The organism is Colwellia sp. MEBiC06753 (genome assembly GCF_053470325.1).
The window spans coordinates 1-57,671 of record NZ_JBQMTM010000002.1 but is presented as its reverse complement, the minus strand read 5'-3'; the positions used below and the strand labels follow the sequence as shown (position 1 = coordinate 57,671).

Genomic DNA, 57,671 nt, shown 5'->3' with positions numbered 1-57,671 from the left:
ATCCAGCTCATACAAAATACCGCTACTCATTCGCGTATTAAATATATGCATAATTTTTTGCGCTAGCTTGGCATAAAACTGCATGGCTGAAATTTCCTTTTCACCATTAGTTATATCATTAGCGTCACTTTCATGTAGAAACACTAAATCTAAATCTGAGCCATATCCCAACTCAATACCGCCCATCTTGCCATAACCAATCACAGCAAACCCTTTATGGTGTTGACCAAGCGTAGATTTTGGCTGACCAAAACGCTTAGTCAATTGTTGCCATGCTTGTTGCACCACCTCGGCAATGATAGCTTCTGCCAATGCAGTTAAGTGATCACTCACTTTCATAATAGGTAAGACACCACAAACATCGGCAGCAGCGATACGCAATTGTTGCGCTTGTTTAAATTGTCTAAGCGCATCCATTTGACTTTCTACGTCGTCTTCAGGAATACGTAACATCGCCACCTGTAAGTCTTTGGCATATTGCCCAAGCTCTGGCGGATTATTCAATAGCTTAGGATCAATAAGTTCATCCAACAAAATTGGGAACTTAGCAATATAGTCACATATCCAAGCACTTTGCTCGCATAGGCGAATTAACTGGATCAACGCCCCTTCGTTCTCAAATAAAAGCTCTAAATAAGCGGTGCGACTAACAATTTTGGCAATAACTTTGAGCACGCGAGGCAGCACCAACTGGCCCTGCTCGACTTGATGAATTCGCCATAAAATTCTTGGCATCAATTTATCTAGTACCTGCCTGCCACGCTGGCCAATAGGACGATTATCGCAATCGTCTTTAAACGCGATTAAATCATGCCACGCTTGATCTTCCTGCCAATTGCTCGCCACTTGTTTTTGCCAGTCAAGCCCGTCACTAATATCTTGTAAGTCAAACCAAAGGTTTTCCCAGCTTAGCGATATATCTTGATGATTCGGAGCTTCCTCACCAATTAATAAGTTAAATTCTCGATGAACATTAGCTAAATGCTGGTTTAATTCAGTTAAAAATAACGACCAATTTTCGAATCCTAAAACATGGATTATGCGTGTTTGATCGATAGCGCAATCCGGCAGCGTTTGCGTTTGTTTATCATCCAGTGCCTGAATAATATTTTCCACTCGTCGTAAAAATAAATAAGCATTGGTTAATGTTGTTGCCGCGGTTTGTGGAATCACCTCATGTTCAACTAACAAAGGTAAAACCGTTAATAATGAACGTTGTTGTAATTGCGCTACCCTGCCGCCTCGAATTAATTGAAAGACTTGTACGATAAACTCAACTTCGCGAATACCACCAGCGCCTAACTTGATATTGTTCACGAGTTGTTTGCGACGCACTTCTTGCGAAATCATCATTTTCATTTTTCGCAAACTTTCAATCACACTAAAGTCAATGTATCTGCGATAAACAAACGGTCGTAACATCTTGGTCAGTTTTTCATGATAGTGTCCTTCACCAATTAGCCGCGCTTTTAACATGGCATAACGTTCCCAATCACGGCCCTGCTCTTGGTAATAATCTTCCATCGCTGAAAAGCTCAGCACTAAAGGCCCACTTTCACCAAAAGGCCGTAAACGCATATCAACTCGATAAACAAAGCCATCAGCGGTTTGCTGATTCAGTGCTGCAATGAGCTTTTGCCCTAGTCGAGTAAAATAGGCATGGTTGTCTAACGACTTACGTTGGCCTACCGTTTCGCCGCTTTCAGGGTAAACAAAAATTAAATCGATATCGGAAGAAAAATTAAGCTCTTTCCCCCCCAGTTTACCCATGCCATAAACCAGCAAGGGTTGCTCTTTTCCTTTGGCATTAACTGGCATTCCCCAGCGTTCTTGACAAAAGTTCGATAGCCATTCCAAGGCCGATAAAATTAACGCATCAGCCACGCCCGACAATCGTTGCAGTGAAAGAGTTAACGGCACATTCGCGACTAAGTCACTCACGGCAATATCCACCATAAAGCAATTGCGACATACCCGAAGTTGCTGGTGAAGTTGCTCTTCGGTAGTACAACTTGCTAACGCCTGTTTAATCCGTTTTTGATAATCAATGACATCAGTGTTGCTGAAATCGATTTCCGCAAACATAGCTAATACAGGTTCAGGAGATAGTTCGATAGCACGAAACACAAAATCACTTAACGCTAAAGCCTGACTTAAAGTGGTTAACTGAGCATCACTTAACCGTGCTAGTTGCTGAGGATAATTTGCTTGTAATTGCTTGAGTCGTCCTTCGGCCAATGTACTTAGTTCGGCCGGTAATGGGCGATATTCACAATTTGTCATTATTTTTCCCTTCAATAATGGTTAAAGGAATGCTTTAATCGTCAAGTTTTCCCGACACTGACAGTTAAACTGAGTAGAATAAACAAAAGACTCTGTCATTACGCTCAGAATGGACATATTATGTCAGCAGTGTTATTAATGAATGATTACCATAGCATTTTAAAGGATGAGATGGCACAAATGCAGATATTTCGAATTGCAATTTTCACCCTAGCTATTTTACTTGTTGGTTGTGGCGATCCGGTCAAAGAGCAAATAACCGCTCAAATTCCATTAACCGAACAACGAGTTCAACAGTTAGGCAATATGCTGGATAATGGCGAAGTTCGCAACGCTAAATTCATTGGCCAATATGCCGACAAAATTATTCAGCTAAAACCTGAATTAACCGAATTAGCGAATGAGTTTAAAAAAGATGCGACCTCACAAGGGCCGATGTATCGGGCGCTTGTAGAACGCGTTGATACCGTTAAAAATCAACCGCAAATGTTTGGCAGCTCACAAGCGAGATTCGAAGAACTAGTCAATATTTATCAAGCCGCCGATCCGGTTTTATTTTCCGATGCCCTAAGTGACCCACTTAATGTGTTAGCCGACATGTCTGGCGGAACACTGCCACGTATTAATGCCATGTCACGGGCACAAAGTATCGCCGCTAACAATGCCCAAGACTTTGGTTTAGGCGAACAACTTATTGGCAACCCTGCCTATGGCCAATGGCAAACTGACAGTAATGGCATGTCGTTTTGGGCTTGGTATGGCATGTACCGAATGTTAGGCGATGTTATGGATCTCGGTTTTGGCCGACGCGGTCGCTTGTATTACAGTGATTGGGGACGTTATCGCAATTACAGCTATTATCACGACTATGGCCGCTCTCGCTACAGCTCGCCCACCCAGCTGAATAAACAAACGCAGCTTGAAACCCGCACGCGAAAATCCTTTGAAAGTCGCGGCCAAAAATTTAATAGTGCATACAGTAAAAACCGAAGCGGTGCTTCTGGGGTATCAAGCCAAAGTAAAACCGCTCAGGCGAGCGCCAATCGCTTTAGAACAAATTCAACAAATAAGAGCAGTTATGCCAGTAAAACTTCATCGTCATATGGTAAAAATGCCAGCTTTAGAAACAGCAGCAGTAGTACCTCACGCGGATTTCGTCGCGGTAAATAAACTAGGAGAGTTAATATGTTAGATACCTTATTTGAAATTACTGCGTTAAATACTAATTTACTGATGTTTTTAGCAGTCGATATTATTATCGCCATTATATTGCTGAGTGCTATGCGCTTTATTTCTGGCATTTCAGCACAAGTAAACACCACAGATGAGCTGTCAAAACAGGATAACTTTGCCTTTGGTATTAGTGTCGCAGGCTCTATTGCCGCACTGGGCATTGTCTTGACCGGTGCAATAACCGGTGAAGCTGCACCAAGTTTATTAATGGAAATTATCGGCATGACCAGCTATGGGGTCTTAGGCCTAATTTTAATAAAAGTTGGCCGTATTGCTCACGATAAATTAGCGTTAAATCAATTGGATAAAACCGCGCAAATTAAATCGGGCAATATTACTATTGGTATTGTTGATGCCGCTGGCGCAATTGCCACGGCGATTGTCGTTAAAGCTGTTCTCGTTTGGGTTTATGGCATAGATTTAAATACTTTTATTGCAATCATCTCAGGCTTTATTACCTCGCAAGCCATTCTGGTTATTGTTACCCGTATTAAAGAGCGACAATACGCTAAGAACAATCAAGGTGACTCCTTACAAGAAGCCTTTGAGCAAGGCCAAGTCGCGCTAGCTATTCGCTATGCGGGTCAACTGATCAGCACCTCGTTGGCAGTAACCGCGGCTAGCTATTTCTTCGCTTACAACCCAGATACGTTAGTAGCCAATTTATTAGGCTGGTTAACATTTGCCGTAATCATGACCTTGTTAGTATCGCTGCTAACGACCATAGCAAAACGTATTATTTTGTGGGGCATTAATTTGGTGGAAGAAGTTGATCAACAACACAACGTGGGTGTGGCTAGTATCGAAATGGCGATAAGCATTGCCATTGCGTTAATCCTAACTGGGCTAATGGCCTAGCGAAATTAGCATCAACTATCAGCTAAAAATACAATCTATTACAATAAAATGAATAATAAACGTCGTCTAATTATTGACGACACCATCCTAATTTTGACCATGGCCGTACTTGCTGGCTGTGGTCTTATTTACGAATACCTATTGTCTCATTACGCCGGTCGTGTGCTCGGGGTAATGGAAAGCACCATCTACACTATGATCGGCCTAATGATAGTCGCAATGGGGCTTGGCGCCTTTGCCGCCAGAAAAATTCGTTGTGCCTACAACGGCTTTGTATGGTTGGAAGCAACCATTGCCCTACTCGGTTGCAGCGCGATTTTAATCATTGGTGGCGCCATTGCCATTACTCAACTATTGCCGCAATTAATTGCCGACACCTTTCATTTGCCCCCTGATGCCCTACCTAAAGGTGGAATCTTTAACACATTAAGTTGGTTAGCGCTGAAACTGCCTTATGTCTTTGGGGCATTACTAGGCTTTTTTATCGGCATGGAAATTCCGTTAATTGCCCGCATTCGTGAGGATTTACACCAAAAGCACTTAAAAAATAACTTAGGTACTATTTATGGTGCCGATTACATTGGTGCGGGCATTGGTGCTGCCATTTGGGTATTGCTGCTACTAGCTATTGATATTAGTAAAGCAGGGGCAATAACTGCTGCATTAAATTTATTTGCTGGCAGCGTTTTTATCGCTCGATACTGGTCACAACTAAACTGGCGAAAAACTTTAATCTCGTTACATGTTCTATTGGCCATTGTTATGGTCATTACCTTTCAATTTGGTAATGGCTGGCTTAATAAAATGAGCAATCTGCTGTATTTGGATGAAGTCATTTATACCGATAACACAAGATATCAGCAGCTTACCTTTACCCAGCGCAATATGGGTATGAATAACGAGCCAGTAATTAATTTCTATCTCAACGGTCGATTGCAATTTTCATCATTAGATGAACAAATTTATCATGGCTATCTTGTTTACCCAGTGCTGGCGAGCGCTGCACGAACCGATAATATTTTAATTATTGGTGGCGGAGATGGTTTAGCGCTAAGAGACGTGCTTAACTGGGGCGCTAAGCATGTCACTTTAATTGACTTGGATGAGCAGCTGTTAACGTTATTTAGCCAACCACAGCAGCACTTACCACCGGCCTTAGCGTCGAAAATAGAGCGGTTGAATCAAAGCAGTCTGACTAACCCAAAGGCTAAAGTTATTGGCGCAGACGCGTTTATAGCAATCGATCAATTAATTGCCGAACAAGCTAGTTTTGATGCGATTTTAGTAGATTTACCTGATCCTAGTCATCCAGACTTAAATAAGCTGTACTCGGTGAACTTTTATGCGCGATTAAATCAGTTGCTTGCAGCCGACGGGATTATCGGCATTCAATCAACCAGCCCTTATCATGCTAAAGACTCGTTTATTGCCATTGGCAATACTGTGGAAGCGGCAAACTTTAATCATGTTCAACAATATCATGACAACGTTCCCAGCTTTGGTGAATGGGGCTGGACCATAGCCAGCAAAACCGGGCTATCACCTTATCAGCGCCTAGCAAAATTAACCGCACTGCCAGTAGCTCATTCATGGCTTACCTTAGACTTAATGTTGGCAGCATTTAATTTCCCCAATGAATTTTTTGCTAACAAACAATCCATTGGCATTAACTATTTAGGCAGTCATACTATTTATCAGTTGCATCAGAAAGCTTGGCGCGACCAGCAAGGTATTAATTAATCGCGAGGCTTTTACCTATTTGTAACAACACGTAAAATTTTCAAACATCACATTGACATATTATGTCATAGTGCTAAATTAACCACATTGACATAATATGTCGATAAGCATTCAGTGACGTATTCGCCACTTTGCTAGTTATTAACACATGAGGAAAAGCATGAATATCCATAAGATAGCTGATCATTTAAATGCGCTAGCCGATAACTCTGAAACCGGGATGGTTTTTGACTGCCAGCCAATATCAGGTGAAGTTGATGTGCTGCAAATTACCGTTGAAGAACGCGAAGAGTTACCGATATTCGTTTCAGTTACTGACGATCAAATTTTATGCATTACCTACCTTTGGGGTAGTAATGAAGTTAAACAAGACAAAATTAACGAAATGCACGAATGTATGTTGGAAATGAATATTCCGATGCCACTATCGTCATTTTCAAAAATTGGTGATAAGTACGTGATTTTTGGCGCGTTATCAATTAATTCAGCATTTGATGATATTGAACATGAGCTTGCGGTATTAAGTAATAACGCCATCGAAATTATCGATGATATGAGCGACTACTTAATTTAACCATCATTTAGGAGTAATTTATGAGTATTTTTAAGAAAATTATGACAGCAATCCGTGGTGGTGCAACTGAAGTAGGCGAAGCCATAGTTGATGCCAACGGTACCCGTATTTTTGAACAAGAAATTCGTGATGCTGAGCATCATTTAACCAAAGCCAAGCGTGATTTGACTAATGTTATGGCGCAGCAAATGGCAGCAAGCCGAGATGTTGAACGCTTACAGCGCGAAATTACCGAACATGAAGGTTACGCAGGCCAAGCCCTTGATAAAGGTGACGAATCACTAGCTTTGGCGGTTGCAGAAAAAATAGCGAGCTTAGAAACTGAATTAGCATCACAGCAACAAGCATTAGCTAGCTTTGAAACTAACGCCACTCGTTTAAAAGAGTTAGTGCGTAAAAGCGAGCGTCAAATTCAGGAACATAAACGTCAATTATCTATGGTAAAAACTACTGAAAGCGTGCAAAAAGCGACTTCAGCAATTACCGATAATTTCTCGTCTAGCAACTCTAAGCTATTAAATGCTAAAGACTCATTAGAGCGCATTAAGGCTAAGCAACAGCGCTTTGACGATCAAATGAAAGCTGCTGAAGTCTTAGAAGCTGAAACTGGTGATAGCTCGTTAGAAGCGCAATTAAAAGCCGCTGGTATTGGCGCGGCTGATAACAGCGCTAATTCAGTGTTAGATAGAATTAAAGCAAAACAAAAAGCCTAGGTTTAAAAACTTAGGCCCAAGGCATAAGCTAAAAAACAGGCTTAGTAGCTAAATTGTCGAGTTGGCTGATATTATTAGCCACTCGACATTTGTCATAATAAAACGATTAGTTTTGCTATTTTAAGTAGATTCAACATGAGCTTTATAAAAAAACTATTTGGTAAAGAGCAAAAGCAACGTGCAGTTAATCAAGTTAATGAACTGCAACTTAATGACATGATAGTGCTATCCGACAGCTTTGGCCTTCCCGAGCTCCTAAGAGATCAGCAATTTCAAATTACCGCTATCAACAGTTATGAATTTGAACACCACACTCAAACCGAATGGGTGTTAACTGGCCAAAGCAATTTAGAATTATTTTTATCGTTAGAGGTAGACGATAAAACCTATCTGAAATTTTCATTAAAAATTACTAGAGATGACGTTGAAACCTTATTTGACCTCGAGCAATTTGCCACTATCTTCAATGAACCTGGGCATGCCGAATTAACGCGTTTAGCTGATAATAGCCTTACTTCAGGTTGGAGTGATGAAGCTTATCAACAACAAGCATTTGCTCAAGTTGGTTATTTTCATCGTAAAGATAACCGCTCTGCGCAACTAAGCGCTTATCAAGGGCAAGATGCTGGCGAGCAGTTTGAACTTTATACCCTTTATAATTCGGATGGGTCAAAAGGCATTGATATTGAAGTATGGCAAGATGGCGATACTGATGTATTTTTAACCTTGTTTAGAGCCACCAGCGATATTGTTGATATGTACCCTGGCAGTTAACGTGGAATAAGTTAATGAGCAGAAAAATACCTGAAAAATGGCAATCCTCAGTTAAAGCAATCAAAGCGGTGCAAGTCGCGTTTGATTTAGATGAAAAATTTCAAATGGCCATACGCCGCGAAGCATTAGAAGCAGGTTTAAGTCCATCTGATCAAATTCGCACCATATTAGGCCTTCCCACCAGTAAACGCCCCAAACGACCACGATTAACGGTTAGTTTATCTGCGACCGACTATGAATTATTAGCTGAAAAATATAATCTTGCTCCTGAACAGCAACTGGAAATTAAAAAGAAACTTATGGAAGATTTGCTCTCGTATGTTGAATCAAACTAAACACGATAGCGCTTGCATTTATCATAAGTAAGTAGAGTATTTTTTTATGACACTAATTAGATCGATAGTTGAAAAATCTAGCTTTTATAATATTGACGAATATGGGGTAAAAAACTATCACCTAGGAGTCATCAGCTTATTTGCCGTAGCTGTCTTTATTCTGCTAACACTTACCCTTGGTTATGTAACTTATCTAGCCGAATACGGCATTGAAGGTGCGACTATCGCCAATTATGGCGACGCGTTATGGCTCATGTTAATGGCTTCATCTACTATCGGCTTTGGTGGTGAGCTGCCTATTACGTTTATTGGTCGTGCAACCGTATTTATCATGTTTGTATTAGGTGTTGGCATTCTAGGCTCATTAGGGGGGCTTTTTGCACAAAAGGCCTTTGGCTTTTCTGATACCAATATTAAAAATCGCGAACTTAGACGACAAAATCAAGAAATTCTCGACAAGGTTAATCTACTTGAAGCCAAGATAGATCAGTTAATTCAATCAAAACAAGAATAGCTCTGTAAAAAGACACCAAGCATTTAAGCTAAAACCTTTCACATAACATCTGTGAGTTAATGCCTTTAATATAAAGCCTTTGATATAAAACAAGGTTATGTTAACAAGAAGTTGCAGCTATTGATTGCTGTGCCATACTTACCCAGAACGGTTACAAAAATGGGAAAGGATCAATCATGAAAACAACAATAATTTTAGCTTCTTTGGCTTTAGCGACATTAGGCGGTTGTGCCAGCAACGACCAAATGACCAGTAAAATTGATAGCTTGAGCTCTCAAGTGCAAGGTTTATCGCAGCAAGTTAGTGAACTAAAAGCTCAGCAAGATAAAAACACCAAAGCTATTGAAGAAGCTAAAATGAGTGCTAAACATGCTGCTATGATGGCTGAAAAAACCGATGAGCGGGTAGATAATATGGTCGCATCATTTAAAAAGTAGTAACTAAATAAACACTAAATTTTTTAAATACTTTTAAATTTTGTTGCGGTTAAGGTGATTGCACTTTTGATTGAGGTGCTTGCACCTTAAGAACGAGTCCTGAGGCCTGCTCGAAATCTTTATGGTGCACATCTTTGACTGCTTCACCAACAAAGTTAACTAGCCTTCGCCAGCCCTCTTCTACCTGCTGTTCCTTTGTCGGCGAAGATAATGGTTGGTGCACTTCAAATAATTTTAATCCTGGGCGTTCGTAAGACATTTTTACCGGCTGATCAATTATTTTAACCTGAGTGTTTAACGGCACATTGTCGTACAACCATTTTATATCGCCATCATACATGCGAATACAACCAGCACTGGCACGAGTGCCTATGCCAAAACGCTGGTTAGTACCATGAATTAGGTATTGGCTAGTGCCTAAGCGCATAGCATATTTACCGAATGGGTTCGAAGGCCCTGGCGGCACCTCATCTGCTAACACTATGCCTTTTTCCGCTAAATAGCGTGCTTTCATGTCTTGGGTTGGGCGCCAGATAGGATCTTCACGCTTTTCACCAATATAACTTAAGGTTTTAGGTGTGGGTAACTCCTCGGTGCCAACACCTACCGGAAAGACATGCACTAAGCTTTTTTCAGGTTGAAAATAATAAAGCCTTAATTCGGGCAAATTGATAACAATACCTTTGCGCTCACCGAAAGGTAATAGCATTTGTGTTGGAATGTTAATTTTTTCAACTTGATCAGTTAAAAATGGATCGACACCTGGGTTGGCAGCCATTAACGCGAGAAAGCCGACATCATACTGTTCAGCCAATTGCTGAAAGTACTCCCCCCTAGTGACTTTATGAGTCGTAGGCTGACCAATTAATCGTTGCTTAGCTGCGGGCAACGGATAGGTAATTGCCATCAAATTTGAGGTAAATAATAAGCAACAAACGAAATATAGACTAGGGTTTATTTTCATTGCCAATAGGGCTCTATAGTAGAAGCGGCTTGATATGAGTGCTCAATGGCAAGCAGCAAGTTATCTATTTTATTATGCAACCAATTTTCTAGTTTTGTCGCTCGTTCTTCCAGTGCTTCCAACTGCTTTTGCAACAGGATCAAGGTTGATAGCTCTTCTATCCCTTGAAACACATCAATCCAAGTTCGGCGGTAATTCTCTCTATAAGTGACATCAAACAAGCTACCATACCAACTTCCGGTATTTAAACTTTGATATAAATGATGTTGCATCACTATATAATCTAGCGCTGATAGCGTTTTTTTATCCGCACAAATTTTGGTTAACGCGTTTAGGCTTTGTGTTAGTTTTTGACTGGCAAAAGTTGAGACTAATCTAACTTCTTGCGACGGCTTTACTAACGGTGACAACACAAACTTCAGTAAAACTAATTGCAAGTGATTAATAACGGGAGCGGTTAATAATTGCCTAATTTTTATTTCATCTGGAAATTGGCTACGGGCCAACTTTAATGTAGATATTAACTGTTTACTGTATTCCAGTTTATTTCGATAGCGACCTGATTTAACTATCAAATCATTAATATGAATAGCATTTTCTAGCCAACTTAAACTTTCAATTGCTGCTTTGGTAAGTTGTTTAAATTCCGCAAGTTGTTCATCATCAATTAATGCTTCATGCAGTAATAAACCATGCTGAATAAATAATATTGCTTCATAAACTTGGCGAACATCAGCCAGTTCTTGACTAATCAATGCGTGCTTGATTGCATATTGGAGCTGGGTAAGTCCGTACCCCACTCCTTTCACTAATGCCTGCGCTACCGTATCTTCTGGCTCTAAAGATAAAATTAAATGAGTTTGAGCGCTGCGGCTAATCTCATTTTGCTCGATTTCTTGTTCTGAACCTTGCTTTGACCCTTGCTCTGGGCCTTGCCCTAAATTGTGCCAAAGTCGATAACCACGTGCGGCTTTACTGTCGGTGCCAGCGGCTAAATTAAAGTGGCTAAATAACAGCTCGGCGAAACTAAATAGTGCATTACGTTTACCGGAAACAAGTTCTAACTCTATTTCATTAATAGTAACTAGTCGCTCTCCTGAACAAATTTGGCCCTGATCATAGGCCACTTCAATCTCACCTTCATCAAGTGAAATCAACCATGTATGGCGAGTAAAGTCTGTTGTAAAAAGAGGAACTAAAGAAGATGCTAATGTGTTGAGCTCGAGACCTTCAGGCCAAATATCACTTGGAAATAACGATAAATTAGGTTGAGACTGGGCAATGGCGACATTATATTCGGGGCGTTGATGCAGACCGCCTAAAGTTACTCCAGCTGTTTTAATTGTTTGCTCTGTATAGTCATCCGCCTTTCTAACGCGTAGACCAAAATCCAGCGCGCGTAATTGATTATCAGGCGTATCAAAGTAGGTGTTTGTTAAACAGCGAGATTTCTGTTTAAAAGCTATGTTGTGTTGATTAAGCAATCCAGATAATTTTTCGACTATATTTGGATCGTCAACTAGGTATTTGAGCTCTATTTCTGTCGACATCTATACGAATAGGTAAGTTTGCGTGAAAATACCTAAATTAAAAACCAGAAAAACAGATTACAAAAGCAGCTATTAACAAGCAAGTCATTTTATCCTGATTGCAAATTAGCAATTCTTTTAGATTTTCCCTGAGACTCACTTGCGCTAAAGACGACAAAGCCCTAATATCGAAAGCATTATTTTCTACACAGGCTTTCAATCGGTTATCTCATGGGGAAATTTACGCAACTTGTTGCATTCATCGCTTTAGCTTTTTCGTTTAACTCTTTTGCGCAAGAAGATACGTCTAATTACAAAGACGGATTCATTTCAGATGAACTTTTCATCTACATGCACTCTGGCGCCGGCAGCAATTACCGAATTGTTGGTAGTATTAATGCTGGTACGCAAGTCCAACTTACTGGTAATGCTGAAAATGGCTACACAGAAATTATCGATGATAAAGATCGTGTTGCTTGGGTTGAAGATAAGTTTGTTTCAGAAAAGCCAGGTTTACGTTTTGTCGTTGCTGAACTTAATGGCCAGTTGGCAACCACCAATGAACGCGAAGAAAATTTTAAAGCTCAAATTGATCAAACCAGCATCCAGCTAAAAAATGCTAAAGAACAAATAACCAAGTTAAGCAACACAGTTGCTCAGCTAGAAGGTGAACTGAAAAGCACTCAATCAAAATTAAGTACTCAAGATTTAGATGTTAAAAAAGAATGGTTTTTTAACGGCGCTATTGTTTTAGGTATTGGCTTGTTGTTTGGACTGATCTTACCTCGACTATCGCTCAGACGTAAGTCGTCAATGGACAGCTGGAAATAACATCAAATAAAGCTCCTTTTAGGGGCTTTTTTTTATGATGTGCTTTGCGCTATTACAACAAGATTATGTTAGTATACGCCACTTTTTAATGACATCTGAGGCACAGTGAATGCGGGTTATTTTCGATGTATTGCACTTATATTACCTTCCGCAATATTTACCGGTTTATCACGAGTTACGCTCGAGAAACTGTCAAGCAGACTTTGTTTTTTACCACAGTGAACATGACAGTATTATTAACGGCATCATCGAGCAAGAGCAATTATCCGCCCATTGGGTGACCAACCAACAACAAGCCACAGAATATTATAAAAACGAACGTGCTGACTGGGTTGTTTTTGCTAATGCCTACCCTCACCTCGACGAAGTACATCAGTTTAGTAAATCAGTGCAATTAGGTCACGGTATTGGCCCAAAAGCCAGTTACTATACTAAATCTGACACAGCAACTACCGTGCGCTTTGTTGAAGGCGCGTATCGCACTGCGCGCTTTAATGAAATGTACCCAAACGACAACTTTGTTGATGTTGGCTTTGCTAAACTTGACCCTATCATCAATGGTCAAGAAGCTGGTTTTGATTTAGCCCGTTTAGGTCTCTCACCTGAAAAGCCAACGATTGTTTATGCGCCGACATTTTATCCAAGCAGCATTGAGTGCTTCCCGAAAAATTGGCCGGCTGAATTTAACGATTTTAATATTTTAATTAAGCCCCATTATTTTTCGTTGAGTAAAGAGAAGTATAAAAAACAACAGCAATTACTTAGCCATTGGTCAAATTTTGACAATGTCTACTTGGCTCAGGTTGAAGATTATTCATTAGTACCATTCTTAGCAACAGCCGATATTTTAGTGAGCGATGCGTCTTCTGCATTGTTTGAATTTGCTGCCTTAAACAAACCGGTAATTTGGTGTGATTTTCTAAAACTGCGTTGGAGTTATCGCGGAATTTTCCACTATCGCTTTAAAAAACGTATGGACCAAGATTATGGCGAGTACGCCGATATTGCGGTACATGCCAAGAAATATCAGGATCTGCGTTCACTTATTGTCAGTCATCATCAACACCCAGAGCAATTAGCACCAGTGCGTTTAGCCTTTAGTGAGAAACTCGCGGGTAAACTAGATGGCAAAGCAAGTAGCCGTATCGTTGATTATCTACTCAGCCACTAATGACTGTGTTAAACTTGCGCCACTTTAACGGTCTTCCTACCTTTGTGTTAATTGAATTAGTGTTAATTGAAATAGGTGAATAATGAAAAAAATTGGTTATACCACTGGTGTTTTCGATATGTTCCATATTGGTCACTTAAACGTGTTAAAACGCGCTAAATTGGAATGTGATTATCTAATTGTTGGTGTAACCAGTGACGAATTGTCGATGGCAGCAAAAAATAAAAAGCCGATTATTCCTTTTAATGAGCGCATGGAAATCGTTGAAGCAATTAAATTTGTTGACGAAGTTATTCCGCAAACAAGCTACGATAAAATGGAGGCTTGGAATAACCTAAAATTCGACCGCATGTTCGTTGGTGACGACTGGAAAGGCACAGAAAAATGGCAAAAAATCGAACAAGAATTTGCTGAACTTGGTGTTGAAATTCTTTATTTTCCATACACTACGCACACTTCAAGCACCATTCTTCGTAAAGCATTAGGTGACCTAGTCAAATAATAAACCATGTCTCAACTTACATTAAAATCAGTTGCCGCAAAGGCGCTCATTACATGCGCCATCGCATTTAACATTACGACTCATGCTAACCCTTGGGTAGATACCAGTGATATATTTTTACGCGAAAGCATTGAGTACTTAGCCGATCAAAATATCATTACTACGCCAACGACAACGTTCCCACTGATGTGGCATGACATTGCGGTAGACTTAGACAATGTGCCGAGTAATTTACTTACTGGCCCAACGCTTGATGCCTATATTTATGTACGTCATCAGTTGAAACTGGCAAAACGCAGTAATAAGCGCATAGAGCTTAATGCAGCCAATAAAGATGCAAGATTCACCAGCTTTGGCGATCATTATCGCGATGCCAATAACCTACAAATTCATACCAATTTTATTAGTGATAACTTCGCCGTTAAATTTTCACCACGCTTTAACACCTCCCCAAGAGATGGTGACAAAATTAGTTATGATGAAAGCTACATTGCCACCTATTTAGGCAACTGGGTATTATCAGTTGGCATGCAAAGTCGTTGGTGGGGACCTGCGTGGGATACCAGCTTAAGCTTAACTAATAACGCTAGACCTATGCCAGCGGTTGCGATTTCAAGAAAGTCGGCATTCCCATTTACTATTCCATTTACTGAATACGAAGTGCCGTGGACTGTTACCACATTTATGGCACAAATGGATGATGATCGCGTTGTGAAAGATACCTTGCTGTGGGGCTTTCGACTAAACTTCAAACCCCTACCTAGCCTTGAAGTAGGTATTTCTCGATTAGCACAATGGGCTGGCGAAGGTAGACCTGATGATTTAGGCACCTTTTGGGACGTACTATTAGGTTTGGATAACTGTGGCGGCAATGGTCCAACAATCGAGCAATGTGCCAACGGTGAGGAGCCTGGCAACCAATTAGCCGGCTATGATTTCCGCTGGTCAACCGCCATTCTTGAACAACCTTTTGCTTTATACTTCACCTCTTTTGCCGAAGACGGTAACCGTAGAGGTGGCTTTAAAATGCTAGGCGAACAACGTTATCAAGCGGGCATTGATACTCACGCCTCGATACTTAAACGCAACTGGCGGTTATTTATTGAATGGACAGACACCTACGCAAAATGCCGTGATGGTGTTAATGGCGATGGTACATCGAATATCGGCGATTGTTATTATGAGCATCATATCTACAAAACAGGTATGCGTTACAATGGTAAAACCGTTGCTAGCTTATATGACAATGATGCGGTATCTGTGGTATTAGGGGCAATCTCGCAGGTTCAAAACAATTTAGCTTATCAAGTTAAATTTCGCTGGTTGCAGCTAAATAAAGATAATAGCGATAGAGCACCAGATAACCCTATTATTGGTAATCCTCTAACTTCTACTCCAGAAGATATGTTAATGCTTTCAGGCAAAGCGCAATACAATTACAAGCAATGGCGTTTTACTTTAGGCGGCTCTGCCAGTCGCTCAGAATACAACCCAGGAATAGACTCAGACAGCGACTTTACCATTTTTGGTAGTGTTGAATACAACTTATAATTTCATCGGTAATATTCAGCGGTATTAGCACCACTAACTTTGTATAAGTGGTGCTAATACATACACGCTAAAACTTCCAATAGTTAAACTTATAACGCATTTTTAACTTGCGCCAAATATTAAGTGGCTTAGCTTTTTTGGCCACATTAACACCACTTAACAACTCATCTACTGCCGCTAACACACGCTGCCCTGACTTGCCATCAGTATATGGATGGGTTTCTTGTTTAAACTGCTCTATATGCGCCATCAACTCAGGTGGCTTGCTTAGCGCTAATTCAATGTGCTCCTCTAATAATTCAGGCTGTTCAAAGTCGAGTAAATAGGGCTGTGGTTTTGCCGTTTTAAACGTCACTACCGGTTTTGATAGCAATAAGAACATCGCCATAACCGAAGAGGTATCACAAACCATTACATCGGCTTGTTGCAGCAATGGAATGACATTATCAGTTTCAATAAACTGTAAATATTGATGTTGAATACTTTTGTACTGTTCAACAATTTGCTTATCCATTTTTGGATGAAATTGTACCAACCAGCGCCAGTTCCCTTGTTCACTCAGCTTTTTCACTTGTTCAAACAAATGGGGCGCACAAGTTAAGTTTTTTGAAAATGTAGAGCAAAGCAATACAACAGGCTTGTCATTCACCGCAGGTGGAGCAGCAAAAAGCGTATCAATCGCTGGCCAGCCAGTTTCTTTAACACTAAAGTATTGATGTTTCTCAGCTAATGCGGAAAATGGCCCAGTGGTATTTGGCCCTTGAGTGCAATATAAGTCAAAGCAATCACGAATTTTAAAATGACCACCTTCACGCTTTTGCACATTAAACCCATGAAACACCTGCACTTTTATACCGGGTATAAAATCTGGCACCATATTTCCTGGCACAAAAACAGCGTCTGGCTTATAGGCAACAACATCATCAAGAGTAGTTAGTCGTTGTTCATCTGCTGCAAAAAAATCAAGGTTAACTTGGTCGCCATTAACAAACCATTTAACTTCATCGCCACGCGCTTTTGCTGCCTGCTGAATTGGTCGAAGGATAGTGAAAGAATAATCCAGTGCAATATAAAGTAGAATACGTCTTTGGCTCATAGATGATATTGGATAAAGACAAATACAGGCTGGCAATCCTATCATAAGGTTGGAAGTTCTCACAGTCTTACAAGCCCGGCTTTATACGCCAATTTGCCAAATACAGAACAAATACAGAACAAATACAAACCTAGCAAATTCACTTTTACTAAATTTAGTGTTGACAAGGCTTAGATAATTACGTTACTAATATTGCCAACCTAATTTATCTATAGTGTTCGTTTAAAGTTCTTTAAATAGATTCAATTAAGCCGTAGATAAAGACAGAAAATAAAACCAGAATAACTGAGAGTTTTACAAACAACATGACTATCGCCACTAAGCGTATTATTACTTTACTCCTCCTCGCATTAACTTTGCGCGGACGATCTGTTGTTGTTTGAATATAAAGAATAACCAAGAAACCCGCGCTATTAATCGCGGGTTTTTTTATGCTCGCATTCTTAGCAAAAAATTAGTTTAAAGCGAACAGGATAGAATGATGGACGACAAGGTAATTATATTTGATACGACATTGCGCGATGGTGAACAAGCGTTAACCGCAAGCTTATCTGTACACGAAAAATTGCAAATAGCACAAGCAATTGAACGCTTAGGTGTTGATATCATTGAAGCGGGGTTTCCGGTTTCATCGCCTGGCGATTTTAATTCTGTTCAGCAAATTGCCAAAACCGTTAAAAATTCGATTGTCTGTGGTTTATCACGTGCTGTCGAAGCGGATATCAAAGCTTGTGCCGATGCCTTAAGTGTTGCCGATCAATTCCGCATCCATACCTTTATTTCAACATCTGATGTTCATGTTCAGCAAAAATTACGTAAAGATTTTGCTGATGTTGAAGCCATGGCGGTACACGCGATTAAATATGCCCGCCAATTTACCAACGATGTTGAATTTTCCTGTGAAGACGCTGGCCGCACGCCAATTGATAATTTATGTCGTATGGTCGAACAAGCAATTAAAGCGGGTGCCACTACCATTAATATTCCTGATACCGTCGGCTATACCTTACCTCACGAATTTGGCGGCATTATTACTAACTTATTTAATCGCGTACCTAATATCGACCAAGCAGTTATTTCAGTACATTGTCACAACGACTTAGGCTTAGCGGTTGCGAACTCTGTTGCTGCGGTACAAGCAGGCGCTCGACAAATTGAGTGCACAATCAATGGCATTGGCGAGCGCGCAGGTAACTGTTCATTAGAAGAAGTGGCGATGATCATGAAAACCCGCGCCGATTTATTAGGAGTTAAATCAGGCATCAATCATCAAGAAATTGCCAAAACCTCTAAATTAGTCAGCCATTTATGTAATATGCCTGTGCAACCGAACAAAGCGATTGTCGGTAGCAATGCCTTTAGCCATTCTTCAGGTATTCACCAAGACGGTATGTTAAAAGCAAGCAACACTTATGAAATTATGACGCCAGAAAGTGTGGGTATCAGTAAAACCAAATTAAACTTAACTTCCCGCAGTGGCCGCCATGTTATTAAGCACAGAATGGAAAGCTTGGGCTATCAAGAAAGCGATTACGACTTAAATACTTTATACCAAGACTTCTTAAAATTAGCCGACAAAAAAGGCCAAGTATTTGATGATGATTTAGAAGCCCTATTGTTCAACATTCAACAACAAGACAGCACAGAGCATTACCAAATCAAAGAATTACATGTGCAATCTGGTAGCAGCGACTTTGCCACTGCTAGCGTTAAATTGTCGATAGGCGAAGATCAACAAATCACTTCAGCCACCGGTAACGGCCCAGTTGATGCGCTTTATCAAGCAATAAAAAAATCAGTGGATATTGATATTGAAGTGGCTGATTACAAAATCTCCAATAAAGGTGAAGGTGAAGACGGCTTAGGTGTCGCCAATATTGTTGTCCATTGGCAGCAACGTAATTTCCACGGCTATGGCATTGCCACCGATATTATTGAAGCCTCTGGGCAAGCTTTAGTTTCAGCGTTGAATGCCATTCACCGAGCACAGCAAATAAAAAATATACGCGAACAACACGCCAATAAAAAAGTTTCAAATAGTTAGGAAGATAACATGTCAAATATTGCAGTATTAGCGGGCGACGGTATTGGCCCTGAGGTGATGCAAGAAGCTAAGAAGGTCTTAGCCGCTGTCGCTGATAAATTTAATTTCCCCCTTAATTTTAATGATTATGATGTTGGCGGTATTGCTATTGATAATCACGGCCATGCGCTACCCGACACAACACTAAAGGGTTGTGAACAGGCTGATGCCATTCTATTTGGTTCAGTTGGCGGGCCAAAGTGGGAAAATTTACCGCCAACAGAGCAACCTGAGCGTTGCGCTTTATTAGGGCTGCGCGGTCATTTCGACTTATTTTGTAATATGCGCCCTGCAACGTTACAGCCGGCATTGGCGTCATTATCAACCTTGCGTAGCGATATTGCTAAATCTGGCTTTGATGTTTTAGTAATGCGCGAATTAACCGGCGACATTTATTTTGGTCAACCGAAAGGCCGTAAAGGTGAAGGTGATGAAGAAACAGGTTTTGATACTATGCTTTATTCGCGTCGTGAAATTGCCCGCATTGCTCACCTTGCATTTCAAGCAGCACAAAAGCGCGACAAAAAAGTCACATCGGTTGATAAAGCCAATGTCCTAGCTACCAGTATTTTATGGCGAGAAGTGGTTGCTGAAGTCGCCAAAGATTATCCAGATGTCAGCTATGAAAATTTATATGTTGATAATGCCGCGATGCAGTTAGTGCGCGATCCCAATCAATTTGATGTCTTGTTATGTCCCAATTTATTTGGCGATATTCTATCGGACATTTGTGCGATGATCACCGGCTCTATGGGCATGCTACCTTCTGCCAGTTTGAACTCTGACGGTTTCGGCTTGTATGAACCCGCAGGCGGCAGTGCGCCAGATATTGCAGGACAAGGTGTTGCTAACCCTATCGCGCAAATATTATCAGCAGCATTAATGCTGAGATACAGTCTAAATCAAGATCAAGCGGCAACCGCTATCGAAACGGCAGTTGCTAAAGCATTAGACAATAATGTGTTAACCGCAGATTTATTACCTGCTGACAAAAAGCACCAAGCCCAATCAACCAAAGCCATTGGCGATTTTATCTGCCAAGCAATTCAGGAGGCATAACTGATGGCAACGACTTTATATGAAAAATTATGGCAAAGCCATGTGGTAGATGCGACGCCAGGCGAAACACCGCTGTTGTATGTCGACCGTCACTTAATTCACGAAGTAACCTCACCTCAGGCCTTTGCAAATCTAGCATTCCATAACCGTCCAGTTAGACGCCCTGATAAAACAATTGCTACCATGGATCACAATATTTCGACTCGCTCTACTGCCATTGATGCAGCGGGTGAAGCGGCGGCTAATCAGTTAAGAACCTTAGAAAAAAACTGTCATGACTTTGGTATTAAGCTTTTTGGCATGGGCCATAAAAACCAAGGTATTGTTCATGTCATGGGGCCAGAGCTTGGCATTACTCAGCCAGGACAAGTGATCGTTTGTGGCGATTCCCATACTGCGACACATGGCGCGTTTGGCGCTTTGGCCTTCGGCATTGGTACCTCCGAAGTTGAACACGTATTAGCAACGCAAACACTGCGCCAAACCAAAGCGAAAACCATGCGTATTGAAGTGCGTGGTCAAGTCAATGTAGGCATTAGTGCCAAAGATATTATCTTAGCCATTATAGGAAAAACCGGCAGTGCTGGCGCAACAGGTTATGTCGTTGAATATTGTGGTGAAGCAATTGAAGCGTTAACCATGGAACAACGTATGACCATTTGTAATATGAGCATAGAATTTGGCGCGAAAGCCGGCATAATTGCGCCAGATGAAACTACGTTCAACTACCTGCAACATAAAGAATACGCGCCTAAATTAGATGACTGGCATGCAGCAGTTGCTTACTGGAAAACACTAAAATCTGATGACGATGCTTCGTTCGATACTGAATTAGTGTTAGAAGGTAAAGACATCAAAGCACAAGTGACTTGGGGCACAACACCAGGTCAAGTGACCTCAGTTGATAATGTTGTGCCGGCACCAGAAGACTTTACTGACCCGGCCGAACAAGACTCTTGCCGCAATGCGTTAAAATACATGGGCTTAACCGCTGGTACTAAAATTACCGAGATTCCAGTAAATAAAGTTTTTATTGGCTCGTGTACGAACTCTCGTATTGAAGACTTACGTGCCGCGGCTAGTGTGGTTAGCCATTTAACTAAGCAAGGTAAAAAAGTCGCTGCAAGTGTAGATGCGATCGTAGTCCCTGGCTCCTACCGCGTACGTGAACAAGCCGAGCAAGAAGGTTTAGCGCAAATATTCAAAGATGCCGGATTTGAATGGCGCTTGCCGGGCTGTTCAATGTGCTTAGGGATGAATGATGACAAGCTAAATGAAGGCGATCGCTGTGCATCAACTTCAAACCGCAACTTTGAAGGTCGTCAAGGCCGTGGTAGTCGCACCCATTTAGTCAGTCCGGAAATGGCCGCAGCAGCAGCTATTGAGGGCCGTTTTGTTGATTTAAGTCAGTTAAATTAAGATAGGAGTTAATCATGGAAAAATTTACCACACATACTGGCTTAGTGGTGCCATTAGATATTGCCAACGTTGATACTGACCAAATCATTCCAAAACAGTTTTTGCAAAAAACCGAGCGCGTGGGTTTTGGTCAACATGCATTTCATGACTGGCGCTACCTAGATGCCGCTGGTACGGAAGAAAACCCTGAATTTGTGTTAAATAAACCACAATATAAAGGAGCGAGTATTTTACTGGCTCGTGAAAATTTTGGCTGCGGTTCAAGTCGTGAACATGCGCCTTGGGCACTTCAGGAGTTTGGCTTTAAAGTAATCATCGCACCAAGCTTTGCTGATATTTTTTATGCGAACTGTATTAATATCGGCATAGTTCCTGTGGTTTTAGCGCCAGATGAAATTAAAGCATTATTTGCTTTGACCAATAAAAGCGAAGTTTCGTTGACTGTTGATTTGCTTAATAATAAAGTCATTACACCAAATGGCTGCTACACTTTCTCATTAGATAAGTTCCATCAATATTGTCTAGAAAATGGTGTAGATAGCGTCGGCTGGACATTAAATAAATTAGATGCCATTCAAGCATATGAAAACCAATTAGCCAGCTGGCGTTAAACGATTACGCTGGTCAATTGATAAGTTGCTCACTTGGCATCGCTAGCTAGTAACAATAGAGCGAAAAAATGCCAAGTGAGCTTTCAGAAAATAACTTCCAAGAAATCGATATCAGCCAGCTAGTGCCTGGCATGTATGTTAAATCCATTTCCTATCAAGATAAGGGCTTTATTTTAAAGTCTGAAGGTTATATTCAAAGTATCGGCAAAGTGATGCAGTTAAAAGAAGCTGGCATCAAAAAAGTCATTGTCGATCCTGCTAAACAAAAAGCAGCAGAAAGTATCGATAAGGTCATGCCGAAAATATCGGCTAGCCCATTGACGCGCTTAAGTAGCATTAGCCGACAAAAAATCGTGCCATTTAACGATGAACTGGCAAAGGCGAAACGTTTGTACAGTGATGCCAAAAACTTACAAACTAAAATTTTCAAGAATATTCAATCATCAAAAGCGATTTCAGCCACAGAGGTTAAAGAAACAACTGATGCTATTGTCAATTCAATCTTCCGTAATCAGGACGCCTTTACCTGCTTAACATCGCTAAGTACCAAAGGCAGTTATTTGATGGAACATTCGATTAACTGTGCAATATTAATGGCAATTTTTGCTAAACATTTAAAGATAGATCGCGAAACTATAGAGCAACTGTCAATCGGCGCGTTTCTGCATGATATTGGTAAAGTTCTACTCCCTAATGAAATTTTAAATAAACCAGACACCTTAGATGATACAGAACAAAAAATTGTACGTTCACATGTCGCGTTAGGTGAGAAAATATTAGAAGACACCCCACATATTTCTCATATCGTCATGAGTATGGTCAAAGAACATCATGAACGCTTAGATGGCAAAGGCTACCCAAAACAATTACAAAGCGCTGATATTTCTAAGTTTGGCAAAATGATGGCTATTGTCGATAGTTACGATGCCATGACCTCAGATCGAGTGTATCAACAAGCGGTTGCACCGATTACTGCGTTTAAAACCCTGATCAAAGAGTCAGAAACTGCTTATGATGAAGGCTTAGTAGAGCAGTTCATTCAATGCATGGGGGTTTATCCGGTCGGTACGCTAGTGCTGCTAAACAGCGGAAAAATAGGCATTATCAGTCAATTAAACCAAAATCGACCAACACAGCCCACGGTTAAAGTATTTTATAACGCGACAATCAATCAAAAAACCATTATTGAAGATATCGATTTGAGTCAGTCTGATTACAAAGACCAAATTGACCGCTGTATCCGCCCTGAAGAATTTAACTTAAATTTAATCAGCTTTTTCAAAACCGCCTTTAGCTATTAACGCTTTGGCTCAATTGCAAATTCGATAGGAAACTACCAACTGGAAAGTGCTGGCAATGAAAATTGCTCATTGTCCATTTCCAGTATCACTGAGTTTTGCATAATTTTGACTAACGTCACATTAGCCGCGATGGTGTCACCTTCGTAGCGCTCGCGACCATTTACCCGAACCCAGCCATTGCCGTCGGTCGCATAAATATGCACTTCAAATTGCATTGCCGGTACTTTGTTTTGAACTCTAGCCGGCATATCTAACAGCGACGGCACTTGCAGCTGTTCAGACAAAGGCTCCGCATCATCCTGCATATCAAGTGGCTCATCACTTTCTTCAACCGCTTGTTGAAGTTTCGCTAGTAGCTCTTGCGAACTACTATCAAGTTGTGAAACATCAAATTCAACTGTTTGGTTTTGTGTCTGGTCGTTAGATTCTAGCTTTAGCTCTGCCCGGTTTTCGTTTGAGGTAGCTAAATTTGTTGCTGCAATATCAGCGTTATTAGCAATTGTCATTTCAGTAATTTGCTCATTACTCTTTTCTTTGCTGATTTCGCTGCTGTTTTCACTAGCTTCTTTAACTGGTTGCACTGCAGTTAATACATTGTCATCAACGCCTGTTTCATCAGTTTTTTTATCATTTTCTGATGTCGTTAAACTCTGCTCTCTATTATCAGCATTTACACTTTGCTCAGCGTTAACAGCGACTATTGTATTTTTTGGCTGCAAATAAGTTTGATGAAGCCAAAACGCTAAAACGATAAATAAGGCTAAATTTGCCACTATGCTAGCCAACACAAATGCTTTAGTTCGCCACCAAGGCGTTAAATGGTATTCACTACCTAGTGCTTGTTCTGAAGCAATTTGCACGGTTTTACGTGTTACAACCGACTCATTATTGCCATAGGCCGTGGCTAAAGCCCGGTCACAAAGTAAATTTATTAGTCGCGGAATGCCTTTGGAAATTTTGTGAATATGGCGAATGGCAGACAGTTTAAATAACGGTCGATAACAGTCGGCCACTGCTAATCGATGCTTAATATACTCCGCTACTTCCGCCTGTGTGAGCGGCAATAAATGATAGCGTGCAGTAATGCGCTGCGCTAACTGACGCAAATCTCTGCGCTGCAACAACTGCTGTAATTCCGGTTGCCCAATAAGCACCACTTGCAATAATTTTTTGGTGTTAGTTTCAAGGTTAGTTAACAACCGAAGCTGCTCTAGCACTTCCGGTTGTAAATGCTGCGCTTCATCAATAATCAATAAGGTATTGATATTAGCCTCTTGATTACTCAATAACTTTTGCTGAATTTTATCGGTCAAATATTTTAGCGTTAGGCCGGTCTTTTTATAACGTACCGCTAATTCATCACAAATTGTCGCCAATAATTCTAGGCAAGAAAGCGTGGGATTAAGAATAAACGCCACTTGGGTATTTTCTGGCAATTGCTCCAATAAACGACGACTTAACGTAGTTTTGCCAGTACCGACTTCACCTGTTAATAATACAAAACCGCCAGTATCACCTAAGCCATAGGTTAAATGAGATAATGCTTCTTTATGACGATCACCTAGAAATAAAAAATCTGGATTGGGTGCTATGGAAAATGGGATATCGCTTAAGCCAAAAAAACTCGTGTACATGGGGTTTATTCGTTACTAACTGACAGACTCAAACTAACCGTTAATGTCTGCTATGTCAAAGAACTCTGCCGCTCTCCCCTATCAAACCACTCTCAGCTAAAAAAGTTTCATGTTAGACTAAGCAGCTATGTGTTTTAAATCTTGTTTTCGCTATGTCTAATCCAACAACCGATCTCAGTCAGCTTAATGTATTTCTTGTCGGTGGTGCTGTCCGTGATGGCTTACTCAACCGTAAGATAACCGAGCGCGATTATTTAGTCGTTGGTGCAACGCCCGCGCAAATGATTGATTTGGGGTTCACGCAAGTAGGCAAAGATTTCCCTGTATTTTTACACCCTAAAACCAAAGAAGAATATGCTTTGGCAAGAACCGAACGCAAACACGGCCAAGGCTATACTGGCTTTACCTGTTACGCGGAACCAGATGTCACCATTGAGCAAGATTTGCTGCGCCGCGACTTAACGGTAAATGCCATGGCGCAAAGCTCAAGCGGCGAATTAATAGATCCTTACGGTGGCTTAAGTGATTTAAACAATCGAATTTTACGCCATGTTTCTCCTGCTTTTAGTGAAGATCCTCTGCGGGTTTTACGGGTAGCTAGATTTGCCGCTCGCTATCACCAATATGGCTTTAGCGTTGCCGACGAAACATTACATTTAATGAGTGAAATTAGCGCTAGCGGTGAGCTTTTGGCATTGTCTGGTGAACGAGTATGGAAAGAATTAGTTCGAGCATTGGCTGAACCAAATCCTGAAGTATTTTTTGATCTTTTAAAACGCTGTGGCGCGCTCAACGCGCTATGGCCAGAGTTAGCCGAACATTGGATAAACAGTGAAAGCCATACTTACCGCGTATTAATCCAAGCAACAAAAGATTCTACCGACACACTTATCCGCTTTGCTGCGCTGTGTAGCCAAATCAAGACTCAAGTTAATGCCCAAGTGAATGCGCACGTTAATGCCCAAGTAAATGCTCAAGTAAATAAAAAAGAAAAGCCTGAGGCTGCAGCTTTTAATCAAATGCTTAACCGCTTAAAAGCACCCAATGAGTTTAAAGCGGTTGCCAGTAAAGCTTATGTCTTAACGGAGCAAATTAATCAATGCCAATCACGTTCAGCAACAGAGCTACTCAGCTTGTTACAGCAGTGCGAATTTATCAGAAAACCAGAACTACTTGAGCAATTATTAATTGTTAGTCGAGCCGTTTTTTTAGCCACTGAAGCTTCTGCCAATATCGATTATCCGCAGGCGGATTTTTTACAAACAATTGCAGATCAAGCTAGACAAATTAGCGCACAGGAATTTATCGCCCAAGGCATTGAAGGTAAAGCCATTAAACAAGCAATGGAAGCTGCGCAAGTGACAGCTATTTCTTCAAAATTAAATTCTTTATGATTAAATTCTTCATAGCTGAATTTTTCACAGCTAAATTTCTCACAGCTAAATTTTGAACAACTATAAAAAGTCGAGTAGTTAGGAGCAGATTGCTGACTGCTTCAGGCTTATTTAGAACAGGTAATTAAGCTTTACTCCTAACGTCCGCCCTTGCTGCAGCGGTGCATCTTCATCAGCGGAGGTATAGGCAAGTTTATCCAGTAAATTATTGCCGTAAATACTTAAAGATAAATCTGGTGTAAGTTGCTTTTGCCCAGCTATATTCCAAGCAAATTTGCCCTCGCGCTCATTTTCACCAGCGCCAATATCTGATTGCTCAAACTGCCAGATAAAGCGATTGCTGATATCAACATCGCGCCATTGCCACATGCTTTCCCAACTTAATTGCGCCGGAATTAAATCAGCCAACGGTGTATCTTGCTGATCTTGACCTTGTTGCCATTGGAACGTCCATTTCATCGCAAGATGGTTCTGACTTTGCCACTGAGCTACAACCTCGCCGCCATAAATATCTGCGCGTTCAAGATTGCGATAGCTACGAATATCATCATCAATATTGTAACGTTCAATATAATTATCCAGTTGATAATAATACGCTTCTGCTGCGATCTGCCAATGTTGTTCGCCTTTAGTGGTTAACTGCCAGCGTAGCTGCACTCCCTGACTTTGTTCAGGTTTTAACAGCGGATTGCCTAAGGTAGTACCGCGAGGTGTTTCCCCTTCAAAATAAAGCTCTGATAATGTAGGAAATCTAAAACCCGTTGCCCATTCAGCACTAACGGTTTGTTGATGGTTATCCGAAGTGATCATCGGATATTCCGCCAGCACACTAAAATTAAATTGGCTATCATGGCGTTGTCGCTGTTTTATCGATTGTGACTGTTTAATATAGTCATAACGAATTGCGCTACTCAGCTTAGTGGTTGACACCTGCCAACTCCAATCGGTAAAAATCGCTAGATTGTCTTGTTCACCATCAACCATATGTTTGGTGAAATTTTTATCACCGCTTAACGCATATTCAGTTTCGTCAATTTTAACGCCGCGGCGCGATAACCAGTCAATGCCGATACGCCCCTGACTTCCACCCCCACTTATACTGTCACCAAGGGAAAGTGACCATAATGACAGAACGCCAATTGTATGCCCCTGATATTCAGTAAAATTGCGACGTTTGCCAACCCGCAATGTATCTGTGTCCCAATTTTGGTAGTGATGGTAAAGTTTGAAAAACCAGTCTTGTGCTTGGGTGATAGAAAACTGACTAATACTGTGGGCATCGGTCGGATAGCTAACGATTCGATCGTCAGGATATTGCACAGAGCTTTTGCCGATATCTTTGCCAACACTCGGTAACCAGCTGGCATTTAGATAATAATCGCCTATTTGCTGGCTAAATTTTAATAAGCCCGATGTTTGCCGATAGCCAGAATCTAATTGTTGACCATTCCCTGCTTGTGCTTGGTTGGCATGGCGATAGCCGATAGCCGTTTGCCATTGCTGATCGCCCCAAAGTAAGGTCGCATTTTTAGCTTGATCATTACTTTGCCCGCTTAATGATAACTGCTTGGTCGCCATATCTGTCGATAAGATATTAACTACACCGCCCATGGCATCAGAGCCATATAAGGTGGCACTTGGCCCTTGTTGTACATCAATACGCTCAATTAAAAACGGGTTAATAAACGCTGCTGAATTGCCTGCTCTACGATCGGTAATAATTGGCACGCCGTCAACTTCTGTGCGAATACGTGAGCGACTAAAGCCACGTAAACTATAGCTTTGTAGCAAGCCGCCTTGACCATTTAAGCTGACACTTGGTGTTAAGCTCATCCAATCAGCCATCGTCGCTTTCACCGTTGGGCTATCGACTAAACTCACAGAGTTGATATTTTTACTTACCAACTGATTATTTAACAATTGGCTACGCGCGCCATTAACTTCAATAATTTCAACATCATCATAGCCATAAACGCTAACAGCCGAAAAACAACAAAGGGTAGTAAAAAAAACCTTGTAAAACATTAAATTAAAGAGTTCTCGAACTGGGCACATGCTTAAAAGATAAGTGCGTTTCTGCAAGGAGGAAAAAGCATTCTAACGAATATTATTTAACCCGACCAGCCAGATATAAGTAAATCAGTAAACAATTTAATCACTTAGCAAGTTGTTTTTAATATAACTTTCCAGCAAGTTCAGTCCTTGGGAAAAGTCTTGTTGCCCCAACCCTAACCGAAAATAATTGCCCTCTAAACCAAACAAATAACTAGGTAGTAATAAAACACCCGTTGATTGAGTAAAGTCAGCTAACCAATTTGTAAATTCAATATCCCCAGTAAATTTGACTAAAGTCATTAACCCAGCGCTAGGTTTAACCCACTGAAACAATGCTTGATACTCATCAATAAACTTTTGAAATATTGCGATATTTTCGGCTAACTGCTGGCGATTACGAGTAATTATCGTTGCACTATGTTGCAGTGCAATTAAGGCTAATTGTTCATCAATTAATGAGGTACAAATACTGCTTTGCGCTTTGCAGGCTAATAAACTTTTTACCAACTTCATATTTGGGGAAATTGCCCAGCCAATGCGAACCCCTGCTAGGCCAAAACTTTTGGACATCACAGAAACAACAATTGATTTTTCATAGCTGAGAAAATCATGAGCAAGGGCTTGCCCACCAATAAGCTGACTTGGTTCATCTGCTATGATCATTGCTTGTGAAACATCATCCGACAATAAATAACAATCAGCCTGTTTAGCTAGTTTAAGTAGTTGTTGGCGCTGAACTTTGGTTAATACTGCGCCAGTAGGGTTATGCGGTGCATTGATGACAATTAATTTAGTTTTGCTAGAAATACTTGCTTTTAGCTTGTCGAGATCAAACGCCCAGTTTTGCTCAAATTCTAATGGAATAGCAATGAGTGTTGCGCCAAGTGACGTTACCATATTAGTAAGCGAGGGATAATTTGGCGTAAAGACAATGACCTCGTCGCCGGGCGCTAACAGGCTTTGATAGATAGCCGCTAGCGCTTCCTGGGCGCCAGCAAAAGTAACTACATTTTCTTCGCTAAGCTTATTGTTTTCTTCGCTAGACAGGTTTTCGCTAATGACATTGTTTTGCTCAGGGGTAGTATTTGACGGAAGTTCTGCGCCCGATAAATTATTTAATGCCAAATGCTCAGCTAAAATCGCCTGACGTAACTCCCTCAGGCCTTGAACACTAGCATAAGCTAACGCCTGCGCTGAAAATTGCTGAAAAATTTGACGACTATCTAATGCCAGTAATTCATTCAAGCTCAATGCCTGCCCGCAAGAGTGACTTAAATTGATGTTTATCGGGCAGTTTAACTTTTGGGTATAAGCAATATGTGCTGGCAATTGCTTGTTTGTATTTATTTTTGTAGTTACGTTTGCCAAATTAGCCTCGTCGACGCCACAGGGTAATATGCTTTTGACTCACCTGATAGTTGCGCTGATTTTGGCTAATAACTTGTGCCAATTCGTGCGATGCTAAACACTCAAACGCTGCGCCTAATGCTTGCTGAGTACCTTCAAAACCAAAGACATTTTCGCCATTAACCTTGATACCGCCCAGCCATTTCGACTTATCAGCGACAGTTTCATCAAACTGATAATCAGAGGCAATAATTAGCAGTCCATCGGCATTTAGCCTTGAGGTGATTTCGGCTAAAAATTGCTTAGGATCGTAACATTGCTCCAACACTTGCTGAGCTAATATCACATCATAGCCTGTTAAAATGGCTTTTAAATTACTTGGATCTGCCTGACTAAATAAAATATTTTCCGGCTTGGCATCGGTTATATTTGCCAAATTAAATTCATGATAATCAACAATATCCCCTTGCTTAATCATTTGATAACGCACACGCTCACCAGATTGCAACTGTACGCCGTGTTGAATATATCGCGCTGAAAAGTCAACGCCATCTATATGCTCAAAATTCGTGCTTAGCTCAAAGCTAGTGCGGCCAACGCTACAGCCTAAATCCAGTAATTTTGCTGTATTTTGCTGATATTGATTAACCCAAGTTTTAACGAGTTCTGCTAGTTGTAGCTGATAATTTTCAAACGGTGCAGGCGTTTTACCGTAATGAGCGTTCAGCTGCTGACAAACATCAAGGTTATTTTCAAAGTGGTTAACCGCTATCAAAGGTAGCTGCTCGTTATCACTTTCGACATATCGAAAGCCAGCATGCTGGAAAAAGTGTCGACGAAAGGCGTAACGTGAGTTTTTAATGGCTTCATTGCCAGTAGAAATCCACGAACCACCTTTGATTAAATTATGCTTGCCATCAAAGGTTGGCGTTGAAAAATCATCATAAAGCGGGTGTACTTGAAAGCCATCAAAGGCATCGATGGGGGATTCTGTCCACTGCCAAACATTGCCAATGACATCACAGAAGCCTTCGCTAGCATCTGAGCTAAAACGATCAACCGGGCAACTTGAAGCAAAATATTCTAAGTTAATATTACCCGGCGCTTCTTGCCATGTGGTTAGATCTTCATTAATTTTTGCCCGCAGCGCATACCACTCCGGCTCAGTGGGCAAACGAATAAAACCTTGCGATTGACTAGACTTCCAATTACAAAACGCCTTTGCTTCTAATTGATTCACTTCCACTGGCCAATTCATTGGTAACGGCATTTCATTTAATAAATTACGCTGATAATAACCGTCGTTTTTTTTCAGCCAAAAACGGGGCATTTGCGCTTGTTTATAACTAAGCCATTGCTGACCTTCTTCCGTCCACCACTTGGATTGTTGATAACCGCCATCGTCAATAAAGCATAAAAACTCCTGATTAGTTACCAAGTACTTACTCGCTTTAAAAGCCTTTAAATTTATTGACGCTGAGCCATATTCATTATCCCAACCGTAAGTATCATCATCGGCAGTTTTTCCGAGTTTGACTAAACCGGCTTCGACATCAAGCAACTGATTTTCCGGCGCATCACCGGTAAACGGACAGGCTTGCCATTGCTCATTTGGTGTTAAATCAGCAAGCGGTAACATCCGCATAATCACTGAGGACGTTTCTAAATGAATGCGTTCGTGCTCGCTTCCCATCAAGATAATCCAGGCTAAGGAGTCTTGAGTGATTGGCAGCGTAAGTGGCATAGTATCAATTAAATCACACACTAAAGTTTTAACTTGCTCGCGATATGCCCGCAGTTCATCCACCGATGGCCAGTCATAATGTTCGCTGTTTAAATCGTCCCAACTCATTTCATCAACACCCACTGCGCAAATCGCTTCTAAGCGATCATTAATTCGTTGGTGAATAAACTGCCCGAGCATTAATTTATTTATATAAAACGTGGCGGTATGACCATAATAAAAAATAAGAGGATGCCTTAGTGGCTCTGGCCGAGAATAAAACGCTTGGTCATTGTTGATTAACGCAAATAACGACTCATACGTTTGCCAGCTATTTAGAAAATACGCTTTAAGTTCTTGGCGTTTTTCTATCACGGAATTGCCGCTAAGCAGTGGCGTTTTCATTTGTTGCTTCGTTATATTCATTATCAACTGCTCTTTTTTACTTTCTTTTTTTATTTAACTTATTACGTATGCTATCGAGTACTTATCTAGGGCGTGTTGAAAACTTTTATTGGTAACTGTTAATCAAACTTTGTTTCAATGCTTGCCCTAAACTTTTGTGTTGCTGATCATTACGAATGTTATCAGCACTTTGATCTATGCGATTAGCCAGCCAATGACTTTTTTTAAATAATGCCATGGCATTATGACCATTAATATCACCAAACATATTTTCCGGTAGCGTTTGCACGGTAAATGGCAACGCTAGCACTTGTTCGGCCTTGTCCGCTAAATATAGCTCTAGCGCGTCAATAATATTCGCCAAGGCAAAAGCAACATTGATAAAGGCATTATAATATCGACTTGAAGCCCCTAACCTATGCTCAACACGTGCGGTTTTCTGCCAATTATGGTGGGTGATAAGTGGCTGATTGTGTTGATCGACTAACATTACATCTACCCCCATCAATTGATTATGTTTACCCTGCTGCTTATACAAAGCAATACTACCTTGATGGCCGCCCGAAATATCAACCGGTGAGCACAATTCCTGCGCTAAACCATAGCGAGTTTTTAAGGCTAAGCGTTCAAACGCTTCAGGCTCAGGTAAATAAAGTAAACAATTATCTAAACTAGTATCTAAAAAGCAGCGCTGCAATAGCTCACCAAAATTGCCAATAGCAACCAAATTATTGCCATCACTATCAAGTACACTAACATTAATTTGAATGGCGTTGGGAATATGCACTGCACGGCGATTATGGGTAAAAATATTTTTGCTGCCTAAGGCGAGTTGGCCATTATCTCCTGACCAGACAACCGGCTTAATCAGCGTTTGGTTAACACCGAGCTGATGAAAGAGCTTGGGAAGTAAGTGTAGTGCTTTGGCAAGATTATCGGCTTCTTTTAATGGTGATTGCCCGGAAAATGTCGACACATATTCCCATTGGTTTTGCCAATACTCACTAATAACCTGCGCTTGAATATCTGCGTCTGACAGCTGCTGATTAATGTAATCAAAATGATGTTGCTGTAATTGCTGGTTATCGGAAAATTTGCAGCAACCTTCCAGTTCAAAATGAACTTGAGCTACAAAACCAAGCTCGGCAATGTGCTGCTGAAATAGCTCTATTACCTGAATTGCTAATTGGTTAATGCTTACCATTACCTTGAGTTTTCACGCTAAAATTTATCTCTTAAATTAGTAAAGCACTAACGCCACATAAGTATTGGTTATTGATAAACAACCACTTGATTTTTACCTTGCTGCTTCGCTTGGTAAAGCGCTTTATCAGCGTTGACATACAAGGCAGTTCGATCGCTGGCGGCCTGACCTAATGCGCTAATACCTATGCTTACGGTTATATTAATTTGTTGTCCTTGTTCAGTAGTAAACAGTGACTGGGCAATATTATTTTTTAAACGCTCTGCAATTGCTTGTGCCTGCTCGTCATCAGTACGAGGTAAAATCGCGAAAAACTCTTCTCCGCCAATGCGACCAATGATATCACCCACTCGTAACGTTTCTTGTGAAATATCAGCGATTCGGCAAATCACTTCATCACCAAAGGGGTGACCATAATTGTCATTTACCTGTTTAAAGTCATCAATATCAAATAATAAAACTGAAATATCACCTTGCCGTGTTTGGTTGCTGGCAATCAATCGATCTAGATATTCAAAAATATAACGGCGATTAAACATGCCTGATAAAGGATCGGTAATAGACATAGCAAAAATCTTTTGATTACTGCGATATTGCAAATAAACAATGACACAAACCAACACTATTACTAGGAACGCAACAATAATCAGGTAAATTTGAAAACGGTTCTCTCGTGCTTGCTTTTTCAGCTCCAACTCTTGCACTTTATTACGTTGTTGTAACAAAGACACTTCAACATTTCGACGCTCAAGTTCCATTGCCGAGCGCACACGCATCAGCTGTTGGCTAGAGTTAGCAATCAGCAGTTCGGTAAATTGTTGATAATAAGACTGAGTAAGTTGATAAGCTTGCTGATATTCACCTTTAGCGTTGGCTAGCAAACCTCTGAGTTTAATCGTTTCAATCGCCCATTTAGTGCCGTCTAGCTCAGGGATTGCTGAAAAAATAGCTTCAGCCTGAGCGATACTTTGCCCTGCTTCTACTAGCTTGCCTAAGTTTATTTGGCACTGGGCACGCCTTTTTAGTAATTCCGCGTCATAATCCACTTGGCCATTAAGTGCCAATGCTTGTTCAATCACTACTAACGCCGCAGGGCAATCACCTTTTTCAGCGTAAGTCATCCCCAGTCCGTATGCGCCAAAATAGCTAATATATTGATTTGGCGTGTATGACACTTTGTCCATGTAAAGTTTGAATTTTTCAATGGCAAGGTCGTACTTTTTCCAATAGCGATAAGTTGACGCTAAACCATAAATAGCTTCTGCTACATAAGGCTGGTAACCAAGGCGTTCGTAGGTATCAAGCGCACGAGCATAATATTCTATCGACTTTTCAAAGTCGTTCATGTAGCCAAAAACAGCGGCATAAGTTTCATTAATAACCGCAATTAAAAAGTTATCATTTAACGCGAAGGCTTCAACATAAGCTTCTTGCAGATCGGCTAATGAGGTTTCATAAAGCTCTGTTAAGCTTAATGTGTATGCAAGCTCTTGCTTGGCTTCAGTGTAGATATAATTGAGATTTTCAGCTTGCGCTTGAGACATTGCTTGCCTAATTAAGCTTACCGCCTCTTGATATTCACCGCGGCGTTGAGCAGCAATACCCGCAAAAACATTAAACGATGCTTGGATTTCCATTGGTGTACTTTCATCAATTAATGCCCGAGCTTTATTAACGGTTTCATCAAACTTTTCATGAAAATACAGTAGGTTTTCAGCTTGTGCTTTGCGGTATAAAAGCCATAACTTCGCTTGTTTGGACATAGATTGTTTCGACTTTTCAATCTCTAACAACTGCAAATAAACCGGGTGCGGATTTCGGTTAATATCATTACCAATGGCTTTAAAATGCTCTAATGATAAATTTGCCGCCTGAGCACTGGTAAAAAGCAATGTAACCAACAAGCTATAAATAACTTTACACTTCACCGCAGCAATTTCCTTTTATCTTAAGATTATTTAACATTACTCTAACATAGCTTGTTAAAATATTGATTAAATTTAATCATTTGACCCTTGATATAACGCAATTAAAACTTGAACAAATTATATGGTTTAAACAATAGGTGATACTACTATACCCAACTTAAGTGTAATTCATTACAAAATCCCTGCTATTCAAGCAGTTTGAACCATGCGTCGACATAACATTTATAATGAAGTAACAGCTTAAAGCCGTTAGTTAAACGTTTTTCTATCTAACACTTTTTCCTATTTAACACTTTTCATATTTAACATAACAGTGACACTACCAATTACCAATATTGTGACTGTGTCATAGCTAATCCAGAATTATTGCTAGTTCAACTGTTGTAAGCATTATTTAGGGGCTGTTGATCTTTGAGGTACAAATTTTGTTCATATTGAGCATGTTTTGATCGCGGCGCTAGGTTCCTCACATAGTTGTTCTATGTGAAAACCGAGCAACAATGAGCAAAGCGCGCTCAATTGAACCCTTCGGGCAGCGCCTGTTTGGCATTTATACTACGTTATTGCCTTACTTGAGGAGAATAACTACACTACGAAGGCTCTACCTTGTCTAAATACCAAACAGTCAGCTGCAAAAATGAACAGCAAAGATCAACAGCAAAGATCAACAGCCCCTAGTTAAATTTCATCAACCGTTTAAGACAAACACTAGCAGAGAATCTCAAACAATAAATCCATTGCCACTTAGCTTCCCACTCTGTTAAAAAACCACCTATAGTTAGTGATGTGAGTTTTCTACATTCTGTTGGAAATTTAGGAATGTATTATGCTTTAACCAATAAAATCAGTAACTTTATCCGTAAACTACAGTTTTTGTGCTGTTGTAGTGCAAACTAAATGATTGCTGCACAGGTTTTGGGCAGTTCATTATTCTGTCATGTCAATAACGTTTAATAGACTGAGTTTTATCACTTTTTAATTTGTCGATTGGAAGTTGGCAGTATTTACTTCCTGAAGTAACAGACTAGATCTCTTTTTGGAGGAACTATGCCCAATTATGCCAACCGTTACATTAGTAATTTAACTCGTGATACTTATGCTCTGATCTTGGCAGGCGGCCGAGGTTCACGGCTATACGAATTAACCGATTGGCGGGCCAAACCGGCAACATTTTTTGGTGGTAAATTTCGTATCATCGACTTCCCCCTTTCAAACTGTATTAACTCTGGTATTCGTCGCGTTGGTATTGCCACCCAATATAAATCTCACTCATTAATTCGCCATGTCAATCGCGCTTGGGGACACTTCAAAAAAGAACTCGGCGAGTCAGTTGAAATACTCCCAGCCTCTCAACGTCATGGTGAAGATTGGTATTTAGGCACTGCAGATGCTGTATATCAAAATATGGATATTATTCGCCACGAACTGCCTAAGTACGTAATGATTTTATCTGGCGATCATGTTTATCGTATGGACTATGGTGCATTACTTGCCAAGCATGTCGAAAGTAAAGCCGATATGACGGTATGTTGCATAGAAGTGCCTGTGGAAGAAGCGGCGGACCAATTTGGCGTAATGACGGTTGATGACAATATGCGCGTTTGTCGATTCGATGAAAAGCCAGCCCAGCCTTCAGAAGTTCCCGGCAAGCCAGGAATGACATTAGCGTCTATGGGCAACTATGTGTTTAATACCGACTTTTTATTTGAACAATTAGAAATAGAATCGAATGTCGAAGGCAGTAGCAATGACTTTGGCCATGATGTCATTCCTCGCATCATCGAAAAACACCGGGTATTTGCCTACCCATTCTGTGATCCGAGTAAAGATCGAGAGGCCTACTGGCGTGATGTTGGTACTTTAGACTCCTTCTGGAAAGCTAATATCGAATTGATTGAGCCAGAACCCAAGCTTGATGTTTATGACGAACAATGGCCGATATGGACCTACCAAGAACAAACCGCACCAGCTAAGTTTGTTTTTGATATGGAAAGCCGACGAGGTATTGCTATAGACTCCTGCGTTGCTGGCGGTTGTATTGTTTCGGGCTCCACGGTAAAACGCAGTATGCTGTTTTCTAAAGTTAGAATTCACTCTTATTGTTATATTGACGAAGCGGTGATTTTACCTGGCGCAATAGTTAATCGCGGTGCTACCATCAAAAAAGCCATTATTGATCGCAGTGTTGAAATTCCTTCTGGTTTATCTATTGGGGTTGATCATGAGCAAGATAAAGCGAATGGTTTTAGGGTAACGGATTCAGGTGTAGTGTTAGTGACTCGTGATATGATTGCTGAATATTTAGCGAAGACTGTCACCCGAGAAGCAATAGAAGAAGCGAGTGCTGATTAAGAGATTCACAAATAATTTATGGTAAATATACTTTTTGCCGCGGCAGAAAATGACGCATTACCCAATGGTAAAGTCGGGGGAATAGGCGATGTTATTCGAGATGTTCCCCACTACCTCAGTGATAATAACACCACTATTGATGTTATTACTCCCAGCTATGGCATGCATGCCAAGCATCCAAATGCACAGCAGGTATTAAATTTTACCATACACTTTTGCGGTCAGCCGCAGGTTATCGAGCTCTATCAAATTCAAATACCAGCGCCATCATTTTGCCAAGGTCAGATAAATCAATGGGTATTAGAACATCCTATTTTTAGTAACGGTGGGGTTGGGAATATTTACTTTGACGATGGTCCCAATAGACCATTTGCCAGTGATGCCAGCAAATTTGCTTTATTTTCGTTAGCCGTTTGTCATCTACTAGCTAACCAATGGCATAGCCGAATCGATATAATTCACCTTCATGACTGGCACAGCGCTTGGGTTGCGATATTACGTGCATTTGCCCCTGAATTTGAATGCTTGCAGCAAAAACGGACGGTCTACACTATTCACAATTTATCATTACAAGGTATTCGGCCGATTGCCGATGATGAATCATCACTAAACCATTGGTTTCCACAATATAACCTTGCCCAACCAGCGGTGATTGATCCGCGCTATACCAATTGCGTTAACCCCACGCGTGCCGCAATCAACCTAGTTGATGCAGTCCATGCTGTTTCCCCAACCTATGCTCAAGAAATTTTATTACCGTCTGATCCGACACAAGGTTTTATTGGTGGTGAAGGACTCGAAGCCGACTTATTTCGCGTCCAAGAACAGCACAGGTTGTTTGGCATTTTAAATGGCTGTGAATATTCAGAAACTCCATTAGCCTCAAAAGCCGATCCCGAACAACTATTAAAGCTATTTTTTGATTCTGCTGAACAGGCATTAGCGCGTTGGAGTAGCCAAAGTCCGCACCAAGCATCTAGCCATTTTACTGCCAGTGAACGTATTTATCAGTGGCAAAAAACACCTTGTAACGGCCCTATAATTACTAGCGTTGGCCGAATAACTTCACAAAAAGTTGCGATTTTGTTGGTAGATATCGCGGGAAAAACCGTACTTTCACATCTGTTAAATTTACTGGCTTATTCAAACAGCCGTCTGATTATTTTAGGCTCAGGTGAAAAACATTTAGAACAGCAAATACATCAAATTATCAGCGAGCATGATAATGGCTTATTTTTAAATGGTTATGACAATGCGTTGTCAGAATCGGCATTTGCGCTAGGGGATATGTTTTTAATGCCCAGCTCATTCGAACCATGTGGTATTAGCCAGTTACTAGCTTTGCGCGCAGGTCAGCCATGTATTGTCCATAAAATTGGTGGCTTAAATGATACCATTAGCCACGGTGAAACTGGCTTTTGTTTTAACGGAGATAATCCACTCCACCAAGGACAGGCGCTGATCGATACCGTAGAACAAGCAATTAATTGCTTTCTCCATCAACCAGAGCGTTGGGCAAAATTAGTGGAGAATGCTAAAGCAACGCGATTTGACTGGCCGTCTGTTATGCCAGCATATCGAAAGCAGCTGTATAAATTAAGCTAAACAACTAGGGCTAAATTAATGACCCGCTTTTGGCAGCACTTGCCATTTATCTAATAGCTGTTGAAACTGCCCTGCTGCGATAAAACGGCTAAGTTCTTGATCAAAAGCCTTTGCCAGTGCCTTATCGTGCAAAGCGGCACCATAATTTGCTTGTGGAAAAATAGGGTGAAGATTCAGCGTTAAATTGGCATCAAGTTCATGGGCTATGTAGGTTAACAAGCGCTGCTCGCCAATAACCAAATCTGTACGGTTATTCATTAATAACTTAACTTGAATTTCTCGTTGCGCCATTTCGATATATTGCGAATGTTTAACCGCGTTTTTAAAGTCATCGCCTAAAACAAATTTGGCATGCTCATAAGCGACTATCCGTCGGTTTTTTAAATCCGCCAGTGAATTAACCACTAAATTTTCCTGAGCTAGCGAAATCGCAATATCTTTGAACGGTAAATATTTCTGAGTGTATGTCGCGGTATCTGATTGAAATGCCGCGGGACTTACCATATCAAACTTTCCAGCATTGAACTCATGGATAAGCCGGTTATACCCTAATAACTGAAAATTGGTTTGGTAGCCTAATTGGCCAAATACCGCACGAATGGTTTCAACATCAATGCCAGTAACGCCTTGTTCGTCATCATAATATGCCCATGGCTTACCTAAGTTTACGGCAATTTCTAGGGTATTTTCTTGTGCCCATGCTTTTTCAAAAAAACCATGCGTAGCCAAATTAGCGACAAATATATAAATCGCGACAACAAGTACTTTTTTCATTTACTGCCTAGTCTGCTTTCCATTGCCATTACTCAATAATAGCGGGATTTTAACTGATAAAACATAAGGATTTGAGCTTTTGAAACTCGTATCACTAATCAACGTTCGACAGTTTGTCCTGCGTTTTTAATTCAAAATCACTGGCATCATGGCGCTCATGTAGTTGCTCATTTAACTCACCCCAGGCTCGATTAACCATGCGGCCGCGCTTAACGGCTGGACGCTTAGCAATTTTTCGTGCCCAGCTTGTCAGATGTTGATATGAACTAACATCGAGAAATTCAGCAGCATTATATAAAGCACCTAAGACTAGCTCACCATACCAAGGCCAAATTGCCATATCTGCAATAGTATATTCTTCACCGCACAAATATTTATGCTCGGCTAAATGTTTATCCAATACATCAAGTTGGCGTTTTATTTCCATGGTAAAACGATTTATTGGATACTCAAATTTTTCAGGTGCATAAGCGTAAAAATGACCAAATCCCCCACCAAGATAAGGCGCGCTACCCATTTGCCACATTAGCCAAGAGAAGCACTTAGCTCTCATTTTAGCTTCGACTGGCATAAAGGTGGCAAATTTTTCGGCTAGATAAAGTAAAATCGCACCAGACTCAAATACCGGAATAGGGTTATTAACATCCGATTGATCAACTAACGCCGGAATTTTTGAATTTGGATTAACACCAACAAACCCCGAGCTAAACTGATCGCCCTGCATAATATCAATAATAAACGCATCATATTCTGCGCCACTAAAGCCCGCCGCGAGTAACTCCTCTAGCATTATGGTCACTTTTACGCCATTTGGAGTCGCTAAAGAATACAGTTGAAGTGGGTGCTTACCGACTGGCAACTCTTTATCGTGAGTTGCTCCTGATATCGGGCGGTTAATATTGGCAAACTTACCACCACTTTCACTGTCCCATATCCACTTTTTCGGTGGCTCATACGCTGATTGATTTGACTTATCTGACATAAAAAACTCCTTAGAAAATCGATTTTAAGGTAAATAGAACTTACTTTGTTATAAGTTATAGTGACTTACTTTCCGATAGTTTAATTACGCGTTAACCAAAGCCTAAACTATTAAACCTCAACAAAAAGATTAAACACTAAGGGGTAACTTACGACCTTAACACTGTTTTAATGATAAACGTTGCCGCTGACCATTTATAATTGAGCCTAATTTAACCTATGCTATGGTTAAAGTGCTACAGAATACGGGAAACTAAAAATGATAAAAACCCCGAAAGTATATATAAAACAAGTATCGTCTTCGATTGGCCGTGGCGTTTTTGCTAGGCAAAACTTTACCAAAGGGCAAGTTGTGGAGGTGGCGCCAGTTATTTTACTTTCCGGTCAATACCAACAATTTCCCATTGAAATAAAAGATCGAGTATTTAATTGGGGACATCTTACCAATACCGCGCCAGTGAGCGCTTTAGTATTAGGCTACGGCAGTATTTACAATCATGCCAACCAGCCAAACTTGCGCTATGAAGCTTGCACCGAACAAAAAACATTGAGCTTTGTCGCATTAACCGAAATAGCTGAAGGTGATCAATTAACCATTCACTATGATGAAGCTAGTGGTCAACATCAAGCATCAGCCAACGACTGGTTTGAACGACATGATGTTATCCCACAAGTATTAGTGAATAAGTAAGCAAATGCTTGAAAATAATTAAACTAGCCAATAACACCGTTTAACGCTAAATTTATCAGCGAATTGCTTTATATCTTCTATTTATTATGACTGAGTTAGCAACCCACTGGGATACGATTTACCAGCAAAAAACTGATCAGCAACTTGGCTGGTATGAGGCCGATGTTGAGCAAACATTAAGGTTTTTAGCGCCTGCCAAAATTGGACAAGGCAGCCAAATTTTTATTCCAGGTGCAGGTAAAACATTGCTGATTGAACACCTTAACGAACTAGGTTGCCAATTAATATTAAACGATATAAGTGAAGCAGCACTTAAGTCATTACGAGAGACCCTAGTGCAGCAGCCCAAGTTGAACCAGTCTTCGGCAATACGCTATTTGCATCATGACATTAGTCAGCCAATTCCTCAGCCGCCGCAAGTGGATATTTGGATTGATCGCGCGGTATTGCATTTTTTGCTAACAGAACAAGCTATTGCTGGTTATTTCGATAATTTAAGCGCTATGGTTAAACGCGGTGGCTATGTCATGTTGGCTGAGTTTGCAGCAAATGGTGCTGAAAAATGTGCTGGCTTAGCTGTCCATCGTTATTCATCAGCAGAATTAAGCGAGCGCATAGGCAGCGAATTTAGTTTAATTAGCCAACAACACTATAACTTTATCAACCCATTTGGCGAAGAAAGACCATATATTTACTGTTTATTCAAACGAAACTAATTATTAAAGCGCTGCTACGTAGCAACGCAACGTTCATCAAAGTTTTCCACTCATTGAGTATCAGTAAAATAACAAACAACAGCTATTTCATTCATTTAACTTCTACCGATATTCGCTTGCTTTAACTAATGTTTATCGCTAACTTGGAAAATAACTTACATAGAAAATAAAATCGTCAAGTTTGTGGTATGGCGTTAAGCATTATTGGATGTGCTCATTTGCGTACTATATTTATCACAATAATTTCAGCGATTTTATTACAAGCGTTTAGCGCTAACGTTCAAGCGGAAACTAAGGCGCTACGATATTGTATTGATCCTAGTTGGGAACCTTATGAATATTTGGTTGACGGTAAACACGCCGGTATTTCAGCTTATTATTTAAAGCAAATTGCTAAGCACGCTAACCTAGAACTAACCCTAATAAGTACTCCAAGTTGGAAAGCTTCACTTGAAGCGTTAGAAACTGGCGACTGCGACTTAACACCACTATTGAACTACTCAGAACAGCGAGCTAAGTCGATCAGTTTTTCCGATCCTTACTTCTATGCGCCAAACGTTATATTTGCTCATCAAAGCCATCAATTAATTGGCAGTTTATCAAGTGTTGATAATGAGCGAATAGCTGTAGTTAAAGGCTATCGTTTAGAGAGTTATTTATCCACGCATTATCCGAATTTTAAATTAGTGACAGTAAATTCTGAGCTAGAAGCGTTAAGCATGGTAAATAACCAAGAAGTTGAACTGTTTATTAGCTCTTTTTACGGGGCAAACTTTCTAATTCATGCACAAGACTTGACCAACCTACGCATAGTTGGCGTAGCTGAAGTCAAAGATCAACTACGCATTGGTCTTACCCACCAATTTAGCGACTTAATTCCCGATATCAATCAGGCGATTGCTTCACTAACCGATGACCAACATCGCACTGCATTTCAACTATTAGAGCCGGTTAAATTAATATCTCAACAAAATTATACCTTGGCTTGGCAAGTTTCCTGTTTGTTTTTAGCTGTCATTATGGGGCTATCTATTCGCCATTATTACACCTTAAAACAGCGTAAAATATTGGCTACGAAGAATAGTGACTTACAACAATTGAAATTAATATTGGAAAATAAAAATCAACAACTTGAAGAAATGGCAGTAAAAGATCCTTTAACTAAGCTCTATAACCGCCACTATTTCACAGAAAAAACAATTGAGTGCATCAATAATTTTCACCGATATCACACCAACTGCTGCATGATTTTATTTGATATTGATGACTTTAAAAAATTTAACGACGACTTTGGCCATCAAACCGGCGATCAAGTACTTATTGAGCTTGGTAGCCAATTACAAAAAAGTGCAAGGAATACTGATTTTATTGCTCGTTGGGGTGGTGAAGAATTTGTCATTATTTGTCCGGAGACGACTATCGATGAGGCGATGTATTTAGCTAAACGTTTCCAACAAAATTTACATAATGCCAGCCAACAGTTGCCTAGCACAGTAAGTTGCAGTATCGGTATCGCGCAGTTAACGACTGACGACAATGAACAAACTTGGTTTAGTCACACTGACAACGCGCTGTATCAAGCTAAAAGCGAAGGGAAAAATACCATTAGGGTTTATCAGCCCGCGAATTAACCTGCAGTTTTATCCCCCACTGTTATTCAACACTTGGTCTGCCATCCATTTTCACTAAACGATAGCTAATATGCACCTTAAACGGATCTTCCGGTGTCGTTAGATAAAACGGAAAGTTATCGACATTCGGGCTATTCGGATAAAACTGCGGCTCTAAGCAAATACCCGATGACGGCACAAACTTACCGCCTAAATGTTTACCGGTATACACTTGCAAAGCTGGGTATTCACTAGTGACATGCAGTTGCAACTGTTTATCAGGGCTAATTAACACCGCTTGTGCTTCTTCCACTGGCCGGGTTACGACAAAATTGTGATCTAACTGGTCTTTGACATTGTTAATGTCTAACTTTCTTGGCTGGCGATAATCAAAACGCGTACCGTCAACGGGCAATATTTCCCCTGTTGGGATCATCTCTTCATCAACTGGAGTATAACTATCAGCAAAGATTTGTAGGGTATGGCCTTGTGCATCATTATCAACACCTGCCAAATTGAAATAAGGGTGAGTTGTCGGCCCAACAATGGTTGTTTTTTGCGTGGTAACTTTAATATCAATATCTAATGAACTGTCGTTATTTAAATGATACGTTACCCAAAATTTCATTGCTCCTGGGTAGCCATTGAAGCCGTCACTGAGCTCACATTTAAGCGTTAACACTTGCGCTTCTTGGGCCACCAACTGCCAGTGCATATTGCTAATACTGTCTTTGCCACCATGTAAATGATGCTTACCTTCGTTTGCCTGTAATGGGTAATGTTTATCGTCAATGGCAAACTCTGCATTAGCAATGCGGTTAGCAAATGGGCCAACTAAGGCACCGTGGTAAAAACTATCGTTTAGGTAATCACTTAGGTTGGCATAACCAAGAATAATATTCCGACTTTCTATGCCGACATCGGTATGCCATTGCAGTAGTCGAGCACCGTAATTAGAAATACACACTTCATCGCCAACGGCGTTGCAAAGTACAAACGAACGTAAATCCATGTAACCTCTTTTGCTAACAACTCGCCTACTTATGACTTACCAGCTTAAGCATCACAAGTGACGAGTTATTATAAAATCAATTGCATCTAGATTTTCGTTTATCTCCATGAATGTCAAGTTAAACAAGCTAGGGCGCTTTTTGAGGTGCTGAATCCTTCATTAAGTGTTTATCTAAAAACTGCAGTACTTTCTGCATATAAGCTTGTTGATTTTCAGGTAAAAAGAAGCCATGACTTTCATTAGCTACAGAAAACCACTCATAAGGCTTGTTCGCTGCATCTAACGCATCTTTGAGCCGTTCAACATGTTCAAACGGCGCGCGACGATCTTGCTCGCCATGAGCAAGCAAAATAGCGGCTGAAATCTGCTTAGCATGATAAATAGGTGACATAGACTTTAGCTTAACTTCATCGGTACCTAAGGTTTTGGTTAAATACGCTTCACCGTAAGCAACAACAGGTACATCTCCTTCTTCAAACATTAGTGGTAAGTCATAAATTCCGGCATTAGCAACCGCACACTTGTAGGCTGCTTGATACTGCGTAATACTGCTGATGGCAGAGTAGGCACCAAAACTACTTCCCATAATACAAGCATTTCCTGAACGTGCTTTGCCTTGAGCAACAGCCCACTGGTATGCTTCATAAATATCCTGTTGAATTTTTGTGCCCCAGTTTTGGTAACCTGCCTGCTCAAATGACTTACCAAACCCTTCTGAACCACGAAAATTAACTTGTAAAACTGAATAGCCATTTAGCGCCAAATATTGTACTTCTGGTGAAAAATGCCAGTAATCTCGTGAATGAGGACCGCCATGAACCAGTAATACTAATGGCGCAATTTCACTAGCATCTGCAGCTTTAGCTTGCGTGAAGTAACCGGTAATAGTTAGGCCATCAGAAGCTTGAAAACTAATTGGTTGAGTCGTAGCAAATTCTGAAGGTTTAACTTTGGGGTAGTAACTAAACAGCGATGAAAGTTGATTGTTCTTTGCATCAAATAGATAAAATTTTCCAGCTTCGACATCAGATGACACCATGACGATAAAATATTGCCCGTCACGACTATGGCTAGTGATATTAACTTTTTTATTGGGAAAGGCCGCCACTAGATTTCTAAAAATAGCTGCTTCAAAGTGTTCTTGATCGATAATAATGTATTCTGGGTAGCCGTCATCTACCCTTAAAGCATAAATACTATTAAAATCAGAGCTATATTCAACACCCGAAATATCAACAATTTTATCGGTAAAAATATGCTGTTTTTCACCAGTAGTTAAATTGATTTTATATAAACCTGTAAAGTTGCGTTCGGCATTATCAAGTGCATAAAGGTAGTCGCCAGAATTATCAAATGTCAGTGGCGTAAAATCATCACCGATGGTTGAGGCTGGAATTTGTCGCCATTCACTATTTTCGCGAACAAATACTTGCCCTTTTGCTTGTTTATCAATGCCAACCACAACTTTAATTTCATGATCGTTGTTCGTTAAAAATCGCGCATAAGGAATGGGTGAACCGGCAATACGCTTATTCTTAATTTTGCCGTTGTAAATGTTTAATTGATAGACAGATGCCAGTCGATCACCTTGAATATCCCAAGGTGTTGAGCTGATCAATATATGATCTTCGTCTTCAGGTAATAAATCTATAATTTCGGCCCAGCCTAATATTCGCTCCTTTTTCTTAAATTTACTGCCACCAGAGCTTGCGGTGATTTTATCGAATGAACGATAGCCATAAATCATTTCCCCCATTGAACCATCAATATTTACCGCGAAAAGTTCACCATAATAAGCTGGATTTTTACGCCATGGCTCTCTTTGATAAACCTTAACGACAACGCGCTCATTATTCGCCCAATAAAATTCGCCAACCTCGTTTTGTCCCGGTAATTTTGCCCCGCCAATATACTTCATGGTTTTGCGCTCTAAAAAAGCTAAAGCGCGCTGACCATCCATATCCATAGCAACCGCTAAATGCTTGCCATTAGGTGATATTTTTACTTCCTGATATTTAGGAAATTCGAATAATTGTTCCCATTTATTGGCAAATGACGAAGGTGAGGTAATAACTAATAGTGAGAGCAATAAGCATATAGTTTTAAACTGCAGCTTAAACATTGTAATGATCTCCTTATCCTTGGATTTTTATAGAAATAAGTAGTAGCAATCGGCAGCTAATTTTTCTCAAACAAGCCTGAGCATAGCCATCCATTGCTAACGCTCTTAGAGTGTAACAAATTATGTATTCGTGTCAAAAACACAAAAAAAGCATGCACTTGTGAATAAATGCATGCTTTATTAGGTTGTTAAAGTTTAACTCTGCCGCTTTAACGCATCCTAAACTACGCAGTAGGTTAAGTTTAGCGACTTAAGCTAGGCTGCTTTTGCGAACGGCTGTTCTTGGCTATCGATCGTTTGCAGAGATTTCGGTTTTCGCTCAAACCACTGGTGAACACCACCAGACAGCATAATCAGCAATAACCAATACAAAGCGCTGTAGTCAGTTTCAATGGGTTCTGATTGCGCTTGTTGTTCTAACTTTTGGCCACTAACTTGTTGTGTTTGCTGATCAGCTTGTTGATTTTGCTGTGGGTTTGGCGGTGTTGGTTGTGCTAGCGCCTTAGCCAAAGCTTGAGAAAGTGGTGTTAAACCATAACCTGCAGCGGCTGCGTCCATATACTCATTGAACTTATCGTTATCGGTTGCAACGTCAAAGGTTGCCGCTAATTCGGTATAGGTTCCCACCATTTTTTTGATGGTCTGCTCATCAGTTTGCCAATAGCCTTTGCGCACCGCTTCTAACATCCGTTCAATAATTTGCGCCAAACTCTCAGGGTTTGCCTGTTCAAAAAACTCGCGCATATCCAGTTGGTATTTATCTTCAACATAAACCTCAAAGAATTCCTGCCACTGATCATCGCGGATTGCTTCTGGAGTCATTACTTCCCAGCCCCACATATTGTTCATGCGATCTAAAATGGCAGTAGCGCCAGCATAACCAGAATCTTGCATCGCTTTTATCCAACGAGGGTGAAAATAGCGGCTGCGCATTTCCTGATTAACAAATTCATCAAGCGTTTGAGTTTTTAACTGATCTTTTTTACGTAAATTACTAACGTACATTTCAGGTGTTTTACCGTCTAAATGCCTAACCGCAAGCCCGATGCCACCAAAATACTGGAATGGATCGTCATTGGTCATTAGCGCATAAAGATTCGTTGAACGTGAAAATACCACGCCGTCGGTACCAGAAAGCACTTTATTATATAGACCTTGCCCCTCACCAAAAACATCGCCCACTTGCTCAGACCAACGCTTTTCATCATGCCCGTAAGCATAACCCATACGTTTTAAGTACAAATTCGCCATTTTATCATCGGTTTCCCACGTCCCCGAAGCTAACGCGCTGCCCGCTAAGCCAGTACCATAGTTACCGGTTTCATTAGAAAATATCCGAATTGATGATAAGTAATCGGCATCATCTGGCGATTGCCCTTGGCTTAATAACTCAGTTTTTAAGGCATTAGCATGACGATAAACAAAGTTATTGTCTTCTTTCATTTTCGCCACTTTATCAATGGCTTTTGCCAGCCACAACATGACATTAGGAAAGGCGTCACGGTATAAACCGGTCGCGGAAATCACCACATCTATCCGTGGGCGACTTAACTCGCTCATCGGGATAACTTCGGTATCAATCACATTGCCCTGACGATTCCATTTCGGCTTTAACCCTAAGGCATGGAGAATTTGCGCTTCTAACGCGCCGTGGTGGCGCATGGTTTCCAGTGACCACAATGAAAACGCGAGCTTTTCTGGGTAGCGACCATGCTTTTGCACATAAGCATCAATGGTTTGATTCATCAAAGTCACACCAGCATCATACGCTTCCTTTGATGGTACTTTTGCTGGATTAAAGCCAATTAAGTTACGACCAGTGGGCGCGGCGTTGGGGTTGCGAATGGGGTCACCACCATAGCTGACGGGAATATATTTGCCCTCAAGTGCTGCCAGTAAATTAGTGATTTCGGCAATACCTTGAAAATTATCCCAATACTCTTTTGCTAAATTAAGATCAGCGTTGAGTTGCTCACTTACACCGGCTAATTTTTCAGGGGTATTAGTAAAAATCTCGAGCAGTTGGTAACCTTCAAGTGCTGCCAAATTACGAACATTGCGCTGATCGTATTGCTCAGTTTCTGCCAGCGTTAAACCGTTGGCTTGTTCATAGTCAGCGGCGCGAGCAGTAAAGTCCTCACCTAGCATTTGCAACATAGTAGTATAAAGATGAGCGTCTTTAGGAAGTTTGCCAAACGTATGTACGCCAAGTGGCTGACTCATTTGTGCTAGTGCTGTTAAATGATCCTGAATTTTGATCACCTGATTATCAAAATCCGCCTTAAGTGTCGCTTCATCCATTGATAAATCTTTCAACATATTTAACGCTGTTGCTGAACTAATAATTTCAGCTTGAGTATTGGCTTTAGTTTGCCCTGCTTCCAACATTAAATAATTGGCAATTTTTTCATTAAGCTCAGCCACTTCCGTATAAAGGCCAGCTTTTGCAAAACCTGGGGTTAAATGACTGATCATAGTTGCACGACCACGACGCTTAGCCTGCATCGCCTCACCAACATTGTCGATGATATAAGGATAGAAAACCGGAATATTACCAATCGCTAGGTTTGGCGCATCATACACTGATAAACCGCGCTCTTTACCAGTTAACCATTCCTGACTACCGTGAGTACCCAAATGAATAAAAGCATTGGCGCCAAACGTTTCCCTCGCAAATAAATAAATCGCTAAATAGCTGTGATTAATCGGCGTTTTTGTACTGTGATAGAGCGAGGCATGTTCTTTTTCCGATTCACCGCGCACGCCTTGCGGCAACACAATCATATTGCCTAAGTTCATTCGTGGGATAACAAACGCAGATACTTGTTCACCTTTTATCATCGCATTGCGCAACATGCCACTTTCTTCAGGTCTGCCCCAGCGCTCAATAATCGGCTGTTTAACTTCATTCGGTAAGGCATTAAACCAGTTAAGGTATGTCGCTAGTGGTAAATAAGCCGCTAAGTCTTCGGCAATTAGCGCTTCGGCATCTTCACCACGATAATAAGGGCGCAGCAATTTACCGGCAGATTCAATTAAATAATCGGCCGCTTTGACATTAATATTGTAACCTTGCGCTTTCATTGCGCGAGCAATTTGCTCAATTGAAGACGGCACATCTAAGAAGGCGGCACCGATATTTTTTTCACCTGGCGGATAATTCCAGATAAAGGTCGCAATTTTTTTATCGCTATTGTTGGTATGAGCTAAGCGTGCATGGTTATAAGCACGCTCAACTAAGGCATCAAGTTGATAAGGAATACTGATTTTTTCACCTTGATGATTCGCAGCAATAATGGTTGGATCGGCACTGCCGGTGTCTTCTGGCATCACTAAGAAAAATGGCGTTAACCCCGGTGATACGCCAGCATTATCCGCTTCAAAGTCGCTAATATCGCCGTCAGTGTAATTAAGCGCATGAATGACCGGAATGCCTAATTTTTCAAATTCACCTCGACGTTTTTCAACATAATGCAATGAGCGATAATTGATGATGAGGTTAGCGCGAGTATTACCTGATTCAGTCATCAATAGATCAGTATAATTTAGCGCTTCATCATTACCTTCACCATCACCTTCAAAATAAAAACCATAAGCTTTAGCGCCTTTTGCTTCGAGTTTGGTAATGACTTCATCAACAATTTGCTGCTGCTCATAATCAACCACGCTACGGTGAATACCAATGGCAATCACTGGCTGGTTGATAGTAGGCGCTAAAAATTGAAAAAATGCCGCTTCATCGTCTGTGATCTGGGCATTTACACCATTCACCGTAAAGTTCGGATGATATAAACCAACATTAGGTACTTTTTGGGGGGATGAGGCCATTTCAGGTGATAGCTTAAATACCTGATTCGACAAATATTTCATCAAGTTATGATAATTATCTCGACCGGCATTATTGTAATATTCACCAATCAATGCCTGTTGCTCTACGCTTAAGCCTTGATTCATCGCATCATTGGTTAAATCACCCAATGAAATCACAGGCACATTAGGGTAAGCCGATAATTTGCTTTGATATTTAGCAAACATAAATTTTGATAGCGCCGGGTTGATACCATCTAACAAAATCAGTGATGCTTGACGCCAATCAGCATCAACCTCTTGGTCAGACTTACCCTTAGTCGAGTAATTGATTAACTCAAACGGCTGATTTTTAGCTAAGGTCAGCAGCAAATCACCTTTTGGTTTTGATGTATGTGATGACATCATCAGCAGCACTTTGGGTTTATTATCATTAGCAACAAAGGCAAGTGCTGCCGGTTGCATGACTAACCACACGCTTAATAAGGCAACAAAATTAATGATAAATTTTTTCATCATTATTGCCCTCCTGCGCTTTCACCTGAGGCGTCATCGCCTTCGGGCACATAAACAAAACTGCCATCTGCCATTTTATAGGCGACACCAGCGCGCAAACCTTCACCTGAACCAATATCGCCAGTCGCTTTATATTGTTTAATTTCTTTACCCTTTTTCACGATCACTTCCATATTCGGTTTACCGGCATTTTTAACCACAGTGACATCATCGCTAGAAAAAACTGATAACGGATTTTGTGCCAGCGCTATTAGCAGCGCGGCAATAATGACCAGAAATACATCCACTAAATTTACCGCGCTGACAATCGGGTTTAACTCTTCATCATCATCTAAAAAGCGCACTATGCCTGACCTCTAATTTTGCGGACATTAATCAGCTCATTGGCACACCAGCGCTTTCTAACTGATGCCGGCCAAAAGGTAATTGACGCTATCACTAAGCCCCAAATAACAGCGGCAAACGCGATAATTAAGTTCTCACTAATTCCTTGAATATTGCCATCTGCCAACGCTTGTAATGCCGGCCCCATCGGGATCATCGTAGCGATAAGCCCCAGCATCGGCGCAATACGCGTGACCACGCGTAACGTTTCCAACTGCTTCAAGGCAAATACTTCCAGTTCATCTTCGCTCGCATTTGGGTTGGCAACAAAATAATTATGAATGGGATAACCCGCCAGCCACTGCCCTTGTTGCGTTTTAACCTGCTGAACATAATTTAAGGCATTGCGTTTTCTGACCAGCCACTGCGAGACAAAGCGGCCAACGGCATAAAGTGAATAAATTAATAGTGCCACGATGATTAACAGCACGGGCGCCATTAATAAGGTCGAGACATCGGCCATTAACGTTTCAATTAGTTGGATATTCATTGTTGTGTATTTACCTCTTATTCCTGCAAGGGTTTCTGATCAGTGTTCCTAGCGAGGATTCAAATTACCTATTTTGATGGTGCCAAACTTTATAACAGCCAAACCATAAATTCAAATGATAATTGTTCTTATTTGTGTTTACTTTTGGTTTTTCTTGTGTATGCTAAAAAACGATTAGAAAAAACCAAGAGCAATCTTGGACGATTGAAGCCGACAGATACCAATAGGCAGCTGTTTAATTTGCGTGAAAAGCTTAAGCTCCTTTTCACTGGTAATCCCCCTTACCAGGTCAAGTTAATGCCTTGCGGTATCTTTTTATTTGCCGCGCTTATGCCAATAGTTCATGAGGACATGGTCACTAATGCATAAGCACTAGTTATAGGAAAATTGAAGTTATGTTTAAGCCAACACCTAAGGTGCTAGCTTGTGCGGTTGCTGCCGCGTTAACCACACCGTTTGTATTCGCTGATGAGTTTGATGTCGCACCTGAAGCGGTTGCCCAAGATTTAGAAGTGATTGTAATCAGTGGTTCACGCAGTGAAAAAGCGTTAAAAGATGTTGCCGGTAGTATTTCTGTCTTAGGTCAGGAAGACATTGAAAAACAAGTGATCAGCGATATGAATCAGTTGTTTAAATACGACCCTAGTGTGCAAGTAACCGGTAAAGTTGGCCAAGCACAAAACTTCAATGTTCGCGGCATGGGTGGCGATCGTGTACTGATTGTAAAAGACGGCATGCGCATGAACGAAGGCTATGGTGCCAATGGCTTAAACGATATTGTTGGTCGAGGCTTTATTGATACCGACACCTTAAAACAAGTAGAAGTAGCAAAAGGCGCTGCTTCATCACTTTATGGCTCTGATGCCTTAGGCGGCATTATTGTTTTTACCACCAAAGATGCCAAAGACTACTTAACCGATGGCGAAAGCTTAGGTGGCACAGTAAAGCTTGGCTACAGCGATATTGATCATCAATATAATCTAGGTGGCACCTTAGCTGTTACCTCTGGTGATTTTGATCACTTATTTAACGCCAGTATTCGTAACGGTGAAGAGCAGCAAAATTATCAGGAAAGTGAGCAACCTTTTGACATTGATTCTCACAGTTTGCTTTATAAAGGTAAATACCAGCTTAATGACACTGATCACGTAACGCTAACAGTAGATTTATGGCAACAAGAAACGAAAGGCGACAGCGCCGATGGCTTACTTGCTTATTTTAGAAGTTTAGCCGCCTATGGTTATAACATCAGTGAAGAAAATTCGCTAACTAAGAAAAATACCGATTCTTATAAACTGCGCTATCACGGTGAAAGCAGTGCTGGTTTTTACGACCAAATCAACCTAAGTATTTACTCGAACACTAACGAGCAAGTTGATAAGGAATATGCCTTACTTGATATTAATGCCCCGATGTTTGGTGTTGTTGAACTGCGCGACATGTTCAAAAATTCAAGCTACAAACAAGAAACCATTGGCTTTTTATCGAGCGCGTCATTAAAACTCAATGAAATGCACACAATTGGCTATGGTCTTGATATTGAAAAATCGACGTCTAAACGCCACGAATTTAAACTTTATGAAGTTGAAGGCATTGCCAAGCCTGGATACCCACAAGAAACCGATAAATTCCCGCGTACCGATACTTTTAGATCTGGGCTATTTATCAATGATGAAATTAGCTTATTGGCAGGCCAATTAATTGTTACCCCAGGTATGCGTTTCGATATCTATGAAATGGATCCTAACGGCGCATTAAAAACCGACGGCAGTGCGTTTAAAAAGTTTGATGAAAACCATACCTCGTTCAACATTGGCGCGTTATACAAAGTTAACGAGATGTTCAATGTCTTTGCCCAATATGGCCAAGGTTTTAAAGTGCCCGCTTACGATTTGGCCTATATCGAGCACTACAATCAGGCGACCTCGACTTACCTTTACGAAATTGTCCCTAGTGATGATTTAAAGCCGGAAGAAAGTGATAGTGTCGAATTAGGTTTGCGCGGCCATGTCGGTGACTTCACAGTCAATGCCGCAGTATTTTACAACGAATACAAAAACTTTCTGGCAACCCAACTTATCAGCAGTGAAACCGTATTGGACAGTGATGGCAACTTTGATTATCAACACGATACGTTTCAATACCAAAACCTTGATTCAGTCACCATCAAAGGCGCTGAAATTGGCGCAACGTATTATTTAAATAATCAAATTTCATTGTTCGCTAATGCGAGTTACCAAGATGGCAAAGATGACCAAACCAATGACTATATTCGCAGTATTTCGCCATTATCAGGTATTGCGGGCTTAAGTTATGCGGGTGAGCGTTTTAACACCGAACTCATTGTTAACTGGGCTGATCGCATGACAAAAGTAAATGAAGGAGAAGCAAAAATTGCCGGTTACGGCTCGGTAGATTGGTTAGTGAATGTTGATATCACCAACGATGTTACCTTCAACTTATCAGTCACAAATTTACTTGATAAAGACTATGTGAAATTTGCCAATGCCGCAGGACATGCGCAAGACAACTCACTCGCACATTTAGCTGAAGCAGGTCGCAGTTTTGTCGCCAGCATTAAAGTAGCATTTTAATTTTAGGCCATTAGTAATAAATAACAGTAACCGAACATCTCCCAACGATGTACATGCAATGTAATTGCATACTTTGACAGCGCTCTTAACCCAAGACGCACTTTTGCCCACCCTTAGTACTATTAGCGGTGGGCTTTTTTCGATAATGCACAAATTCATTAAATGCCTTTAGATTACACCTAATTTGGAAACAATCTATTGCCAGTTTTGCGGTTTGTTATCAGTCAAACAAGCAATACACTATGCTTAAATCAACGGTTATCACTACCTAGCGAAATGGTTCAAGCGACCAACTCGCTAAAAAACTAGTCAGCAAAATGTTAGCAAGTAACGTATTAGTGACTAGCAGTAATAACATAAAGTGCAAGGCATTATCATGAATCAAACCAAAGAATTACGTCATATTACACTTGGTCAACCGGCCTCAGATGGCGCCGGCGTTAAGTTAACTCGCCTGATTGGCAGCCATGAAGTTAACTTCCTCGACCCTTTTTTAATGCTCGACTATTTTGAGTCTAATAACGCAGACGATTACATTGCCGGCTTTCCTCCGCACCCGCATCGCGGCTTTGAAACGGTCACCTACATGCTGGCGGGGAAAATGCGCCACCAAGATAGTGTCGGTAATGAAGGAGTTATTGAAAAGCACGGTGTACAGTGGATGACTGCGGGTCGCGGCATTATTCATTCAGAAATGCCCGAACAAACTTCTGGCCTAATGCAGGGCTTTCAGCTTTGGGTAAACTTACCCGCCAGCCATAAAATGATGGCGCCAAATTATCAGGAATTCCCAGCCAACGATATTGCCGTTGAACAAGGTGACAACGGCCAAGTAATTCGCGTGGTGTCAGGCACCACAGATAAGGGCACACAAGGGCCAGTAAAAAACAGCTTTGTTTCGCCAACTTATATGGACATTACCTTGCCAACAGCGCAGCAGTTTAACCAACAATTACCCGCTAGTGATAACAGCTTTATTTATGTGATTTCTGGTGAAATTACCATAGGAAGTCAGGCGCGGACATTAAAAGCAAAACAGCTAGGTATTTTAACGTCAGGTGATAGCGCTCAGGTAACTGCCTCAACTGATAGTCGATTTTTACTAATATCAGGGCAGCCGCTTAAAGAGCCAGTCGCTAAAGGCGGACCTTTTGTCATGAATACCCAAGAGGAAGTGTTACAAGCCTTTCGCGATTATGAAACCAATCGGTTTCTAGCGTAAGTTGTCAAATACGAAATAATCAATTTACATCTGCTTAGCAAAATATCTGGATGATAAATAAATTGCAGCTGTTGTTGGCTGGAAAAGCCAGCAAAGTTCAGTTAGCACAGGGAAGTGCAATCTGAACGTCAGCTCGATTAATTTATTTAACAAACAGAAAAATATTTTCAAGCAGCGCGTGGAGAGTCCAGAGAGGGAGTCGCGTAACCCCCTCTCTGGGTGCTGTCGTCACCGCAGCAAGTACTAAACGAATAAATTAACAAAGCCAGCTACTAGTTGGCGATATAACGCCAATTTAGCAGTCAATCTATATTTGAAATTAACCTAGATCGCCAAACGATGCATTTTTTGATCAAATGCTTTGGCAAAGCGCTCTGCAGAATCGGGATCCATATTAAAATACAACGACGGCTCAATCAGCTCAGCTTCCATCAACGCAAAACTTGCCCCTTCGCGAACGAAATCAACACGCGCATATAGTGGCATTGAGTTAAGTGCCTGCATGGCGATGTTGGCTTGGCGGATTAATTCATGTTCTGGTTCAACAGTTTTTAGGCGACCGCCGTGTTCTTCTTGCACCCGAAAGTCATCGGCTTTTGGCGTTTTTAAAATTGCATGGCTGTACTCACCATCAAAGAAAAATAATGAATATTCCCCTTCAACAATGACACTTTCCATAAATGGCTGCACCATGAATTTGCGGGTGGCAAAAGCCTGTTCAAGCTCTACTTGATAAGATGAAAAATTGTCTTTAGTTAGCCAAAAGGTATTATCGGCATTGGCACTAATACGAGGCTTTAACACAATTTGGTCTTGCTTAAAATGCTCAAAATAGCCAGCCACCGCGTCGAAATCAAACTGTTCCTGCCATAGCGTTTTAACAATATTAACGCCTTTTTGTTCGAGCTCTTTTAAATAACTTTTATCAATATTCCACTGAATAATGTCCAATGAGTTTTCCAAGTGCGCGCTGGAGTTTTCAATTTTTGCTAACACCGCAAGAAAAGCGTCGGCATCATCTTGATAGTCCCAAGGCGAGCGGACAATGACAGCATGATAGTCACCCCAGTTGACCTCAGTTTTTCGCCAAGAAACCATTTCCGTATGCCAACCTAGTTCGGCCAAAGGCTCAATCAATAATTCATCATAGGCTTCAAAATTTTCTAAACTATCCATAGTTAAAATGGCGCAGCGTTTCATGTTGTCTCACTTTACATTGATAAATTTGCCAAGAGTTTATAAGAATCTCTGGCAAACTGACAGCACGATATTATATTGGATACAAAATTTATGCATGATTTTTGGTACAGACAGAATTACTATATAACGAATTTGCTAAAATTTAAGGCTATGTTCCCGTAAATTGTTGCTATACTGTATGTAGATACAGTTAACGAGGGTTTACTCATGATCCCAGCACAATTTACAAAGCTGATAACCGAGTTAGAAAACTTAACGGATAGCCAAGCCCGTTATGTAGAGAAGCTGCTGAAAGGCACGGATAGCACCTCACAGTTGATATCAGAG

Annotated in this window: 44 protein-coding genes and 1 pseudogene (1 of these 45 running past the window's edge); 27 read left to right on the top strand and 18 right to left on the bottom strand. The window is 40.8% G+C overall.

Annotated features, from left to right (window positions below; translation table 11 throughout):
- Positions 1-2,283, bottom strand: the 5' portion of a protein-coding gene (gene glnE / locus ACOB82_RS02120) for a bifunctional [glutamate--ammonia ligase]-adenylyl-L-tyrosine phosphorylase/[glutamate--ammonia-ligase] adenylyltransferase (RefSeq protein ID WP_448211290.1). Its footprint begins 582 nt before the window's first position; the window shows 2,283 of its 2,865 coding nt (coding positions 1-2,283); the start codon lies at positions 2,281-2,283; its stop codon lies beyond the left edge, outside the window.
- A gap of 171 nt (positions 2,284-2,454) precedes the next feature.
- On the opposite strand from glnE, the gene ACOB82_RS02115 reads away from it, so the two are divergent.
- The 9 genes from ACOB82_RS02115 to ACOB82_RS02075 all read left to right on the top strand — a co-directional run bounded on the left by ACOB82_RS02115 (position 2,455) and on the right by ACOB82_RS02075 (position 9,461).
- The gene (locus ACOB82_RS02115) at positions 2,455-3,453 is read left to right on the top strand and encodes a hypothetical protein (protein ID WP_448211483.1); all 999 of its coding nucleotides are present in this window, start codon (positions 2,455-2,457) and stop codon (positions 3,451-3,453) included.
- A 15-nt stretch (positions 3,454-3,468) separates the two neighbouring features.
- Positions 3,469-4,374, top strand: coding sequence for a DUF350 domain-containing protein (locus ACOB82_RS02110; RefSeq protein ID WP_448211289.1), 906 nt, complete (start codon positions 3,469-3,471; stop codon positions 4,372-4,374).
- Positions 4,375-4,422: 48 nt separating this feature from the next.
- Positions 4,423-6,114, top strand: coding sequence for a polyamine aminopropyltransferase (locus ACOB82_RS02105; RefSeq protein ID WP_448211288.1), 1,692 nt, complete (start codon positions 4,423-4,425; stop codon positions 6,112-6,114).
- Between the two features lie 160 nt (positions 6,115-6,274).
- Entirely contained in the window at positions 6,275-6,688 is a 414-nt protein-coding gene (locus tag ACOB82_RS02100) for a YjfI family protein (protein WP_448211287.1), read from the top strand.
- 20 nt (positions 6,689-6,708) lie between these two features.
- Positions 6,709-7,401, top strand: a complete 693-nt coding sequence (locus ACOB82_RS02095; protein ID WP_448211286.1) for a PspA/IM30 family protein — start codon at positions 6,709-6,711, stop codon at positions 7,399-7,401.
- A gap of 135 nt (positions 7,402-7,536) precedes the next feature.
- Positions 7,537-8,175 carry a hypothetical protein gene (locus tag ACOB82_RS02090; protein ID WP_448211285.1) on the top strand — a complete coding sequence of 213 codons (639 nt, stop codon included), beginning with the start codon at positions 7,537-7,539 and terminating at the stop codon, positions 8,173-8,175.
- Positions 8,176-8,189: 14 nt separating this feature from the next.
- On the top strand, positions 8,190-8,510 hold the full coding sequence (locus ACOB82_RS02085) for a hypothetical protein (RefSeq protein WP_448211284.1): 321 nt from the start codon (positions 8,190-8,192) through the stop codon (positions 8,508-8,510).
- A 46-nt stretch (positions 8,511-8,556) separates the two neighbouring features.
- Entirely contained in the window at positions 8,557-9,024 is a 468-nt protein-coding gene (locus ACOB82_RS02080) for an ion channel (RefSeq protein ID WP_448211283.1), read from the top strand.
- A gap of 176 nt (positions 9,025-9,200) precedes the next feature.
- Positions 9,201-9,461 (top strand): Lpp/OprI family alanine-zipper lipoprotein, encoded by a 261-nt coding sequence (locus tag ACOB82_RS02075; protein WP_448211282.1) that lies wholly within the window; start codon positions 9,201-9,203, stop codon positions 9,459-9,461.
- 49 nt (positions 9,462-9,510) lie between these two features.
- Here ACOB82_RS02075 and ACOB82_RS02070 read toward each other — a convergent pair whose 3' ends face one another.
- Together ACOB82_RS02070 and ACOB82_RS02065 are read right to left on the bottom strand one after the other, a co-directional pair.
- Positions 9,511-10,425, bottom strand: coding sequence for a L,D-transpeptidase family protein (locus ACOB82_RS02070; RefSeq protein WP_448211281.1), 915 nt, complete (start codon positions 10,423-10,425; stop codon positions 9,511-9,513).
- The gene (locus ACOB82_RS02065; RefSeq protein WP_448211280.1) at positions 10,422-11,975 is read right to left on the bottom strand and encodes a CYTH domain-containing protein; all 1,554 of its coding nucleotides are present in this window, start codon (positions 11,973-11,975) and stop codon (positions 10,422-10,424) included. Before ACOB82_RS02065 ends, ACOB82_RS02070 begins: the two co-directional genes overlap by 4 nt.
- Positions 11,976-12,185: 210 nt before the next feature.
- On the opposite strand from ACOB82_RS02065, the gene ACOB82_RS02060 reads away from it, so the two are divergent.
- From ACOB82_RS02060 to ACOB82_RS02045, 4 genes are all read left to right on the top strand, one after another.
- Positions 12,186-12,785: a TIGR04211 family SH3 domain-containing protein gene (locus ACOB82_RS02060; RefSeq protein ID WP_448211279.1), complete on the top strand. Its 600-nt coding sequence runs from the start codon at positions 12,186-12,188 to the stop codon at positions 12,783-12,785.
- A gap of 109 nt (positions 12,786-12,894) precedes the next feature.
- Positions 12,895-13,956, top strand: a complete 1,062-nt coding sequence (locus ACOB82_RS02055; protein ID WP_448211278.1) for a CDP-glycerol glycerophosphotransferase family protein — start codon at positions 12,895-12,897, stop codon at positions 13,954-13,956.
- 82 nt (positions 13,957-14,038) lie between these two features.
- Positions 14,039-14,458 (top strand): adenylyltransferase/cytidyltransferase family protein, encoded by a 420-nt coding sequence (locus tag ACOB82_RS02050; protein ID WP_448211277.1) that lies wholly within the window; start codon positions 14,039-14,041, stop codon positions 14,456-14,458.
- Between the two features lie 6 nt (positions 14,459-14,464).
- Positions 14,465-16,009, top strand: coding sequence for a capsule assembly Wzi family protein (locus ACOB82_RS02045; protein ID WP_448211276.1), 1,545 nt, complete (start codon positions 14,465-14,467; stop codon positions 16,007-16,009).
- A gap of 67 nt (positions 16,010-16,076) precedes the next feature.
- Here ACOB82_RS02045 and ACOB82_RS02040 read toward each other — a convergent pair whose 3' ends face one another.
- Positions 16,077-17,105 carry a CDP-glycerol glycerophosphotransferase family protein gene (locus ACOB82_RS02040; RefSeq protein WP_448211275.1) on the bottom strand — a complete coding sequence of 343 codons (1,029 nt, stop codon included), beginning with the start codon at positions 17,103-17,105 and terminating at the stop codon, positions 16,077-16,079.
- Positions 17,106-17,586: 481 nt separating this feature from the next.
- Here ACOB82_RS02040 and leuA point away from each other — a divergent pair, with 481 nt between their 5' ends.
- From leuA to ACOB82_RS02015, 5 genes are all read left to right on the top strand, one after another.
- Positions 17,587-19,149, top strand: a complete 1,563-nt coding sequence (gene leuA / locus ACOB82_RS02035; protein WP_448211274.1) for a 2-isopropylmalate synthase — start codon at positions 17,587-17,589, stop codon at positions 19,147-19,149.
- Positions 19,150-19,158: 9 nt separating this feature from the next.
- On the top strand, positions 19,159-20,247 hold the full coding sequence (leuB, locus tag ACOB82_RS02030) for a 3-isopropylmalate dehydrogenase (RefSeq protein ID WP_448211273.1): 1,089 nt from the start codon (positions 19,159-19,161) through the stop codon (positions 20,245-20,247).
- Between the two features lie 3 nt (positions 20,248-20,250).
- Positions 20,251-21,666, top strand: coding sequence for a 3-isopropylmalate dehydratase large subunit (gene leuC / locus ACOB82_RS02025; RefSeq protein WP_448211272.1), 1,416 nt, complete (start codon positions 20,251-20,253; stop codon positions 21,664-21,666).
- A 14-nt stretch (positions 21,667-21,680) separates the two neighbouring features.
- The gene (leuD, locus tag ACOB82_RS02020) at positions 21,681-22,277 is read left to right on the top strand and encodes a 3-isopropylmalate dehydratase small subunit (protein ID WP_448211271.1); all 597 of its coding nucleotides are present in this window, start codon (positions 21,681-21,683) and stop codon (positions 22,275-22,277) included.
- Between the two features lie 68 nt (positions 22,278-22,345).
- Positions 22,346-23,578, top strand: coding sequence for an HD-GYP domain-containing protein (locus ACOB82_RS02015; RefSeq protein WP_448211270.1), 1,233 nt, complete (start codon positions 22,346-22,348; stop codon positions 23,576-23,578).
- Positions 23,579-23,610: 32 nt separating this feature from the next.
- On the opposite strand, the gene ACOB82_RS02010 is transcribed toward ACOB82_RS02015, so the two are convergent.
- Positions 23,611-25,212, bottom strand: coding sequence for an AAA family ATPase (locus ACOB82_RS02010; RefSeq protein WP_448211269.1), 1,602 nt, complete (start codon positions 25,210-25,212; stop codon positions 23,611-23,613).
- Between the two features lie 152 nt (positions 25,213-25,364).
- On the opposite strand from ACOB82_RS02010, the gene ACOB82_RS02005 reads away from it, so the two are divergent.
- Positions 25,365-26,606 carry a multifunctional CCA addition/repair protein gene (locus ACOB82_RS02005; RefSeq protein WP_448211268.1) on the top strand — a complete coding sequence of 414 codons (1,242 nt, stop codon included), beginning with the start codon at positions 25,365-25,367 and terminating at the stop codon, positions 26,604-26,606.
- A gap of 111 nt (positions 26,607-26,717) precedes the next feature.
- Here ACOB82_RS02005 and ACOB82_RS02000 read toward each other — a convergent pair whose 3' ends face one another.
- From ACOB82_RS02000 to ACOB82_RS01980, 5 genes are all read right to left on the bottom strand, one after another.
- A complete protein-coding gene (locus ACOB82_RS02000) occupies positions 26,718-28,631 on the bottom strand; it encodes a TonB-dependent receptor plug domain-containing protein (RefSeq protein WP_448211267.1) in 1,914 nt (637 codons plus the stop codon).
- A 126-nt stretch (positions 28,632-28,757) separates the two neighbouring features.
- Positions 28,758-30,029, bottom strand: coding sequence for an aminotransferase class I/II-fold pyridoxal phosphate-dependent enzyme (locus ACOB82_RS01995; protein WP_448211266.1), 1,272 nt, complete (start codon positions 30,027-30,029; stop codon positions 28,758-28,760).
- 1 nt (position 30,030) lies between these two features.
- Entirely contained in the window at positions 30,031-32,157 is a 2,127-nt protein-coding gene (gene ovoA / locus ACOB82_RS01990) for a 5-histidylcysteine sulfoxide synthase (protein WP_448211265.1), read from the bottom strand.
- 85 nt (positions 32,158-32,242) lie between these two features.
- Positions 32,243-33,340 carry a hypothetical protein gene (locus ACOB82_RS01985; protein WP_448211264.1) on the bottom strand — a complete coding sequence of 366 codons (1,098 nt, stop codon included), beginning with the start codon at positions 33,338-33,340 and terminating at the stop codon, positions 32,243-32,245.
- 68 nt (positions 33,341-33,408) lie between these two features.
- Positions 33,409-35,268 (bottom strand): tetratricopeptide repeat-containing diguanylate cyclase, encoded by a 1,860-nt coding sequence (locus ACOB82_RS01980; protein ID WP_448211263.1) that lies wholly within the window; start codon positions 35,266-35,268, stop codon positions 33,409-33,411.
- Positions 35,269-36,315: 1,047 nt separating this feature from the next.
- On the opposite strand from ACOB82_RS01980, the gene glgC reads away from it, so the two are divergent.
- Both glgC and ACOB82_RS01970 read left to right on the top strand, forming a co-directional pair.
- The gene (gene glgC / locus ACOB82_RS01975; RefSeq protein ID WP_448211262.1) at positions 36,316-37,620 is read left to right on the top strand and encodes a glucose-1-phosphate adenylyltransferase; all 1,305 of its coding nucleotides are present in this window, start codon (positions 36,316-36,318) and stop codon (positions 37,618-37,620) included.
- 18 nt (positions 37,621-37,638) lie between these two features.
- Positions 37,639-39,225, top strand: a complete 1,587-nt coding sequence (locus ACOB82_RS01970; RefSeq protein WP_448211261.1) for a glycogen synthase — start codon at positions 37,639-37,641, stop codon at positions 39,223-39,225.
- Between the two features lie 15 nt (positions 39,226-39,240).
- On the opposite strand, the gene ACOB82_RS01965 is transcribed toward ACOB82_RS01970, so the two are convergent.
- Together ACOB82_RS01965 and yghU are read right to left on the bottom strand one after the other, a co-directional pair.
- Positions 39,241-39,999, bottom strand: coding sequence for a substrate-binding periplasmic protein (locus ACOB82_RS01965; protein ID WP_448211260.1), 759 nt, complete (start codon positions 39,997-39,999; stop codon positions 39,241-39,243).
- Between the two features lie 94 nt (positions 40,000-40,093).
- Entirely contained in the window at positions 40,094-40,981 is an 888-nt protein-coding gene (gene yghU, locus ACOB82_RS01960) for a glutathione-dependent disulfide-bond oxidoreductase (RefSeq protein WP_448211259.1), read from the bottom strand.
- A 258-nt stretch (positions 40,982-41,239) separates the two neighbouring features.
- Here yghU and ACOB82_RS01955 point away from each other — a divergent pair, with 258 nt between their 5' ends.
- The 3 genes from ACOB82_RS01955 to ACOB82_RS01945 all read left to right on the top strand — a co-directional run bounded on the left by ACOB82_RS01955 (position 41,240) and on the right by ACOB82_RS01945 (position 44,018).
- Complete coding sequence (locus tag ACOB82_RS01955) at positions 41,240-41,671, top strand: SET domain-containing protein-lysine N-methyltransferase (protein ID WP_448211258.1); 432 nt, start codon at positions 41,240-41,242, stop codon at positions 41,669-41,671.
- Between the two features lie 86 nt (positions 41,672-41,757).
- Positions 41,758-42,387: a class I SAM-dependent methyltransferase gene (locus ACOB82_RS01950; protein ID WP_448211257.1), complete on the top strand. Its 630-nt coding sequence runs from the start codon at positions 41,758-41,760 to the stop codon at positions 42,385-42,387.
- Positions 42,388-42,575: 188 nt separating this feature from the next.
- Positions 42,576-44,018, top strand: coding sequence for a transporter substrate-binding domain-containing diguanylate cyclase (locus ACOB82_RS01945; RefSeq protein WP_448211256.1), 1,443 nt, complete (start codon positions 42,576-42,578; stop codon positions 44,016-44,018).
- A gap of 22 nt (positions 44,019-44,040) precedes the next feature.
- Here ACOB82_RS01945 and ACOB82_RS01940 read toward each other — a convergent pair whose 3' ends face one another.
- From ACOB82_RS01940 to ACOB82_RS01920, 5 genes are all read right to left on the bottom strand, one after another.
- Positions 44,041-45,009, bottom strand: coding sequence for an aldose epimerase family protein (locus ACOB82_RS01940; protein ID WP_448211255.1), 969 nt, complete (start codon positions 45,007-45,009; stop codon positions 44,041-44,043).
- A gap of 127 nt (positions 45,010-45,136) precedes the next feature.
- Positions 45,137-47,131: an alpha/beta hydrolase family protein gene (locus ACOB82_RS01935; RefSeq protein WP_448211254.1), complete on the bottom strand. Its 1,995-nt coding sequence runs from the start codon at positions 47,129-47,131 to the stop codon at positions 45,137-45,139.
- Positions 47,132-47,386: 255 nt separating this feature from the next.
- Positions 47,387-51,457 (bottom strand): cobaltochelatase subunit CobN, encoded by a 4,071-nt coding sequence (gene cobN, locus ACOB82_RS01930; protein ID WP_448211253.1) that lies wholly within the window; start codon positions 51,455-51,457, stop codon positions 47,387-47,389.
- The gene (locus ACOB82_RS01925; RefSeq protein WP_448211252.1) at positions 51,457-51,798 is read right to left on the bottom strand and encodes a DUF2149 domain-containing protein; all 342 of its coding nucleotides are present in this window, start codon (positions 51,796-51,798) and stop codon (positions 51,457-51,459) included. The genes cobN and ACOB82_RS01925 overlap by 1 nt, the downstream gene beginning before the upstream one ends.
- Positions 51,798-52,328, bottom strand: a complete 531-nt coding sequence (locus tag ACOB82_RS01920; RefSeq protein WP_448211251.1) for a MotA/TolQ/ExbB proton channel family protein — start codon at positions 52,326-52,328, stop codon at positions 51,798-51,800. Before ACOB82_RS01920 ends, ACOB82_RS01925 begins: the two co-directional genes overlap by 1 nt.
- Before the next feature lie 395 nt (positions 52,329-52,723).
- Here ACOB82_RS01920 and ACOB82_RS01915 point away from each other — a divergent pair, with 395 nt between their 5' ends.
- Entirely contained in the window at positions 52,724-54,922 is a 2,199-nt protein-coding gene (locus ACOB82_RS01915; protein ID WP_448211250.1) for a TonB-dependent hemoglobin/transferrin/lactoferrin family receptor, read from the top strand.
- A 376-nt stretch (positions 54,923-55,298) separates the two neighbouring features.
- Entirely contained in the window at positions 55,299-56,144 is an 846-nt protein-coding gene (locus tag ACOB82_RS01910) for a pirin family protein (RefSeq protein WP_448211249.1), read from the top strand.
- Between the two features lie 324 nt (positions 56,145-56,468).
- Here the strand turns inward: ACOB82_RS01910 and ACOB82_RS01905 are convergent, their stop codons facing one another.
- A complete protein-coding gene (locus ACOB82_RS01905) occupies positions 56,469-57,344 on the bottom strand; it encodes an ATP-grasp domain-containing protein (protein ID WP_448211248.1) in 876 nt (291 codons plus the stop codon).
- Positions 57,345-57,551: 207 nt separating this feature from the next.
- On the opposite strand from ACOB82_RS01905, the pseudogene ACOB82_RS01900 reads away from it, so the two are divergent.
- Positions 57,552-57,671: pseudogene (locus ACOB82_RS01900) on the top strand (IS1595 family transposase); the annotation flags it as partial.

What these genes read in the sequence shown, in the direction of transcription:
- ACOB82_RS02070 (WP_448211281.1), bottom strand. Translation starts at nt 10,425, where the DNA reads ATGAAAATAAACCCTAGTCTATATTTCGTTTGTTGCTTATTATTTACC.
- leuA (WP_448211274.1), top strand. Translation starts at nt 17,587, where the DNA reads ATGGACGACAAGGTAATTATATTTGATACGACATTGCGCGATGGTGAA.
- ACOB82_RS01955 (WP_448211258.1), top strand. Translation starts at nt 41,240, where the DNA reads ATGATAAAAACCCCGAAAGTATATATAAAACAAGTATCGTCTTCGATT.
- ACOB82_RS02005 (WP_448211268.1), top strand. Translation starts at nt 25,365, where the DNA reads ATGTCTAATCCAACAACCGATCTCAGTCAGCTTAATGTATTTCTTGTC.
- ACOB82_RS02050 (WP_448211277.1), top strand. Translation starts at nt 14,039, where the DNA reads ATGAAAAAAATTGGTTATACCACTGGTGTTTTCGATATGTTCCATATT.
- ACOB82_RS01915 (WP_448211250.1), top strand. Translation starts at nt 52,724, where the DNA reads ATGTTTAAGCCAACACCTAAGGTGCTAGCTTGTGCGGTTGCTGCCGCG.
- ACOB82_RS02105 (WP_448211288.1), top strand. Translation starts at nt 4,423, where the DNA reads ATGAATAATAAACGTCGTCTAATTATTGACGACACCATCCTAATTTTG.
- ACOB82_RS01985 (WP_448211264.1), bottom strand. Translation starts at nt 33,340, where the DNA reads ATGGTAAGCATTAACCAATTAGCAATTCAGGTAATAGAGCTATTTCAG.
- ACOB82_RS01920 (WP_448211251.1), bottom strand. Translation starts at nt 52,328, where the DNA reads ATGAATATCCAACTAATTGAAACGTTAATGGCCGATGTCTCGACCTTA.
- ACOB82_RS01945 (WP_448211256.1), top strand. Translation starts at nt 42,576, where the DNA reads ATGGCGTTAAGCATTATTGGATGTGCTCATTTGCGTACTATATTTATC.
- ACOB82_RS02045 (WP_448211276.1), top strand. Translation starts at nt 14,465, where the DNA reads ATGTCTCAACTTACATTAAAATCAGTTGCCGCAAAGGCGCTCATTACA.
- ACOB82_RS02060 (WP_448211279.1), top strand. Translation starts at nt 12,186, where the DNA reads ATGGGGAAATTTACGCAACTTGTTGCATTCATCGCTTTAGCTTTTTCG.
- ACOB82_RS01940 (WP_448211255.1), bottom strand. Translation starts at nt 45,009, where the DNA reads ATGGATTTACGTTCGTTTGTACTTTGCAACGCCGTTGGCGATGAAGTG.
- ACOB82_RS01905 (WP_448211248.1), bottom strand. Translation starts at nt 57,344, where the DNA reads ATGAAACGCTGCGCCATTTTAACTATGGATAGTTTAGAAAATTTTGAA.
- glgC (WP_448211262.1), top strand. Translation starts at nt 36,316, where the DNA reads ATGCCCAATTATGCCAACCGTTACATTAGTAATTTAACTCGTGATACT.
- ACOB82_RS02000 (WP_448211267.1), bottom strand. Translation starts at nt 28,631, where the DNA reads ATGTTTTACAAGGTTTTTTTTACTACCCTTTGTTGTTTTTCGGCTGTT.
- ACOB82_RS01965 (WP_448211260.1), bottom strand. Translation starts at nt 39,999, where the DNA reads ATGAAAAAAGTACTTGTTGTCGCGATTTATATATTTGTCGCTAATTTG.
- ACOB82_RS02085 (WP_448211284.1), top strand. Translation starts at nt 8,190, where the DNA reads ATGAGCAGAAAAATACCTGAAAAATGGCAATCCTCAGTTAAAGCAATC.
- ACOB82_RS02110 (WP_448211289.1), top strand. Translation starts at nt 3,469, where the DNA reads ATGTTAGATACCTTATTTGAAATTACTGCGTTAAATACTAATTTACTG.
- ACOB82_RS02010 (WP_448211269.1), bottom strand. Translation starts at nt 25,212, where the DNA reads ATGTACACGAGTTTTTTTGGCTTAAGCGATATCCCATTTTCCATAGCA.
- ACOB82_RS02080 (WP_448211283.1), top strand. Translation starts at nt 8,557, where the DNA reads ATGACACTAATTAGATCGATAGTTGAAAAATCTAGCTTTTATAATATT.
- ACOB82_RS02015 (WP_448211270.1), top strand. Translation starts at nt 22,346, where the DNA reads ATGCCAAGTGAGCTTTCAGAAAATAACTTCCAAGAAATCGATATCAGC.
- ACOB82_RS01970 (WP_448211261.1), top strand. Translation starts at nt 37,639, where the DNA reads ATGGTAAATATACTTTTTGCCGCGGCAGAAAATGACGCATTACCCAAT.
- ACOB82_RS02095 (WP_448211286.1), top strand. Translation starts at nt 6,709, where the DNA reads ATGAGTATTTTTAAGAAAATTATGACAGCAATCCGTGGTGGTGCAACT.
- yghU (WP_448211259.1), bottom strand. Translation starts at nt 40,981, where the DNA reads ATGTCAGATAAGTCAAATCAATCAGCGTATGAGCCACCGAAAAAGTGG.
- leuB (WP_448211273.1), top strand. Translation starts at nt 19,159, where the DNA reads ATGTCAAATATTGCAGTATTAGCGGGCGACGGTATTGGCCCTGAGGTG.
- ACOB82_RS01935 (WP_448211254.1), bottom strand. Translation starts at nt 47,131, where the DNA reads ATGTTTAAGCTGCAGTTTAAAACTATATGCTTATTGCTCTCACTATTA.
- ACOB82_RS01910 (WP_448211249.1), top strand. Translation starts at nt 55,299, where the DNA reads ATGAATCAAACCAAAGAATTACGTCATATTACACTTGGTCAACCGGCC.
- ACOB82_RS02115 (WP_448211483.1), top strand. Translation starts at nt 2,455, where the DNA reads ATGGCACAAATGCAGATATTTCGAATTGCAATTTTCACCCTAGCTATT.
- ACOB82_RS02100 (WP_448211287.1), top strand. Translation starts at nt 6,275, where the DNA reads ATGAATATCCATAAGATAGCTGATCATTTAAATGCGCTAGCCGATAAC.
- leuD (WP_448211271.1), top strand. Translation starts at nt 21,681, where the DNA reads ATGGAAAAATTTACCACACATACTGGCTTAGTGGTGCCATTAGATATT.
- cobN (WP_448211253.1), bottom strand. Translation starts at nt 51,457, where the DNA reads ATGATGAAAAAATTTATCATTAATTTTGTTGCCTTATTAAGCGTGTGG.
- ACOB82_RS02065 (WP_448211280.1), bottom strand. Translation starts at nt 11,975, where the DNA reads ATGTCGACAGAAATAGAGCTCAAATACCTAGTTGACGATCCAAATATA.
- ACOB82_RS02040 (WP_448211275.1), bottom strand. Translation starts at nt 17,105, where the DNA reads ATGAGCCAAAGACGTATTCTACTTTATATTGCACTGGATTATTCTTTC.
- leuC (WP_448211272.1), top strand. Translation starts at nt 20,251, where the DNA reads ATGGCAACGACTTTATATGAAAAATTATGGCAAAGCCATGTGGTAGAT.
- ACOB82_RS02090 (WP_448211285.1), top strand. Translation starts at nt 7,537, where the DNA reads ATGAGCTTTATAAAAAAACTATTTGGTAAAGAGCAAAAGCAACGTGCA.
- ovoA (WP_448211265.1), bottom strand. Translation starts at nt 32,157, where the DNA reads ATGAATATAACGAAGCAACAAATGAAAACGCCACTGCTTAGCGGCAAT.
- ACOB82_RS02055 (WP_448211278.1), top strand. Translation starts at nt 12,895, where the DNA reads ATGCGGGTTATTTTCGATGTATTGCACTTATATTACCTTCCGCAATAT.
- ACOB82_RS01950 (WP_448211257.1), top strand. Translation starts at nt 41,758, where the DNA reads ATGACTGAGTTAGCAACCCACTGGGATACGATTTACCAGCAAAAAACT.
- ACOB82_RS02075 (WP_448211282.1), top strand. Translation starts at nt 9,201, where the DNA reads ATGAAAACAACAATAATTTTAGCTTCTTTGGCTTTAGCGACATTAGGC.